The sequence below is a fragment of the Microbacterium sp. SSM24 genome (genome assembly GCF_025989145.1).
Classification (GTDB): Bacteria; Actinomycetota; Actinomycetes; order Actinomycetales; family Microbacteriaceae; genus Microbacterium.
In genome coordinates, this window is the sequence record NZ_JAPDNQ010000001.1 from 1,192,074 (window position 1) to 1,249,744 (window position 57,671).

42 protein-coding genes and 1 pseudogene (2 of these 43 cut by a window edge) are annotated in these 57,671 nt (G+C 70.4%); 19 read left to right on the top strand and 24 right to left on the bottom strand.

Features of this window, described 5'->3' with window-relative positions; genetic code table 11:
* The 9 genes from OL358_RS05505 to OL358_RS05545 all read right to left on the bottom strand — a co-directional run.
* Window positions 1–4,672 carry the 5' portion of an Ig-like domain-containing protein gene (locus OL358_RS05505; RefSeq protein WP_264708935.1) on the bottom strand. Its footprint begins 1,394 nt before the window's first position, so only the first 4,672 of its 6,066 coding nucleotides appear in the window; its start codon is at window positions 4,670–4,672; its stop codon lies off the left edge, out of view.
* A gap of 177 nt (window positions 4,673–4,849) precedes the next feature.
* Window positions 4,850–7,195, bottom strand: a complete 2,346-nt coding sequence (locus tag OL358_RS05510) for an excinuclease ABC subunit UvrA (RefSeq protein ID WP_264708936.1) — start codon at window positions 7,193–7,195, stop codon at window positions 4,850–4,852.
* 211 nt (window positions 7,196–7,406) lie between these two features.
* Window positions 7,407–9,653: an LLM class flavin-dependent oxidoreductase gene (locus OL358_RS05515; protein WP_264708937.1), complete on the bottom strand. Its 2,247-nt coding sequence runs from the start codon at window positions 9,651–9,653 to the stop codon at window positions 7,407–7,409.
* Between the two features lie 39 nt (window positions 9,654–9,692).
* On the bottom strand, window positions 9,693–10,325 hold the full coding sequence (locus OL358_RS05520) for a hypothetical protein (protein ID WP_264708938.1): 633 nt from the start codon (window positions 10,323–10,325) through the stop codon (window positions 9,693–9,695).
* The gene (locus OL358_RS05525) at window positions 10,322–10,783 is read right to left on the bottom strand and encodes a hypothetical protein (RefSeq protein WP_264708939.1); all 462 of its coding nucleotides are present in this window, start codon (window positions 10,781–10,783) and stop codon (window positions 10,322–10,324) included. The genes OL358_RS05520 and OL358_RS05525 overlap by 4 nt, the downstream gene beginning before the upstream one ends.
* A 5-nt stretch (window positions 10,784–10,788) precedes the next feature.
* Window positions 10,789–12,384 carry a hypothetical protein gene (locus OL358_RS05530; RefSeq protein ID WP_264708940.1) on the bottom strand — a complete coding sequence of 532 codons (1,596 nt, stop codon included), beginning with the start codon at window positions 12,382–12,384 and terminating at the stop codon, window positions 10,789–10,791.
* Window positions 12,381–12,701 carry a hypothetical protein gene (locus OL358_RS05535; protein ID WP_264708941.1) on the bottom strand — a complete coding sequence of 107 codons (321 nt, stop codon included), beginning with the start codon at window positions 12,699–12,701 and terminating at the stop codon, window positions 12,381–12,383. The genes OL358_RS05530 and OL358_RS05535 overlap by 4 nt, the downstream gene beginning before the upstream one ends.
* Before the next feature lie 79 nt (window positions 12,702–12,780).
* Window positions 12,781–13,353, bottom strand: coding sequence for a DNA-3-methyladenine glycosylase I (locus tag OL358_RS05540; protein WP_319805432.1), 573 nt, complete (start codon window positions 13,351–13,353; stop codon window positions 12,781–12,783).
* Window positions 13,354–13,672: 319 nt separating this feature from the next.
* A complete protein-coding gene (locus OL358_RS05545) occupies window positions 13,673–15,778 on the bottom strand; it encodes an acyl-CoA dehydrogenase (protein WP_264708942.1) in 2,106 nt (701 codons plus the stop codon).
* Between the two features lie 241 nt (window positions 15,779–16,019).
* Here OL358_RS05545 and OL358_RS05550 point away from each other — a divergent pair, with 241 nt between their 5' ends.
* Together OL358_RS05550 and OL358_RS05555 are read left to right on the top strand one after the other, a co-directional pair.
* Complete coding sequence (locus OL358_RS05550; protein ID WP_264708943.1) at window positions 16,020–16,499, top strand: GNAT family N-acetyltransferase; 480 nt, start codon at window positions 16,020–16,022, stop codon at window positions 16,497–16,499.
* 58 nt (window positions 16,500–16,557) lie between these two features.
* Window positions 16,558–17,823, top strand: coding sequence for a GNAT family N-acetyltransferase (locus OL358_RS05555; protein ID WP_264708944.1), 1,266 nt, complete (start codon window positions 16,558–16,560; stop codon window positions 17,821–17,823).
* A gap of 88 nt (window positions 17,824–17,911) precedes the next feature.
* Here the strand turns inward: OL358_RS05555 and recQ are convergent, their stop codons facing one another.
* The gene (recQ, locus tag OL358_RS05560; RefSeq protein WP_264708945.1) at window positions 17,912–19,897 is read right to left on the bottom strand and encodes a DNA helicase RecQ; all 1,986 of its coding nucleotides are present in this window, start codon (window positions 19,895–19,897) and stop codon (window positions 17,912–17,914) included.
* A gap of 278 nt (window positions 19,898–20,175) precedes the next feature.
* On the opposite strand from recQ, the gene OL358_RS05565 reads away from it, so the two are divergent.
* Complete coding sequence (locus OL358_RS05565; protein WP_264708946.1) at window positions 20,176–21,048, top strand: SDR family oxidoreductase; 873 nt, start codon at window positions 20,176–20,178, stop codon at window positions 21,046–21,048.
* A gap of 106 nt (window positions 21,049–21,154) precedes the next feature.
* On the opposite strand, the gene OL358_RS05570 is transcribed toward OL358_RS05565, so the two are convergent.
* Complete coding sequence (locus tag OL358_RS05570; protein WP_264708947.1) at window positions 21,155–23,770, bottom strand: DEAD/DEAH box helicase; 2,616 nt, start codon at window positions 23,768–23,770, stop codon at window positions 21,155–21,157.
* A 122-nt stretch (window positions 23,771–23,892) separates the two neighbouring features.
* On the opposite strand from OL358_RS05570, the gene OL358_RS05575 reads away from it, so the two are divergent.
* Window positions 23,893–24,213, top strand: coding sequence for a GNAT family N-acetyltransferase (locus OL358_RS05575; RefSeq protein WP_264708948.1), 321 nt, complete (start codon window positions 23,893–23,895; stop codon window positions 24,211–24,213).
* Window positions 24,214–24,222: 9 nt separating this feature from the next.
* A complete protein-coding gene (locus OL358_RS05580) occupies window positions 24,223–25,212 on the top strand; it encodes a pirin family protein (protein WP_264708949.1) in 990 nt (329 codons plus the stop codon).
* Between the two features lie 69 nt (window positions 25,213–25,281).
* On the opposite strand, the gene OL358_RS05585 is transcribed toward OL358_RS05580, so the two are convergent.
* Window positions 25,282–28,761, bottom strand: a complete 3,480-nt coding sequence (locus OL358_RS05585; protein WP_264708950.1) for a S8 family serine peptidase — start codon at window positions 28,759–28,761, stop codon at window positions 25,282–25,284.
* A 237-nt stretch (window positions 28,762–28,998) separates the two neighbouring features.
* On the opposite strand from OL358_RS05585, the gene OL358_RS05590 reads away from it, so the two are divergent.
* The 5 genes from OL358_RS05590 (at window position 28,999) to OL358_RS05610 (ending at window position 33,799) form a co-directional block, all read left to right on the top strand.
* A complete protein-coding gene (locus OL358_RS05590) occupies window positions 28,999–29,550 on the top strand; it encodes an ECF transporter S component (protein ID WP_264708951.1) in 552 nt (183 codons plus the stop codon).
* A gap of 71 nt (window positions 29,551–29,621) precedes the next feature.
* Window positions 29,622–31,433 (top strand): ABC transporter ATP-binding protein, encoded by a 1,812-nt coding sequence (locus OL358_RS05595; protein ID WP_264708952.1) that lies wholly within the window; start codon window positions 29,622–29,624, stop codon window positions 31,431–31,433.
* Window positions 31,430–32,311 (top strand): energy-coupling factor transporter transmembrane component T, encoded by an 882-nt coding sequence (locus OL358_RS05600; protein ID WP_264708953.1) that lies wholly within the window; start codon window positions 31,430–31,432, stop codon window positions 32,309–32,311. The genes OL358_RS05595 and OL358_RS05600 overlap by 4 nt, the downstream gene beginning before the upstream one ends.
* Window positions 32,312–32,354: 43 nt before the next feature.
* The gene (locus OL358_RS05605; protein ID WP_264708954.1) at window positions 32,355–33,230 is read left to right on the top strand and encodes a siderophore-interacting protein; all 876 of its coding nucleotides are present in this window, start codon (window positions 32,355–32,357) and stop codon (window positions 33,228–33,230) included.
* Window positions 33,227–33,799, top strand: a complete 573-nt coding sequence (locus OL358_RS05610) for an ECF transporter S component (RefSeq protein ID WP_264708955.1) — start codon at window positions 33,227–33,229, stop codon at window positions 33,797–33,799. Before OL358_RS05605 ends, OL358_RS05610 begins: the two co-directional genes overlap by 4 nt.
* 248 nt (window positions 33,800–34,047) lie before the next feature.
* Here OL358_RS05610 and OL358_RS05615 read toward each other — a convergent pair whose 3' ends face one another.
* A complete protein-coding gene (locus tag OL358_RS05615) occupies window positions 34,048–35,211 on the bottom strand; it encodes an acyl-CoA dehydrogenase family protein (protein WP_319805442.1) in 1,164 nt (387 codons plus the stop codon).
* A 185-nt stretch (window positions 35,212–35,396) separates the two neighbouring features.
* Entirely contained in the window at window positions 35,397–36,542 is a 1,146-nt protein-coding gene (locus tag OL358_RS05620) for a M15 family metallopeptidase (RefSeq protein ID WP_264708957.1), read from the bottom strand.
* A gap of 119 nt (window positions 36,543–36,661) precedes the next feature.
* Between OL358_RS05620 and OL358_RS05625 the strand changes: the two genes are divergently transcribed.
* Window positions 36,662–38,776, top strand: coding sequence for an intein-containing Rv2578c family radical SAM protein (locus OL358_RS05625; protein WP_264708958.1), 2,115 nt, complete (start codon window positions 36,662–36,664; stop codon window positions 38,774–38,776).
* A 5-nt stretch (window positions 38,777–38,781) separates the two neighbouring features.
* Here the strand turns inward: OL358_RS05625 and OL358_RS05630 are convergent, their stop codons facing one another.
* Window positions 38,782–39,681 carry an alpha/beta fold hydrolase gene (locus tag OL358_RS05630; RefSeq protein ID WP_264708959.1) on the bottom strand — a complete coding sequence of 300 codons (900 nt, stop codon included), beginning with the start codon at window positions 39,679–39,681 and terminating at the stop codon, window positions 38,782–38,784.
* Window positions 39,682–39,752: 71 nt separating this feature from the next.
* Between OL358_RS05630 and OL358_RS05635 the strand changes: the two genes are divergently transcribed.
* The gene (locus tag OL358_RS05635) at window positions 39,753–40,427 is read left to right on the top strand and encodes a TetR/AcrR family transcriptional regulator (RefSeq protein WP_264708960.1); all 675 of its coding nucleotides are present in this window, start codon (window positions 39,753–39,755) and stop codon (window positions 40,425–40,427) included.
* Window positions 40,428–40,614: 187 nt separating this feature from the next.
* On the opposite strand, the gene OL358_RS05640 is transcribed toward OL358_RS05635, so the two are convergent.
* Window positions 40,615–42,720 carry a DEAD/DEAH box helicase gene (locus OL358_RS05640; protein WP_264708961.1) on the bottom strand — a complete coding sequence of 702 codons (2,106 nt, stop codon included), beginning with the start codon at window positions 42,718–42,720 and terminating at the stop codon, window positions 40,615–40,617.
* A 544-nt stretch (window positions 42,721–43,264) separates the two neighbouring features.
* On the opposite strand from OL358_RS05640, the pseudogene OL358_RS15850 reads away from it, so the two are divergent.
* From OL358_RS15850 to OL358_RS05655, 3 genes and pseudogenes are all read left to right on the top strand, one after another.
* Window positions 43,265–43,714: pseudogene (locus tag OL358_RS15850) on the top strand (DUF998 domain-containing protein); the annotation flags it as partial.
* Window positions 43,715–43,863: 149 nt separating this feature from the next.
* On the top strand, window positions 43,864–44,496 hold the full coding sequence (locus OL358_RS05650) for an antibiotic biosynthesis monooxygenase (protein ID WP_264708963.1): 633 nt from the start codon (window positions 43,864–43,866) through the stop codon (window positions 44,494–44,496).
* A gap of 58 nt (window positions 44,497–44,554) precedes the next feature.
* Window positions 44,555–45,631 carry a DUF998 domain-containing protein gene (locus tag OL358_RS05655; RefSeq protein WP_264708964.1) on the top strand — a complete coding sequence of 359 codons (1,077 nt, stop codon included), beginning with the start codon at window positions 44,555–44,557 and terminating at the stop codon, window positions 45,629–45,631.
* Window positions 45,632–45,700: 69 nt separating this feature from the next.
* Here OL358_RS05655 and OL358_RS05660 read toward each other — a convergent pair whose 3' ends face one another.
* The 4 genes from OL358_RS05660 to OL358_RS05675 all read right to left on the bottom strand — a co-directional run bounded on the left by OL358_RS05660 (window position 45,701) and on the right by OL358_RS05675 (window position 51,395).
* The gene (locus OL358_RS05660; RefSeq protein ID WP_264708965.1) at window positions 45,701–49,393 is read right to left on the bottom strand and encodes an efflux RND transporter permease subunit; all 3,693 of its coding nucleotides are present in this window, start codon (window positions 49,391–49,393) and stop codon (window positions 45,701–45,703) included.
* Between the two features lie 113 nt (window positions 49,394–49,506).
* Entirely contained in the window at window positions 49,507–49,887 is a 381-nt protein-coding gene (locus OL358_RS05665; protein WP_264708966.1) for a fluoride efflux transporter FluC, read from the bottom strand.
* Window positions 49,884–50,297 carry a fluoride efflux transporter FluC gene (locus OL358_RS05670; RefSeq protein ID WP_264708967.1) on the bottom strand — a complete coding sequence of 138 codons (414 nt, stop codon included), beginning with the start codon at window positions 50,295–50,297 and terminating at the stop codon, window positions 49,884–49,886. The genes OL358_RS05665 and OL358_RS05670 overlap by 4 nt, the downstream gene beginning before the upstream one ends.
* A 129-nt stretch (window positions 50,298–50,426) precedes the next feature.
* Window positions 50,427–51,395 carry a DNA topoisomerase IB gene (locus OL358_RS05675; RefSeq protein WP_264708968.1) on the bottom strand — a complete coding sequence of 323 codons (969 nt, stop codon included), beginning with the start codon at window positions 51,393–51,395 and terminating at the stop codon, window positions 50,427–50,429.
* Window positions 51,396–51,632: 237 nt separating this feature from the next.
* On the opposite strand from OL358_RS05675, the gene OL358_RS05680 reads away from it, so the two are divergent.
* Window positions 51,633–51,797, top strand: coding sequence for a hypothetical protein (locus tag OL358_RS05680; protein ID WP_264708969.1), 165 nt, complete (start codon window positions 51,633–51,635; stop codon window positions 51,795–51,797).
* 78 nt (window positions 51,798–51,875) lie between these two features.
* On the opposite strand, the gene OL358_RS05685 is transcribed toward OL358_RS05680, so the two are convergent.
* Window positions 51,876–52,655: a MerR family transcriptional regulator gene (locus OL358_RS05685; RefSeq protein ID WP_264708970.1), complete on the bottom strand. Its 780-nt coding sequence runs from the start codon at window positions 52,653–52,655 to the stop codon at window positions 51,876–51,878.
* Between the two features lie 135 nt (window positions 52,656–52,790).
* On the opposite strand from OL358_RS05685, the gene OL358_RS05690 reads away from it, so the two are divergent.
* Together OL358_RS05690 and OL358_RS05695 are read left to right on the top strand one after the other, a co-directional pair.
* Window positions 52,791–53,678 (top strand): DUF4097 family beta strand repeat-containing protein, encoded by an 888-nt coding sequence (locus tag OL358_RS05690; protein ID WP_264708971.1) that lies wholly within the window; start codon window positions 52,791–52,793, stop codon window positions 53,676–53,678.
* On the top strand, window positions 53,678–54,286 hold the full coding sequence (locus tag OL358_RS05695; protein WP_264708972.1) for a PadR family transcriptional regulator: 609 nt from the start codon (window positions 53,678–53,680) through the stop codon (window positions 54,284–54,286). The genes OL358_RS05690 and OL358_RS05695 overlap by 1 nt, the downstream gene beginning before the upstream one ends.
* Window positions 54,287–54,339: 53 nt before the next feature.
* Here OL358_RS05695 and OL358_RS05700 read toward each other — a convergent pair whose 3' ends face one another.
* Window positions 54,340–54,879, bottom strand: a complete 540-nt coding sequence (locus tag OL358_RS05700) for a universal stress protein (protein ID WP_264708973.1) — start codon at window positions 54,877–54,879, stop codon at window positions 54,340–54,342.
* A 158-nt stretch (window positions 54,880–55,037) separates the two neighbouring features.
* Between OL358_RS05700 and OL358_RS05705 the strand changes: the two genes are divergently transcribed.
* Window positions 55,038–55,217: a DUF3073 domain-containing protein gene (locus OL358_RS05705; protein ID WP_264708974.1), complete on the top strand. Its 180-nt coding sequence runs from the start codon at window positions 55,038–55,040 to the stop codon at window positions 55,215–55,217.
* 35 nt (window positions 55,218–55,252) lie between these two features.
* Here the strand turns inward: OL358_RS05705 and OL358_RS05710 are convergent, their stop codons facing one another.
* Both OL358_RS05710 and purF read right to left on the bottom strand, forming a co-directional pair.
* Window positions 55,253–56,485 (bottom strand): CynX/NimT family MFS transporter, encoded by a 1,233-nt coding sequence (locus OL358_RS05710; RefSeq protein WP_264708975.1) that lies wholly within the window; start codon window positions 56,483–56,485, stop codon window positions 55,253–55,255.
* A protein-coding gene (gene purF, locus OL358_RS05715) for an amidophosphoribosyltransferase (RefSeq protein WP_264708976.1) crosses the window boundary here: on the bottom strand, window positions 56,482–57,671 show its 3' portion. It continues 271 nt past the right edge of the window; 1,190 of the gene's 1,461 nt are visible here — the last part of the coding sequence; its start codon lies off the right edge, out of view; the stop codon is at window positions 56,482–56,484. Before purF ends, OL358_RS05710 begins: the two co-directional genes overlap by 4 nt.

Below are 57,671 nucleotides of genomic sequence, written 5' to 3' on the forward strand. Positions count from 1 at the left end.
GGTTCGGGGTGTCGGGCCGCGCGTCGGGACGGGCGGTCTCGGACGGCGCCGACGGGTCGGACGGACCCACGCGGTTGACCGCGACGACGGTGAAGTTGTACTCGACGTTGTTCGTCAGGTTCGTCAGGGTGCAGGTGGTCGCCTCGCAGCGCTGAGAGAAGCCGCGCGCGGTCGACGACACCTCGTAGTGGGTGATCTCGGCGCCGTTGTTGGCCGGCGGCGTCCACGAGAGCACCACCGTGCGGTCCTGCACGCTGGAGACCACCGGGGTGCCGGGCGCGTCGGGCTTGCCCTGCACGGTGAGGCGGATGCGGCCCTCGACCTCGCGATCGGGGTCGTTCGTGGCATCCGATACTCGGTAACGCACGACCATGGTGCCGAAGAAGTCCGCCGCAGGCGTGACGCGCACCTGGTCGCCGGAGACCTCGGCCACCCCGCGTCCGGTCTCGGGGATGACCGTCACGAGCTTCAGCGGCGTGTCCGGGAAGGGGTTCACGTCGTTGCGCAGCACCGGCACCGTCACGGTGTCGCCCTGGTGGGCCTCGTCGACGATGTCGTCGTTCGCGGTGGCGAGTTCGCGGGTGGATGCCGTCACCCGAACGGTCACCGTGCCCTCGACGGGGTCGGTCTCACCGTCGGACACGCGGATCGTGAGGCGCTCGATCGTGCCCTTCGGGGCATCCGAGTCGGCGCTCACGCGGAGTTCCTGATCGGCGACGGATGCCGAGAGGCCGCCGGGCACGCCGCCCACGATCTCGTACCGCATGCCGTCGGCGTCCTCGGGGTCGGGATCGGTCGTCAGGGCGAGGAGGTCGAGCGTGGTCGGGTCCTCGCCGGGCGCGACATCCATCTGCCCGTCCACGAACGTCGGCTGCTGGTTCTCGGGCGGGAGCACCGTGATCGGCATGGTCAGCGTCGCCTTGCGCCCGTCGGGGTCGTCGGGACCCGACCCGGTCGTGACCTCGAAGGTCAGCGCGTCCTGGCCGAAGTAGCCCTTCTTCGACGTGTAGACGAGCGTCGTCTGATCCTTGACGAGGTTCGAGCCGTCGGAGTTCACGGCGCTCACCTTCGCCGCCTCGGTGATGACGACGCGGCCGCCGCCCGCGGCGCGCACGTGCTCCTCGAGCGGGAGCTCGATGGTCTCGCCGCTGGCGACCTCGATCGCGTCCGTCGAGATGAGCGTCGGCGGCAGCGACGACAGCGAGGGGACGTGGATGAAGGCGGATGCCTCGGACCCGTCGCGGTCGGTGATCGTGTACATGATGATGCGGTCGGTGTCGTCGAGCTCGATCCGCACCGTGCCGTCGCCGAGGACGCGCGCGCCCGAGCCCGCGACCGACACCGCGAGGTCCTCGATCGTGCCGTCGGGGTCCTCGTCGTTCGCGAGCACCTCGATGTCGACCGAGGTCCCCTCGACGTCGACGGCTCGCACGTAGTCGTCGCGCGCGATGGGACGCAGGAGCGGCACGTCCTCCGACACCGTGATCTGCAGCACGGCGGTGGCCTTCGCGCCCCGCTCGTCGCGGATCGTGTACTGCAGCGACGTCTCGATCTCCTCGTCGGGCGCGGTCACGAGCACCCGATCGCCCGACACGCGGGCCTCGAGCCCGTCGACCTCGGGAAGGATCAGACCGTCGCGCAGGAGGGAGAAGAGATCGCCGTCGGGGTCGGAGTCGTTCGCCGTGACCGGCACCGCGACGGTACGCCCTGGACGCATCACGACCGCGTCCTTCGCGGCGTAGGGAGCCTGGTTGGCGCTCTCGGCGGGAGCGACGCCGACGCGGATCGAGCCCGTGGCCTCGGCGCCCAGACGGTCGCGAACGCGGTACGTGAACGCGTCGGCGCCGCCGGCGTCGTCAAATGCCTCGTAGACGATGTAGTTCGAGCCGACCTCGACCACGCGGCCCTTGCCGGGCGGCGAGGCGAGTCCCTCGAGGCGCACCGAGTCGCCGTCGGCGTCGATGCCGTCCAGCGGCACCGCGATCCGCACCTCGCTGCCGGCGAGCGCGCGGGCGACGATGTCGCGCGGGCGGGGCGCGGCGTTGGTCTCGGCATTGACCGGGAGGACCTGGATGGTCACGTACCCGGCATCCTTCTGCCCGCTGCTGTCGATGACCTCGTAGGTCGCGTAGACGGTGCCGGGCTCGTCGGAGGCACGGAAGCGCAGCAGGTCCTGCGAGACGAACATCTCGCCGTCCTCGGGCTCGATGAGCGGGGGCACGAGGTCGGGCGCGACATGGATCGCATCGCCGTTGGGGTGGTAGTCGTTCTCGAGCACGGGGATGTTCACGACGTCGCCCGCGCGCACGACGACCTGATCGTCGTTCGCGACCGGAGGCCGCAGCTGCGCGGGCGCCGGGATCGGGATGACGATGACCTCGCCTTCGGCCGAGCGCAGTCCGTTCGACACGCGGTACGAGATGCGCACCTGCGTGCCGAGCGCCGCCTGATCGCTGATGCGCAGCGTCTCGTGGTTGAGGACCGCCACCGAGATGCCGGAGTTGGGCTCGACGGTGACGGACTGCACGACGAGGATGCCGCCCGCCGGGTCGGAGTCGTTCGTGAGCACGTTCGCGAGCACTTCACCGCCGCTGGGCAGGAGCGCGACGTCGCGCACGGCGACCGGCGGGAGCGTCGTGTCGGCCTCCGCCAGCACGTCCACGCGCACGAGGCCCTCCGCGTTCTTCGACCCCGCGGCGACCAGGTACTGCACGTAGTACGTGCCGGGCGCATCCGAGCGGAACGCGAAGGTCTTGTTCGCGAAGTCGGGCGTGATCGTGGCACCGGGAACCTCGTCGACGCGCACGAGTCGCAGCGGCTCGCGCCCCGAGCTGGTGTCGTTCGCGAGGGGCGCCACCGTGGCGACCTGACCGGCCTGCACCACGACGCGATCGGCGTTGGTCACGGGGTCGGTCGAGCCGACCGGCCGCACGTCGAACCGCACGACGCCGGCCGCCTCGTCGTTGCCGTCCGAGACGACGATCTGGACGTCCTTGCGGCCCTGGGTGCCGCCGACGGCGCGGTAGGTGATGCGACCGTCCGACGTGAAGTCGGCCTCGTCGCCCGGTGCCGGCGTGACCGACTGGAGGAACACGTCGTCGCCGTCGGGGTCCTGCCAGTCGGGCAGCACGTTGTACGAGACCACACCGCCGGCCTCGACCACGACGGTGGTCACCCGCTTCTGCACGGGTGCCGCGTTGACGCTCCAGTCGTGGACGCTCAGTGTGACCGTGCCGGTGTCGGTGCCCTTGCGGCCGTCGTCGACGCCGTATGCGAAGGATGTCGTGCCCGACGCGTTCTCGGGTACGGCGATCTGGAGGGCGGCGCCGTCGTTGATCGCGGTCACCTCGCCGAACGAGGGTCCGCCGTCGGCGACCGACGCGATGAGCACGTCACCGTCGGCGTCGCTGTCGTTGTCGAGCACGGGGAGGAGGGTCGTGCGGCCGGGGCGGACGCCGAAGTCGTCGTCGGTCGCGATCGGCGGGGTGTTCTTGTCGGACCGCTCGGGCAGCGTCGTCTCCACCGTCTCCTCGGTGGTCTGCTCGTCCTCTTCGGCCTCGCCCTCGGGCGGAGTGATGTCGTTCCAGTTGTCGACGCGCTGCATGCTGTCGCTGGCCATCCAGGCGGCGCCGCCGATGACGTCGTTGAGCACGACCACGTCGCGGTTCACCCGGAAGCGGAGCACGGAGGTCGGGTCGAGACCGTCGATGTCGGTCGCGAAGTCGTCGGCGTCGCCCACGCAGTCGCGGACGAACTTCGCCGAGCCGTTCCACGCCGAGTAGGAGCATCCCTCGAGGAAGACCGGCGCGGCCGGCTCGCCCTGCGCCCCGGTGCTCTCGGCGACGGGCTCGGAGCCGTCGAGCGGAACGTGCACGAGGGAGGACGCGGTCGCGAGCGTCACCGAGTCGTTCTGCGCCGAGGGCTGCTGCAGCACGGCCGTCTGCCCGCCCTCGATCTGCGTGCGGTGTCCGTCCACGATGACGGTGCCGCTGTCGGCGTCGAGGATCGCGGGCCTGTCACCGACCGCGGTGATGCTCGTGGGCGCTTCCGCCTCGAGTCCGTCGACCCTCGCGCGCTCGGGCTCGGACGGCGCTCCCTCCGCGTCGGTTCGCACGGTGACGAGCTCGGAGTCCTCCGGCGAGACGGCGTAGACGGTGCCGTCGAGGCCGGCAGCGACATCCGCCCCCTCGCCCAGCGTGACGAGCGGCTCGGTCGCCTCGACCGCGAAGGACCCCACGGCCTGCGCGGGGACGACCCACAGGTCTCCGGACTCTCGGTCGAGGATGCCGACCGTGGTGCCGCCGAGCACGACCTTCGCGCCGGCGGGGATGTCGGACGACTCGGTCAGCGTCACCATCGCCGGGTCGACGGCGGTCACGCTCGAGTCGCTCTCATCGACCACGAGGACGTTCTGGCCGGCCTGGAGGATGTCGTACTCGCCGCTCGAGGTGCGCAGTCCGCCGTCGAGCACCTGCGACTCGTGGTTGAAATGCCCCACGAGGAGGGACGACCGCTTGGTCACCCAGACGCCGCCGTCGTTCAGATCGACCTCGGTCGTCGGGTTGCCCTGGTACACGAACGCCATGGTCGTGATGGCGACCGCCGCAACCGTGACCACCCCTGCGGAAGCAAGCGCCCGCGGGCGCGCGCGAAGCCACGCGAATGACGTCATCGAACCTCGGCCTCCTCCGGCGGTCGGTGCTTGCGTGGCGAGCGCAGTGGCAAGGGGACGGTCAACCCTAACCCGGTTGGACCTGAAGTCTCATCGTGATCCGCCCCCTCGGAGATCGTATTCCGAACGGCTCTCGCCGCGTATGGGGACAAAGACCCATGTGGGCGGGCCGGAGGCTCAGCCGGCGACGTATGCGCGCAGGTGCTCCGCGGTGAGCGAGCTCCCACCGGCGACGAGATCGGCGGGAGTGCCCTCGAACACGATCGTGCCGCCGTCGTGACCGGCACCCGGGCCGAGATCGATGATCCAGTCGGCGTGCGCCATCACGGCCTGGTGGTGCTCGATGACGATGACGCTGTTGCCGGCGTCGACGAGGCGGTCCAGCATCCCGAGCATGTTGTCGACGTCGGCCAGGTGGAGGCCCGTCGTGGGCTCGTCGAGTACGTACACGGCCCCCTTCTTGGCCATCGAGATCGCCAGCTTGAGCCGCTGCCGCTCGCCGCCCGAGAGGGTGTTGAGCGCCTGACCGAGGGTGATGTAGCCCAGTCCGACGTCGATCATGCGCAGCAGCGTGGTGTGCGCCGGGCCCTTCGTGAAGAACTCGGATGCCTCGCCCGCCGACATCGCGAGCACTTCGGCGATGTTCTTCCCGTCGAGGGTGTACTCCAGCACCTCGTCGCTGAAACCCGAGCCATCGCACGTCTCGCACAGCGTCTCGACGGTCTGCGTGAAGCCGAGCGTCGTGATGATCACACCGAGCCCCTTGCACGCGATGCACGCGCCCTCCGAGTTCGCGCTGAACAGTGCCGGCTTCACGCCGTTGGCCTTCGCGAACGCCGCGCGGATCGCGTCGAGGATGCCGGTGTACGTCGCCGGGCTGCTCCGCCGGGAGCCCTTGATGGCGGACTGGTCGACGACGACGACGTCGTCGAACGACGGCACGTTCCCGTGGATGAGCGAGGACTTGCCCGACCCGGCGACGCCGGTGACCACGGTCAGGATGCCGAGGGGGATGTCGACGTCGACCTTCTTGAGGTTGTGCTGCGTCGCCCCGCGGATCTCGAGAGCGCCCTTCGCGGTGCGGGTCTCGGACTTGAGCCGGGCGCGATCGCCGAGGTGACGGCCGGTGATCGTTCCGGACGCGCGCAGGCCGTCGACGTCTCCGGTGTACTGGATCTCGCCGCCGTTGCGCCCGGCGCCCGGACCGAGGTCGACGACGTGGTCGGCGATCTCGATCACCTCGGGCTTGTGCTCGACCACGAGCACGGTGTTCCCCTTGTCGCGCAGCTGCTTGAGCAGGCGGTTCATGCGCTGGATGTCGTGGGGGTGCAGGCCCGCGGTCGGCTCGTCGAACACGTAGGTGATGTCGGTGAGCGCCGATCCGACGTGGCGGATCATCTTCGTGCGCTGCGCCTCGCCGCCCGACAGCGTCCCGGAGGCGCGATCGAGGGACAGGTAGCCGAGGCCGATGTCCACGAACGAGCCGATCGTCTGACGCAGACCGATCATGAGCGGAGCGACCGCGGGGTCGTCGACCGTGTCGAGCCACGCCGCCAGGTCGGAGATCTGCATGGCGGCGGCATCCGCGATGTTGACGCCCTTGATCTTCGAGGACCGCGCGCCCTCGTTCAGCCGCGTGCCACCGCAGCTGGGGCAGGGCATGAACTTCACCGCCCGCTCGACGAACGCGCGGATGTGGGGCTGCAGGGCGTCGCGATCCTTCTGGAGCATCGACTTCGTGATCTTGGGGACGAGACCCTCGTAGGTCATGTTGATCCCGTTGATCTTGACCTTCGTGGGCTCCTTGTAGAGGAAGTCGTCGCGCTCCTGGTCGGTGTAGTCCTGGATCGGCTTGTCGGGGTCGAAGAAGCCGGACTCGGTGAACCCCTTCACCATCCAGCCGTCCACGTTGTAGCCGGGGATGGTGAGCGCTCCTCCCGCGAGCGACTTCGTCTTGTCGTACAGCTCGTCGAGGTCGACGTCGCTCGCCTCGCCCAGACCCTCGCACTGCGGGCACATGCCGCCGGTGATCTCGAAGCTGCGGCGCTCCTTGACCTTCTGGCCGCCCTTCTCGAACGTCACCGCGCCGGCGCCCTTGACGGACGGGATGTTGAACGAGAAGGCCTGCGGCGACCCGACGTGCGGCTGACCGATGCGGCTGAACAGGATGCGCAGCATCGCGTGCGCATCGGTGGCCGTGCCGACCGTCGAGCGCGAATTCGCGCCCATGCGCTCCTGGTCGACGATGATCGCCGGGCTCACGTTCTCGAGCGCGTCGACCTCGGGGCGGTTGAGCTGCCCCATGAACTGCTGCACGAACGTGGGATAGGTCTCATTGATCAGTCGCTGCGACTCGTTGGCGATCGTGCCGAACACGAGTGACGACTTGCCCGAACCGCTCACCCCCGTGAAGACGCTCAACCGGCGCTTGGGGATCTCGACGTCCACGTTCTTGAGGTTGTTCTCGCGAGCACCGACGACACGGATGACCTCGTGCGAATCGGCGATGTGGGGCTCGGTCATGGGTTCCTCTCGATCGAAGGCGACGCTACATTCTGCCGACCATCGAGGACACCCCGCTTCCTGAATCCTGCTCGATCGTCGTTCGTCGCGCCCGCCGTGCCGGGCTTGCGGCGGTGACGAACGGAGGAGATGTCACGAAAGGAGGACGTGTTCGCGCGCACAGGTCCTCCCTTCGTCACATGTCCTCGTTTCAGGACGCGGGCGGGGTTGGTCAGGCTGCGTCGGCCGCGGCGAGCGGCTCGATCGCGAAATTGTCGCGGAAGAGGCAGTTCGGGTCGTACTCCGCCTTCACCGCACGCAGGCGCGCGAGGGTCGCGGGCGGGAACGCCTCGGCGATGCGCTCGGGGCGCAGCGAGGAGTCGAAGCTCAGGTACATGCCGTCGACGTGCTCGGCGAGGGTGCGCCACTGCGCATCGAGGCGATCCGGGTGGGAGCCGAGCGCCACGACCGAGAAGTTCGCCGAGCGATGCGCGTACGCCGTCGCGTCCTCGGCGACGTCGGCCACCGCCCCGCCGACCGCGCGGAGCTGGAAGAACGGGACGGCGCCGGAGGCCAGCATCCGCTCCGCCGCCGCGGCGAACGCCGGCGTCACGTGCTCGATCAGTCCCGAGCGCGAGTGCGGCTCACCGGCTCCGTGCTGGGGCCCGAGGTCGGCGCCTGCCATGACCTGGGCGTAGGTCGTCAGCTGCACCGACTGCTGCACGAGCGGGGCGAGCTCGGCGAACGGCTGCGGGCGCGCGATGATCGTGTCGGGGTCGGACGAGTCGGCGATCCCGTAGAGCTGCACGATCTGCGGCTGGCCGGGGCTCGCCGCGCCCGTCAGCAGGAAGAGCGTGAGGTCGCGCGGCGACGCCTCGACGATGCGGCCGTAGCCTTCGAGGAACCCGGCAAGGTCGTCGACCTGGAATGCGAGCTGTGCGTACCCGACCTCTCCCACCTCGTCGACCTCGAATTCGAACGACGTCACGATGCCGACATTCGCGCCGGCCCCGCGGATCGCCCAGAAGAGCTCGGGGCGGGTCGCGGCATCCGTCCGCACGATCGACCCGTCGGCGAGCACGACCTCCGCGGCGCGCAGATGGTCGATCGTGAGGCCGTGCTCGCGCGCGAGCAGCCCGATCCCGCCCGCCGTCGCGAGACCCCCGACGCCGACGCCGCCGTAGTCGCCCGACGTGAGCGCCCAGCCGCGCTCGCCGAGCGCGGCGGCGACGTGCGTCCAGCGCGCCCCCGGGCCGATGCGCACGAGTCGGCGCTCGGCGTCGAGCACCTCGATGCCGTCGAGCCTCCGCAGGTCGATCACGATGCCACCGTCGTTCGTGCTGCGGCCGCTGATGCCGTGACCGCCGCTGCGCACCGCGAGCGGGAGATCCGGATGCTGTCGCGCGAAGCCGACCGCCGCGGCGACCTGCTCGGCGGAGTCGGGCTGCAGGACGATGCCGGGAGCGCCGCCGCGCATGTAGGTCGCGCGCACGTCGCCGTACTCGAAGTGGCCGGGCTCGATCGCGCGCAGTCCCTCGGGCACGGCGTCGTAGGCGATGCCGTCGCGACGTGCGACCAGGGCGGCCGCCGACCGCACCGGCGCCTCGGACGTGCCGCGGTCGCCGCGCTCGCGGGCGACGAGCTCGCGCACCGCGGGGGCGACGTCCTCGCCGAATTCCTGCAGGAGGCGCGGGTCGTCACCGGCCAGGATGAACGTGCCGATGCCGTCCTCGAGCGCGAGCTTCGCGAGCCGCTCGGCGAACTCCTGCGGGTCGGCCGCGAGCCGCCCGACGTTGAGCAGGCGCCGGATCTCGCGGGGATCCCGGCCTGCGCCCTCGGCGGCCTCGTCGATCGCGAGGTTGCCCTTCGCGAGATCGCCCGGCTGCATGTACCCGAGCGAGGGCAGCCAGCCGTCGCCCTTGCGACCGGTGAGCGCGAGCATCCGCGGCTTGTACGCGCCGATCCAGATCGGGATGTCGTGCGCCGGACGCGGCCCCCGCTTGGCGCCGTGCACGCGGTGATACCGGCCCTCGGTGAAGGCGCCACGCCGCTCGCTCGTGTCCCACAGCTCGCGCATGAGGTCGATCGCCTCCTCGAGCGCGGTCACGGCCTGGCCGGGTGTGAGCCGGCCGCCGCCCATCGCCTCGATCGCGTCCCAGAAGCCGCCGGCCCCGAGCCCGAGATCGAAGCGGCCACCCGAGAGCAGGTCGAGGCTCGCGGCCGCGCGCGCCGTGACGGCGGGCGGACGCAGCGGCACGTTGAGCACGTTCGGCGCGATGCGGATGCGCTCGGTGCGGGCGGCGACGAACGACATCAGGGTCCACGTGTCGAGGAACGCGGTCTGGTACGGGTGGTCCTGGAACGTGACGAGGTCGAGACCGGATGCCTCGGCCGCCTGCGACAGTCGGACGGGAGCGTCTGGTGCGCCGGCGGTCGGGGTGATGAACGCGCCGAACTCGATCGCGTGGCCGTAATCCATGTAGATCCTCCGAGTCGTCGAACGCCCTCGGGAGGCCGATCATTCCACGGATGCGGCGAGGGCGATCGAGTCGAAGAGATTCAGCATCGCGTTGCGGAGCTCGCCGAGCGGCGTCGCGAAGCTCGCCAGCACCACCTGCTTCGAACCGGGCACGGCGAACCAGTACTCGGCCTCGAGCCGCGTCGCGACGGCGGTGACGCCGTCCTCCTCGACGGTCTCCGTGTGCAGGCGATCGAGTCTCAGGATGCTGGCGCGCGGCCCGTCGAGCCGCTGGGCCGTCTCGACGCCGGGCACCGCGAGCACGCGGAAGCTCTCGGCGAGCACGCCGAGCACCGCATCGGCCGAGGTGCCGATCGCCGGGCTCATGCGCATGCCCTCGGGGGCATGAACCGTGAGCGATGCGGGTGTGGCGACGTCGGGCACGATCTCGATGCACAGGAAGAGCGCGTGGGCGGCGGCATCCCGGGCGGCATCGACCGCACGCTGGAAGCCCGCCCGCAGGCGGCGCCGGGCGATCGCGGCGTCATCGGCAGGGCCGACGAGCTCGCGGACCGCGGCATCGACCTCGGCCGACGCGGTCTCGGGATCGCGCGGATCGACGGCGAGCCAGCGGCCCGGCAGCTGGAAGGTCAGTCGCGGCGCGGTGCGCGGCGACGCATCGGCGACGCTCACGAGCCGTCGGCGATGCGGCGCACGTCGTCGGGGGAGAGCGGCAGACGCTCACTCCCACCGGACAGCTCGACGCCGAGCGACTGCGCGAGCTCCGGCGTGATGACGACGCTGTCTCGGAACGCCTCCGACCGGCCGGCGTAGTCGGCTCGCTCGCCGTCGATGAAGTACACGCTCACCTCGCGTCCGGCAGACGCGGGGTCCTCGGCCAGCACGGGAGCCGCAGCCCGTGTGGTGGCGACGACTCCCTCCTCCGTCGGGTCGTCGACGAACAGCAGCACGACCACCTGGGTGTTCCACGGCGCGCCTGAATGCGTCGTGTAGGCCAGGGAGCCGTTGACGCCGTCGATCTCGGAGAGACTCTGCTCGAGCCCCGTCACGTCGGGGTTCGAGGCGCAGCCCGATAGCGTCAGCGTGCCGATCGCGGCGGCGATCACAAGTGCGGTGCGAATGCGCTTCATGGGGTTCAGGAACCTCTCGTGTACTCGGCGACGTAGACGTCTTCGTAGCTGCCCGCGCCCTCCTCGGCGAAGAAGATCTCGTCGCCGGGCCGCGGTTCGGGCAGATAGCGCTCCGCCTCAGCACCATACATTCCGGCGTCATGCATGGGCCACGTGAGCGGCCGGTAGGTCTGCCAGTCGGCGTCGAAGCGCACGTAGTCGATGGGGTCGAGCCCCAGGAACTCCAGCGTATGGACGGGATCGATGCCGTTGTTGATCTGCGTCACCCGCACATCGGGCGGCATGTCGCTGTAGTGCTTGTCGATCGCGGAGCCCGCTGTGAACACCGACGCGACACGGTCCGCGACCCGAGGGTTCGTCGCGAGCTCGCCCGCCATCATGCCGCCGAGCGACCAGCCGGTGAACATGATCGGAGCGTCGCTCTCGAAGACGCCGGCCTCGGTCATCGCGTCCCACACGGCCTGCTCGTACTGCGTGGGCACGCCCGGGAACATCGAGAGCATCGCGTCGGCGCGGGCGTCGTTGAGGGCGCCGTCGGAGTTGAGCGGATTCCAGTTCTGCGTGCTCGGCAGCTGCACGCGCCACGAGATCACGTTGCCCTGGGCGTCGCGGATGGCTACCACGCGGATCTGCGTGAGACTCTCTCCGCCCTCTTCGTCCTGCTCGGCCAGGTCGGTCATGAGGCCCTCGTAGTCCCGTGCCTCGAGCGCGTCATCGCCCGGCTTCGGCTCACGATGACCGCCCGACACCTGCTGCGGCTTCGCGATCACCTCGCCGATCGCGAGGGCGAGCAGCGCGATCGCGAGCACCGCGGCGAGTACGAGCAGCCCGACCACGCCGAACAGCACGAAGATCAGCCCCACCACGAGCAGCCCCACGACGAGCAGCAGGGCCACGACCAGCGCGGACACGAGAGCGCTGAGCAGCTCCTGCAGGACGGCGACGACGACCGAGAGCACCTGCGACGCCCACTCGCCGACCATCTCGAAGAAGTCGCCGACGCCCTCCCAGAACTGGTCCCAGTTGTCGCCCCACGAGTCGGCCCCGTGCTCGATCGCGGTCTCGATCGCATGGATCGCCCGGTCGGCGGCATCCCAGATGTCCTGCCGCGCCTGGTTCAGGGTGCGCCGGGCATCCTCGACCTGACCCGCGGAGTAGGCGGCGCCGTCCTGCTTCGACCACAGCTCCTCGTACAGCGCGTCGGTCGGGTCACCCTGGGCCTCGGCGAGCGTGATGTCGTTGTTCAGGTCGTGGACGTCGTCCCGCAGTCGATAGGTGCGCGCCTGATGGAAGTCGGCGTCCTCGACAGCCGCGCGCGCCGTCGCCTGGATCGGCGCGAGCTCGACCGCGTACGTCGTGAGGGCGGTCGCGGTGCCGCCGTAGCGCCGGCGGGCGCGACGAAGACCAGCGGATGCCTCGGCCGCCGACTCCTCGAGAGCATCCGTCGCGCGGCTGCGCTGGTCGTCGACGAGGTCGCGAAGGGCGTCGGCCGCGCGCGCGATCGCCTCGGCGGTGGTCTGCAGACGCCGCGCGCGACTCTCGAGCTCGGCGGGGCGGCCCTCGAAGACGTCCTCGAACTCGACCGCCAAGCCGGAGCTCACGGGGCGTCCTCGTCGGTGTCGACGCCGTCGCCCATCGAGCGGTCGAGCTCCGTCATGGTCTCGTCGATCGCCTCGAGCCAGTCCCGCACGGCGACGAGCTGCTCCTCGAGCTTGCCCCGGTTGTGGTCCCAGTTGCCCGCGAAGTCGCGCACCTTGGCGGCGAGCCGGTGCTCGCCGGTGAGATCGGCCAGGTCGTCACCGACCCGGTCGGCGCTGCGGAATGTCTCGAGCGCAGCGCTGACCCGGCTCTTCGCCGTGCGCAGTGCGTCGAGGTCGAGCTCGATATCGCCCACGATCCATCCCTCCCGCCGCAGCATCCGGAGTCAGCCTATGGCTCGGGCAAGCGTCATCCGATGGGGACAAATCCCCACTGTGCAAGACGCGGGTCAGCCGCGGTCATGACGCGCGCCAGCATCCGTCGACGTGATCGTCGACCATGCCCGACGACTGCATCAGCGCGTACATCGTCGTCGAGCCGACGAAACGGAACCCGCGCTTGCGCAGCGCCTTGCTCATCGCATCGGACTCGGGCGTTGTCGCCGGCACGTCGGCGAAGGATGCCGGGCGCGGCCGGGCGGCGGGTGCGAACGACCACAGGAAGGCATCGAGCTCGCCCTGGTCGAGCTCGAGCATGAGCTGCGCGTTCGAGATCGTCGCGAGGATCTTCGCCCGGTTGCGGATGATTCCCGCGTCGCCCATGAGCCGTTCGACGTCTGCCTCGCCGAAACCCGCGACCACCGCAGGGTCGAACCCGGCGAACACCTCGCGGAACCGCGGACGCTTGCGCAGGATCGTGATCCACGACAGCCCCGCCTGAAATCCCTCGAGGCTCATCTTCTCGAAGAGCGGGCGGTCGCCGTGCAGCGGGAAGCCCCACTCCTCGTCGTGATAGCGGCGGTACTCGGAGTCGTCGCCGACCCACGCGCAGCGGGCGATGCCGTCGGGGCCGAGTCGGGTGTCGGTGGTCACGCCGCGACCCTACCCGGTCCCCCCGACGGCGGACCGCGGTGACGAACGTCTGGCTGACCGGAGAATGGCCGCCGGCCGCCTGCGTGGCGCACCCCGGGTAGACGTCACACATCGTCGAACGAAATCTGCGCACCCGATCCGCGCCCTGCTGCGGAATCGACAGTGTCCGGTTCTCGTATGTGAGTTGATGCTCACATAGCTGCAAAGGTCGCGACGAACCTGTGTGAGCCCGAACTCACATACGAGGTGGACGGTGCATCGATCCCGGAATCCCGCCGCGCCGCGCCGCGCCGCGCCGCGCCGCGCCGCGAGACTCCCGCTACTTCTTCTTCAGCGACTTCTCGCTGACGGGCGCCTCACCCGACGCGGCGAGCGCGGCGTAGTACTCGCGCGCCTCGTCCTGCCGCGCACGCTCGGCACCCGACGCGATCGGCGCACGCACGTGCTCGGGCGCGAAGCCGTAGGCATCGACGAGGTCCTGCGCGTGCGGGCGCAGGCGGGCGGTCAGACGGTCGATGTAGCGGGACACGGATGCCGCGCGCTGCGCCGACAGCCGCCCGTTGATCAGGTACCAGGCCAGGTGCTTCTCGATGAGGTGCAGCCCGAACAGGTCGCGCAGCCACATCAGCACCCGGCGGGTGCCGTCATCCTCGATGCGGTGGATGCCGTCGGTGAACGCCTCCCACTGCAGCAGCTCGGCGTGCGCACGGGCCGCCTCGATGAGCTCGGCCTGGTGGCTGTTGAAGACGGCAGCGGCCTCGGCGGGCGAGAGCTTGGATGCGGGACGCAGGGCTCCGGCGACATCCGACACCATCTGCTGCACGCGACCCGCGAGCAGGTCGTGCTGCTGGTCCTCACGCAGACCGAGTTCGACGGAGCGCGCCGTCGAACCGAGATCGGCGACCGACTGGCCGAGCTGGCGCAGCCCCGCGCCGTGGAAGAGCTTGCCGGCGGTCTGGCCCACGGCGAAGCGGGCGAGCCTGGCAGCATCCGCCCCCTTGAACTGCTTCGCGTAGTCGGCCAGCAGACGCTTGCCCACCAGCTGCAGGAGGACGTTGTTGTCGCCCTCGAAGGTGACGTACACGTCGAGGTCCTGGTGGAGGCCCACCATGCGGTTCTCGGCGAGGAAGCCGGATCCGCCGCACGCCTCGCGCGCCTCCTGGATCGTGTCGAGCGCGTTCCAGGTGCTGAGGGGCTTGAGCGCTGCGGCGAGCGTCTCGAGGTCCTCCCGCTCTTCGGGGGTGTCGGCCCGGCCCGAGAAGACGCCGTCGAACTTCTTGAGCAGCTCGTCGTGGGCGAAGAACTGGGCGTAGTTCTGGGCGAGGAGCGGGAGCAGGCGCCGCTGGTGCTTGCCGTAGTCGAGCAGCACGACCTCGGCGGTACCCGCGCCCGAGTCGAACTGGCGACGCTGCCCCGCGTAGGTCAGCGCGATGTGCAGCGCGAGCGCGGTGCCCGTCGTGGCGGCGCCGTCGAGAGAGACGCGGCCCTGCACGAGCGCGCCGAGCATCGTGAAGAAGCGGCGACCGGGGCTCGGGATGTCGGAGCTGTACGTGCCGTCGGCGGCGACGTCTCCGTACCGGTTGAGCAGGTTCGTGCGGGGGATGCGCACGTGGTCGAAGTGCAGCCGGCCGTTGTCGATGCCGTTGAGCCCGCCCTTGACGCCGTCGTCCTCGCCGCCGATTCCCGGGAGGAAGTCGCCAGCCTCGTCGCGCAGCGGCACGAAGAAGCAGTGCACGCCGTAGTTGACGCCGCCGGTGATGAGCTGGGCGAACACCGTCGCCGCCTTGCCGTGCAGCGCCGCGTTGCCGAGGTAGTCCTTCCAGGCGCCGCGGAACGGCGTGTGGATCACGAACTCCTCGGTCTCCGGGTCGTACGTGGCGGTGGTTCCGATCGCGGCGACGTCGGAGCCGTGCCCGGTCTCGGTCATCGCGAACGCGCCCGGGATGCTGAGGTCGGCGACGCCGCGCATCCACTTCTCGTGGTGCTCCTTCGTGCCGAGCTGGAAGATCGCCGACCCGAACAGGCCCCATTGGACGCCGGACTTGATCTGCAGGCTGGGGTCGGCGAGCACGAGCTCCTGGAAGCCGGCGAGGTTCGCGCCGTTGTCGTTGAGCCCACCGAACTCCTCGGGGAGCGCGCGGCGCGATCCGCCGTGCTCCACCAGCAGATGCAGCTGGGTCAGCACGCGCTCGCGGTGGTCGGCCATGGGCTGGCCCTCGATGCGCCAGAACGCCGGGTCCTTGATCATCTCGCGCGCTTCGCGGCGGGTGTCGCCCCAGGTTCCGAGAAGAAGGTCGGTCACGGCATCCACGTCGATACGGGGCTCGGATGCCTCCTCCGGCGTGTGCGCGGCGGTCGGCGCACCGCCGGCGGGCGTGCGCTTGCTCGTGGCGGGCTTGGGGGAGCGGACGGCGGCGTCGGCCATGCGTCACCTCTCGGTTCGGAGATGGAAAACTCACTTCCGACGGTAGGACTCCCACAACGCAGGTTCAAACCGCTTGGAGCCCTTCCACAATCACCCTGCGAGACGGGTCGCCCCCACCTTGTGCCCACCCCACACCCCCTCCTCTCTACCCGGTCCGTTTGTGCGGGCGTTTGGCCGCCTCCCGGGCGAGGGAGGCGCACATTCGCCCGCACAAACGGACCGGTTCGGGGAGGATGAGACGGTGCAGGTAGAGCTCGAGCCGTGGACGGATGCCGATCTCGTCATCCTCCGGAGGGCCAACACCGCCGAGCTGACCGAGTACCTCGGTGGGCCCGAGACCGAAGCGGCCCTGCTCGCGCGCCACGCCGAATACCTCTCCGGCGGAGACGCCGTGCGGATGTTCCGCATCGTCGCCGACGGCGCGACCGCGGGATACGCGGGCTGGTGGGAGCAGGACCACGACGGAGCACCCGCCTACGAGGTGGGCTGCGTGGTCGCGCCGGAATGGCAGGGCCTCGGCGTTGCGTCGGCGGCGCTCGCCGAGGTCGTGCGGGGTGCACTCGCGGCAGGCGGCGGACGGCCGCTCGTCGGCTACGCCCACGCCGAGAACGAGGCATCCCACGCCCTCTGCCGCCGCGCGGGGTTCACGCCGGAGGGCACCGGGGTGTTCCCCGGCGATCCGCCGGTGAGCGTGACCGTGTGGGTCATCCGGCCCGGCTGACCGGGCCGGCGGTGTCGGGGGCGATCCGGAGAATGGGATACCGACGAGAGGCGGAGCGATGAGGGTCGGACTGCACCCGTGGAGCGAGGGCGACCTGCCCGTGCTCGAGCGCGCGAACTCTCCCGAGATGACGGCGCACCTGGGCGGACCCGAATCCGACGAGCAGGTGCGCGAGAGGCACGAGCGCTACCTGCGGCTCAACGCGTCGGGCGAGGCCCGGATGCTGCGCATCGACGTCGACGGGGTGCCCGCCGGCGGCATCGGATACTGGGCCACCGACCACGACGGCGCGCCCGCCTTCGAGGCCGGGTGGGGCGTCGAGCCGCAGTTCCAGGGCCGCGGCGTCGCCCGTGAGGCGCTGCGTCAGCTGACGCGTCTCGTTGCGGCCGACGGGCGCCGCGGGCTCTTGGTCGCGTATCCGGGCGTCGACAACGTCGCATCGAACGCGCTCTGCCGCAGCCTCGGATTCGAGGCCGGCGTCACCTCCACCATGCCGTGGCGCGGCAGTGAACTGACGTTCCGGGTCTGGACCCTGGACGTGTCGCCGCTCGACCTCTCCGGGCGGACGGCAGAGATCGACGAGCGCTTCGTCGGCGCCTCGCTCGACGAGTCACGCTGGTGGCCGTTCTACACGCCGCACTGGTCATCGAGGGAGGCCGCCGCCGCGCGCTGGTCGGTCGGCCCCGGCGGACTGCGGCTCCGCATCGATGAGGACACCGCGCCGTGGGCGCCCGACCTCGACGGTGAGCTGCGGGTGTCCCACCTGCAGTCGGGTCAGTTCTCGGGACCCGTAGGGAGTCTCGTCGGACAGCACCGGTTCCGGCCGGGACTCGTCGTGCGCGAGGAGCAGCCCCAGCACCGCGGCTGGCTCGTCCGGCACGGTGTGATCGAAGTCCGGCTGGCCGCGATCCGCCACGACGACGCGATGGTCGCATGCTGGCCCATCGGCTTCGAGGAGCAGCCCGACGACTGCGGCGAGCTGTGCATCGCCGAGATCTTCGGGAGCGAGCTCGACGACGAGGGCGGCTGGGTCGGCGTCGGCGTGAAGCCGCAGAACGATCCCCGGCTGCGTGAGGACTTCGAGAAGATCCGGATCGACGGCGATCTCACCGCGATGCACGACTACGCCGTGGAGTGGACGCCCGAGCGCGTGCGCTTCTTCATCGACGGCCGCTGGGTGAAGACATCCGTCCAGTCGCTCGACTACCCGATGCAGTTCATGCTCGAGGTCTACGAGTTCCCGCGCGCGGACGGCACGCGCGACCTCTCGGCGCTCCCCCACGTGCTCCGGGTGGAGCGGGCGCGCACGTTCCCGTCGGTGTGAGCCCGGCCCTGCCGGGATCAGGCCCCGCGGGAGAGGCGGCGTGCGGGCGAGCGCGCGAATCACCCGAACGACGACCGACGTGGCTGCGTCAGGCGGCGCGGATGACGTCGAGGACGGCCTCGCCGTAGGCCTCGCGCTTCTTCGCGCCGATGCCGGTGACGCCGTCCAGGCCCGCGAGGCTCTCGGGGCGCGTCTCGGCGAGCGCGCGGAGTGTCGCATCGCCGAACACGATGTAGGCGGGCACGCCGAGCTCGCGCGCGACGCCGGCGCGCCACTCGCGCAGGGCCTCGAACAGCGGCCGGTCGCGCTCGGCGAGCGTGTCGGACGCCGACACCTTGCGCACGCGAGCGGCGCCGCCGGCGCGCCCGAGCACGTCGCGACGCAACGGCACGGCCGACTCGCCCTTCAGAACGCCGGCGGCGGGTTCGCCCAGCGCGAGGGTGCCGTACTCACCGCGCGAGACCAGGATGCCCCTCGCCAGCAGCTGTCGGATGACGCTGCGCCAGTCCTGCTCCGACAGATCGGCGCCGAGGCCGTAGGTCGAGAGCGAGTCGTGGCCCTGCTGCCGGATGCGCTCGGTCGAAGACCCCCGCAGGATGTCGATGAGGTGCCCGGCGCCGAACGCCTGGCCGCGTTCGCGCTGCAGCCGCACGATGGTCGAAAGCAGCTTCTGCGCAGGGACGAGGCCGTCCCAGGTCTCGGGCGCCTCGAGGCAGGTGTCGCAGTTCCCGCACCGTCCGGCGGGCTCGCCGAAGTATCCGAGGAGGTTCTGGCGGCGGCATCCGATCGTCTCGCACAGCGCCAGCATGGCGTCGAGGTGCTGACCGAGACGGTTCTTGAACGCGCGATCGCCGGGGCTCTGGTCGATCATGCGGCGCTGCTGCACCACGTCGCCGAGGCCGTACGCCATCCAGACGACGGCGGGGTCGCCGTCACGGCCCGCGCGACCGGTCTCCTGGTAGTACCCCTCGACCGATTTGGGCAGGTCGATATGGGCGACGAAGCGCACGTCGGGCTTGTCGATGCCCATGCCGAACGCGATGGTCGCGACCATGACGACGCCCTCGTCGCGAAGGAACCGCGACTGGTTCGCGGCACGTGTGGATGCCTCGAGCCCGGCGTGGTACGGGAGCGCGTCGAAGCCCTGCGTGCGCAGGAACTCGGCCGTCTGCTCGACGGACTTGCGACTGAGCGCGTAGACGATGCCGGCGGAGCTCTCGGGCTGAGAGCGGATGAAGGCGGCGAGCTGCCGGCGCGGGTCGGTCTTCGCGTCGATGCGGTACTGGATGTTGGGGCGGTCGAAGCTCGACACGAAGTGCCGCGCTCCGGGGAGGCGGAGCCGCTCGGTGAGCTCTCGATGGGTCGCCGGGGTCGCCGTGGCGGTGAGTGCGAGCCGCGGGACGCCCGGGAAGCGCTCGGCGAGCTCGCCGAGCGCGAGGTAGTCGGGACGGAAGTCGTGGCCCCACTGCGATACGCAATGGGCTTCATCGATCGCGATGACGCTGAGCGATCCGCGGGCGAGGAACCGCAGCGTCGCCTCGGTGGTGAGTCGCTCAGGCGCGACGTAGAGCAGGTCGAGGTCGCCCGCGAGGTAGGCCTGCTCGACCGCCGCGCGCTCGTGCGGCGCCTGCGTGGAGTTGAGGTAGGCGGCGCGCACGCCGTTGGCGAGGAGCGCGTCGACCTGGTCGTGCATGAGCGCGATGAGCGGACTCACCACCAGGCCCGTGCCCGGTCGGATGAGCGCGGGCACCTGGTAGCAGACGCTCTTGCCGCCGCCGGTCGGCATCAGCACGACCGCGTCGCCGCCGGCGACGACGTGCTCGACGATCGCGCCCTGCTCTCCGCGGAACGCATCGTAGCCGTAGACCTCGTGCAGCACGGCGCGGGGATCGGCGCCGACGAAGTCGCGGCGGGGCGCCGACGCGAACGCCGGCTCGGGTGCACCGAGTCCCGGCGTCGGCCCGCCGAACCGCGACTGCTCGACGTAGGGAGGCTCGTCGAACTCGGGCGGCGGCGCGAACTCGTCGGGATCCCACTCGAGGTCGGCGTACGGGTCGCCCTGCGGAGTGCTCATCCCCTCCAGGGTAGCCGCGTCCTCCGACGCCGAACCCGGCCGAGCCGCCCTCCGTGGAGCCCCGGCGACCTCGCCCGCTGGGGAGGAACCTCGAGTCGCCAAGACACGCCGGCATCGCGCCCGCTGCCGGCGTGTTCTGGCGACTCGGGGCCCTGGCGATCCGGCGGAGGGGCTGCGGTATCGTCGGCGCCATGCAATGCCGATGAACGCCCCCCGCTCCCGCAGCACTCACGCCGCACGCTCGCAGCACGTGACGCACGGCATCCGAAAGGCATCGCATGTTCTCCTCAGACCCCCTCCCCCTCCGAGGGCGCACCGCGCTCGTGACCGGCGTCTCGCGCCGGCGCGGCATCGGGTTCGCCGTCGCCCGCCGCTTCGCCGCGCTGGGCGCCGACGTCTTCATCCACCACTTCTCGGCGCACGACACCCCGCAGCCGTGGGGCGGCGACGACCTCGACCTCGTGCGCTCGGAGCTGCGCACCGCGCTCACCGACGGCGCGGTTCTCGGCGACGTCGACGCCGACCTGCGCGACCCCGCCGCCATCGACCGGGTCATCGACGCGGCGCGCGCACTGACCGGCCGGCTCGACATCCTCGTGTGCAACCACGCGCAGTCCGGCGGCGACGGCGCCCTGCTCGACATGACCGCCGATCGCCTCGACGCGTTCTGGACGGCCAACGCACGCTCGACGCTGCTGCTCACCCGCGCGTTCGCGGCGCTCCACGCGGAGAGCGCCCCGGGAGCTCGGCCCGGCGAGCGCATCGCTCGGACCGAGCCCTTCGCGGCACCGGTCGGCCGCGTGTTCTGGATGACGTCGGGCCAGATCCACGGACCCATGCGCGGCGAAGTGGCTTACGCGACGAGCAAGGCGGCGCTCGCGGGCATCACCCCGACGGTCGCGGCGGAGCTGCTCGACCTCGGGATCATCCTCAACACCATCGACCCCGGCCCGGTGAACACCGGCTACCTCGACCCGGAGACGACCGACCGGCCGCTCGACGAACTCCAGGAGTGGATCCGCACGACCCCGTTCGGCCGCGTCGGGCGCCCCGACGACCCCGCCCGGCTGATCGCCTGGCTCGCGACCGACGAGGGCGCGTGGGTCATCGGCCAGGTCCTCTCCTCCGACGGCGGTTTCTCCCTCGGCTGAGCCCGCCTGGCCTTCTTCCGTTTGTGCGGGCGAATGTGCGCCCGCGCGGCGCGGCAAGCGGCCATTCGCCCGCACAAACGGACCCCAGGTTCGGAAGCGGGGCGGGCTAGAGCCGCACGACCTCGGTGATGCGCACCACGGCGGTGCCGGCCTCTTCGGATGCCGGGAGGTCGACCTCGCCGCGGATGCGCCAGTCGTGATTGCCCTCCGGATCGTCGATCGTCTGCTCGACGCGCCAGAGACCGGATGCCGCGGCATCCGCCTCGTCGATGGTCACGAGTTTCGGCGACCGGGCCGGGCCGCCCGTCAGCAGCTCGTCGTGCTCGTCGAAGTAGGCGTCGAGCGCGGCAGGCCAGTCCACATCGGGATCGAGCTCCACGAGGTCGTCGTCGCGCTGCAGCGCCGCGAGCTGCACACGCCGGAACAGCTCGTTGCGCACGAGCACGAGGAATGCGCGGCGATTGGTGAGCACCGACGGGGGCGCGGGCGGCACGACCGGCGCGTCCGGATCGGCGGCGGGGTTGATCAGCGCCTCCCACTCGTCCACGAGGCTCGAGTCGACCTGGCGCACGAGCTCGCCGAGCCACGCGACGAGGTCGTGCAGCGACTCGGTCTGCGCCTCGGCGGGCACGGTCTGGCGGATCGCACGGTAGGCGTCGGAGAGGTACCGCAGCACGAGCCCCTCGCTGCGGGCGAGCTGGTAGTGGTTGATCAGCTCGGCGAAGGAGAACGCCCGCTCGAACATGTCGCGCACGACCGATTTCGGAGACAGCTCGAAGTCGCGCACCCAGGGCTGGCTCGACGCGAACACCTCGAACGACTGGGCCAGGAGCTCCTCCAGCGGCTTCGGGTACGAGACCTCCTCGAGCAGCTCCATGCGCTCGTCGTACTCGATCCCCTCGCGCTTCATCGCCGCGACCGCCTCACCGCGCGCCTGGAATTGCTGCTGCGAGAGCACGGGACGCGGATCGTCGAGCGTCGCCTCGATCACGCTCACGACGTCGAGCGCGTAGTGCCCGGTGCCGGCGGATCGCCGTACAGAACTCGACGGATTCGCGACCTCGGAGCCGCCATCCGCGTCCACCGCGGCCGGGCCGGCCGCTTCCGTGGAGTTCTGCCCGCGCACGTGCGGCGCCCGGTCCTCCTCTTCAGGGTCGAGCAGGCCGATCGCGGCGAGCGCGAACGGGGACAGCGGCTGGTTGAGTGCGAAGTTCGGCTGCAGATCGACGGTGAGGCGGATGGCCCCCGTCGACCGGTCGACCTCGACGACGTCGGCCGCCAGCAGCGTGCGGAAGATCGCCAGCGCCCGGCGTGCGAGTTCGAACTGGCGCGCCCGCGGCTCGTGGTTGTCGCGGACGAGCGCGCGCACGTTCGCGAACACGTCGCCGCCGCGCGCGATGACGTTGATGAGCATCGCGGCCGTCAGCTGCAGCTGCGGCACCAGCGGCTCGGGCTCCGCCGCGATGAGCCGGTCGTAGGATGCCTCGCTCCAGTTCACGAACCCCTGCGGCGCCTTCTTGCGCACGACCTTCTTGAGCTTCTTGGGGTCGTCGCCGGCCTTGGCGAGGGCGACCGCGTTCTCGACCTCGTGATCCGGCGCCATCACGACGACGGTTCCCGCGGTGTCGTAGCCGGCTCGTCCCGCGCGGCCGGCGATCTGGTGGAATTCGCGGGCGCTGAGCTGCCGCATCCGCTGTCCGTCGTACTTCGCGAGAGCGGTCACGAGCACGGTGCGGATCGGCACGTTGATGCCCACGCCGAGGGTGTCGGTGCCGCAGATCACGCGCAGCAGGCCCCGCTGGGCGAGCGTCTCGACGAGGCGGCGGTAGCGCGGGAGCATCCCGGCGTGGTGCACGCCGATGCCGGCGCGGACGTAGCGTGACAGCGTGCGGCCGAACGCCGTCGTGAAGCGGAATCCGCCGATCGCCTCCGCGATCGCGTCGCGCTGCTCGCGCGAGACGACCCGGATCGACGACAGCGCCTGCGCGCGCTCCATGGCGGCGGCCTGCGAGAAGTGCACGACGTACACCGGCGACTGCCCGGTCTGCAGCAGGTCCTCGACGGTCTCATGGACGGGCGTGCGGGCGTACGAGAAGAACAGCGGCACGGGCCGCTCGACGCCGGTGATGCGCGCAGTCGGGCGGCCGGTGCGGCGCGACAGGTCGTCGGCGATCGTCGTGACGTCCCCGAGCGTCGCCGACATCAGGATGAACTGGGCACGCGGGAGCAGGAGCAGCGGCACCTGCCACGCCCACCCTCGATCGGGGTCGCCGTAGTAGTGGAATTCGTCCATGACGACCTGGTCGACCGCTGCGTCGGCCCCTCGCCGCAGCGCGAGGTTCGCGAGGATCTCGGCGGTGCAGCACACGATCGGCGCGTCGGGGTTGACCGACGAATCGCCCGTGACCATCCCGACGTGGGCCGCGCCGAAGATCTCGACGAGGGAGAAGAATTTCTCGCTCACCAGTGCCTTGATCGGCGCCGTGTAGTACGTGCGGCCGCCGCGTGCGAGTGCGGCGGCGTGGGCCGCGACGGCGACGAGCGACTTGCCCGTCCCCGTCGGGGTGGACAGGATCACATTCGATCCCGACACGATCTCGATGACGGCCTCGTCCTGCGCCGGGTACAGCGTCAGCCCACGATCGGCGGCCCACTCGACGAAGCCCAGGTACGCGCTGTCGTCGTCGGCGCCGCGCGGCACGGCGTCGAGGAGCGAGAGCATGCTCCCGAGTCTGCCAGCAAGAACGCGACGGATGCCTCGGCCCGCCCCGCGTGCGAGGTGCGGCGCGCTGGCGGAACACCCGCCGCCGGCCGTACGTTGAAGCGGACGACGAAAGGATGCCGATGCCCGCCTCCACCGATGAGACCACCGTCGCACGCAACGACGAGGAACGCCGCTACGAGATCCATGTCGGCGATGTCCTCGCCGGGTTCACGACCTTCCGGCCCGACGCGCAGGGGCGCCTGCGCTTCCCGCACACCGAGGTGGACCCCGCCTTCCGCGGTCGCGGTCTCGCCCAGACCGTCGTGGCCGAGGCGATGGCCGATGCCGCCCGCCGCGGCGAGACCGTCATCCCGCACTGCCCGGTCGTGGCGAAGTACCTCCGCGAGCACGAGGTCCCCGGTCTGACCGTGGAGTGGCCGGCCCACGCCCACCCCGAGTGACGCGCTGACATGACGCGACTCGACACCGACGACGCCCCCATCACGGAGGCCCCCGCCGCGTGCGACGGTCCCCGCGCGCTGCTCCTCGAGGCGCGGGAGGTCCCGCTGGGCGGCGTCCGGGCGATGAGCGTGCGCCGCGCGCTGCCTCAGCGCGACCTGCCGCTCGTCGGCGCATGGTGCTTCCTCGACCGTTTCGGGCCGCAGGTCACGCGCATGCGCGTCGAACCGCACCCGCACATCGGGCTGCAGACGGTGACCTGGCCCCTCGTCGGCGAGGTGCGGCACCGCGACTCCGTCGGCAGCGACGTCACCGTCCGGCGCGGCGCGCTGAACCTCATGACCAGTGGCGACGGCATCTCCCATTCGGAGTACTCCGTGGGAGCGGATGCCGCGCCCCTCGACGCCCTGCAGCTGTGGGTCGCTCTTCCCGAGTCCCGTCGCCACGGTGCGCCCGCCTTCGAGCAGCACGCCGTGCTGCCCGAGGTCCCGCTCGACGCCGTGCAGGGCGACGCCGGGTCGGCGACGGTCGTGCTGGGAGCCTTCGCCGGCGCGAGCTCGCCCGCCACGACGTACACGCCGATCGTGGGCGCCGAGATCCGCGTGCCCGCCGGGTCCCGCGTCTCCCTGCCGCTCGACCCCGCGTGGGAGCACGCGCTGATCGGTGTGGCGGGGGATGCCGCGGTGCACGCCGCACCCGATGCCGGATCGACCGGCGTCGACGACGCGCACCTGCTGTATCTCGGCATCCGCCGTTCGTCGGTCGACGTGTCGAGCGTCACCGGCGCGACGCTCTTCCTGCTGGGCGGCGAGCCCTTCGAGGACGACATCGTGATGTGGTGGAACTTCGTCGGCCGCACCCACGAGGAGATCGTGGCGGCCCGCGACGCGTGGGAGTCACGCGATGCCCGCTTCGGGAGAGTCATCGACCACGGCGACGAACGCATCCCCGCCCCGCCGCTCCCCGCCGTGCGGCTCACGCGCCGACGCCGGCGGGTCTAGCCGCGGCGCATCAGCGCCGCACGCACGGCGAAGGCGCCCGGGCCGAAGCCCGGACGCCTCCGCGTGCACTCAGCGGGTGACGAGGAAGCCCGACAGCCCGGCCGAGGCCTCGACCGTGGCGGAACCCGGGTACGCGGCCGTGACGACGCGGATGCCCTTGCTCTGCTTCGGCAGCGTGATCGTCACCGTCCCGCCGGCGAGCGTGCCCGAGTACTTCTTGGCGTTCACCCACACTGTCACCGTGCCTGCCGCTGCGGCCCCGCCCGAGGGCGTCACCTTGACGGTCACCTTGTAGTCCTGAGCCGAAGTGCCCACGTAGCGATTCATCGTCACGCTGGTCTTCGACGTGAACTTCACGAAGACACCGGCACTGTCGGCCGTGCCCACGTTCGCGTTGCCCGCCTGCGTCGCGGTGACCCGGACCGACAGCGTCGTCCCGGCATCCGTCTTGGTCACCTTGTACGACGTCGCCGTGGCACCCGCGATCGCCGCACCGTCACGCAGCCACTGGTACGTGATCGCCACGTCCTTCGGCGTCCAGGAGCCCGCCGTCGCCTTCAGCGTGGAGCCCACCTTGGGCGATCCGGTGATCTTCGGCAGCGCGGTGTTCACCGGAGCCGGGGCACCCGAGTCCACCGTCAGGATGGTCCGCACCGCCGAGTCGCCGTACTGCACGACGCCGTAGTAGCGGGTCTCCGCCTTCAGACCGGTCCACGACAGCTTGTACTTCGTCGGCGTGCTCTCGGTGACCGGGAGCGGGTTCGGAGTCGCCGTGAGCGCTCCCTCGCCCCCGGTGCCGACGACCGCCGTGGTGAGGTCCCACGTGAACGGGGCCGTGTGGTTGTACACGTGCGCCTCGACCAGGTAGAAGCCCTCGGTGGGGTCGTCGAGAACGACGGACTCGTCCGCCGAGCCGGAGGCCGACGACCACGTCTCGTAGTAGCGCAGGTCGGTCGGCGAGACCACCCGGTACACGAAGAGGTCGAGGTCCGAGCCCTCATCGTCCGACGAGTCGAGGTCGAAGCGTGCGAGCTTCGAGTCCGCCGGCACATCGACGATGTAGTACGAGTAGCCGTCCTCGTCACCCGTGTTCTCGTTGCCGGTGTGACCCGGGACCGGGTCGCCGTTCGGGAACAGCGGCTCCGTCTGCAGGGTCGCCGGAGCGAGGCCGCCGAGGTTCAGCGCGAGCTGCCCCGAGATGCCGGGCGTGATGGTCACGTCCGTGCTTCCGGTGATGCCCGTGCCGCTGGCGTTCTCCGGCGCGTCGGCGGTCACCGGGTAGACGGCGATCGGCGAGCGCACCGTCTCGGGACCGGTCCACGTCAGGAAGCCCGTCGCCCACTGCTCGGCCTCCGCGGTCGTCTTCGTGAACGTCACCGTGAAGGTTCCGGTCTGGCCCTCGGCGAGGGTCAGCGAAGCGGGCTGGACGACCGCCGTGAGACCCGGGACCGAAGCTGTCGCGGTGTAGGTGCCGGCAGTGGTCGCACGCACCGTGCGCGTCACCGTCTGCGGGCCCGAGAGCGAGCCGATGGCGATGGAGGCGAGGTTCAGGTCGCTGCCGTCGATCGGTTCGGACCCGGAGTCGTACAGACCCTTGCCCTGCAGGTACTGGAGCCACTGGACGGGGCCGTTGTCGTAGATCAGACCGGCGTCGAAGAAGCGCGTCGGGTCGACGTGACCCGCGCCCTGCGCGAACGGGTCGGCGTCGGCCGCTCCGGCGGCGTCGACCGTGTCGTACGCGGTCGTCATCATGGCCGACTTGATCTCACCGGGAGTGGCCAGCGGACGCTCGCCGAGGTACAGCGCGGCGAGTCCCGCCACCTGCGGCGACGACATCGACGTGCCGGACTTGAAGCCGAACGTCGGCGCCTCGCCTTCGGCGTTGTGCTCGGCCGCGAGGATCGCGACACCGGGCGCCGAGACATCCGGCTTGAGGATGTCGCTGCCGTCGGCCAGCATCGGTCCGCGGCTCGAGAACCCGGCGACCACCGGGGTGGGGGTCTCCTCGCCGGTCACGTTCGCGCCGACCAGCGTCGCCGTGGCACCCGCAGTGTTGCGCACGTAGTTCAGGAGCGCCGTGCGGTGCTGCGCGTCGATGTGAACGGTCGGCACCGAGTGGAAGTCGTTGTCGAGCGAACCCGCCGTGACGTTGACGAGGATCATTCCGACGCCGCCCGCAGCGGCGACCTCCTGCGACTTCTCCACGCGCGCGTTCGTGCCGCGGTCGCAGACGACGATCTTGCCCGCGACCTTCGCGGGGTCGAGCGTGCCGAGGAAGCACAGCGCGGCCTCGGCCGGGGCGGCCCCGGCCTTGGCGACATCACCGGAGTAGACCACCGGCGCGGTGACCGTCTCGCCGAACGGCACGGAGATCGATGCTCCCGCCACCTCGAACCCGTTGGGCAGCTGGACGGTGCCCTCGTAGGTGGGGATGGTCGAGGCGGCGACGGTGGTGTACCAGGGCGACGCGTGGTCGGCCGTGGATGCGCCGGGGCCGTCGTTGCCCGCGCTGACCGCGACGAAGATGCCCGCGGCCGCCGCGTTGAAGAACGCGGTGTCCTCGGTGGCGAACGTCGTCGTGGCGGCGCCGCCGCCGATCGAGTAGTTGATGACGTCGACACCGTCGCCTGCGGCGGCGTTGATGGCGGCCATCAGGTCGCTCAGGGCGCAGATGTCGTCGGTCGTGACGAGCTCGTCGGGTCCGACGAAGCAGGCCTTGTACGCGGCGACCTTGGCGGCCGGCGCGACACCCGAGATCGTGCCGAAGTCGATTCCCTCGACCGCGGCAGCGACGCCGTGGTTGCCCGCGGCGGTGCTGGCCGTGTGCGACCCGTGCCCGTCGGCGTCACGCGGCGACAGGTAGTCGGGGCCGAAGTCGAAGCCGGATGCCGCGGCACCGGCGCTGAAGTACTTCGCACCGATCAGCTTCGTCGAGTAGTCGTCGGCGCTCCACTGCTCGCCGGTCACGCGGGCGCTCTTGAAGACTCCGCCGTCCGCCTTGTTGAAGGTGACGGTGTTGCCGACGAGGTAGGGCTCCGCTCCGACGGTCGTGCCGAGGGGCGAGCCGGCGAACGAGGGGTTCTCGGGTGCGATGCCGGTGTCGACGACGCCGACGACGGTGCCCGCTCCTGCCGCGCCGATTCCGCCGACCGCTTCCCACACGCCGCCGGCGCCCTCGAGACCGAGGAACTCGGTCGATGACACGGCGTCGGGGTGGAGGATCTCATCCGGGACGACGGACTGCACACCGCGGTTGCCCGCGAGCTTGGCGGCCTGCCCCGCGGTGAGGTTGGCGGTGAAGGCGTTGAGGGTGATGGTCAGGTTTCCATCGGGGGTCACGCCCGCCTCGGCCGCGACGTCCTTCTGCCGGTCCTGCAGGAAGGCCGAGTACTGCTTGACGGCCTTCGACGAGGCGTCGAGCTTCGCACCGTCCTCGGGAGCCGTGGGCGCGAGGCCGGGCTCGCCGCCGTCGTACGTGGCGACAGGGGCCTCGTCGAGGAGGACGATGTAGCGTCCGGCCGGCAGATCGATGGGGATCGGGGCATTCACCTCCTCCGGCGCTGCTCCGAAACTGGCGGTAGCTGTTGTGCCGGTGAACAGTGCGGCGATTGTGATGACCGCTGCTGCTCTCGCGGAGGTGCGACCCATTGAGTCCTCCATGTCGTGTGCGGAGTGCGTTGCGCCACGCCGTCGTGGCGCAACAGGCTCAAAGGTAGCTGTGAATCTGCCCAACCCAGATAACGAACACATGAGAAAGGATCACCCGGCGGACACTACGCTGAACAGGTGGCCAACCCCTCCCGACTCTCGACGAGCGTTCTGCTCACCTGCGCCGCAATCGGGGTCGCGACGGGGGTTCTCGGGGGCCTGGCCGGATGGATCACACTGCCGCTCCTCGCGGCGGTGCCGGTGCTGTACGGATTCGTGCTCGGGGTCCATGTGCTTCCCGGCATCATCGCGCAGGAGGCGCTGCGCCTGCCGTGGGTCGCGCTGATCACGCACGGGATCGCGGCGCTCGTCGCGACGGCGATGGCGCCGATCTATGCGGGCCAGTTCTTCGGCACGGCACTGCTGTTCGGAGGGATCCAGGAACTGGTGGCCGCGCTCGTGCGATACCGCTCGTGGGCACCCTGGCGCTTCTTCGTCTCGGCGTTCGTCATCGGAATCGTGGTCGCGATGGCGGTGTTCTTCGCCGCCCACCTCGGCGCGATGCCGCTCTGGGCGCAGATCCTCTATCTCGTCCTGTCGCTCCTGGGACCGGTGGCCTGGACGGCCGTCGGCCTCGCGATCGGCCGAGCGCTCCGCCGCGCGGGTGTTCCGCGCCGCAGTCGCACCTGACTCGGCTTCTCGACGCGGTAAGGGTCTACTAAGTTAGGAGAGACTTAGTAGCCGCCTCACCTGGAAGTCCCGTGACCGCACCCGAGCGCGACCCTTCCGCCGCGCTCGCGGCGGACACCGCGGCGCCCCTCGTGCGGGTGCGCGGACTCGGAGTGACGCACGACGGCGAATCGGTCGCGGCTCCGGCATCCGTGACGTTCGACATCGCACCGGGCGAGGTCGTGCTCCTGCTCGGGCCGAGCGGCTCGGGCAAGTCCACGCTCACCCTCGCGCTCAACGGCCTCATCCCCCATGCCGTCCCCGCGGCGGTCGTCGGCTCCGTCGAGGTCGACGGCCTCGACACCGCGACCTCGACCGTGGCCGAGCTGAGCACGCGCGTCGCGATGGTGTTCCAGGATCCCGACGCGCAGCTCGTGACCGGCACGCTCCTGGATGAGGTCGCGTTCGGGCCGGAGAACCTGCGGATGCCGGTGGCCGAAGTCCTCTCGCGGGCCGAGGCCGCCCTGCGCCGCGTCGGTCTATGGGAGCGCCGCACCGAGAATCCCGACCGCCTGTCCGGCGGAGGTCGCCAGCGCCTGGCGATCGCGTGCGCCCTCGCGATGGGATCCCCGCTGCTCGTGCTGGACGAGCCGACCGCGAACCTCGACCCGCAGGGCATCGAAGAGGTCTACGCCGCGCTCGCCGACCTCGTCGCCTCCGGCGATCGGGCGATCCTCCTCGTCGAGCACAACCTCGACGCCGCCGTCGGCTTCGTCGATCGCGTCGTCGTGCTCGACCACGACGGGCACCTGGCCGCCGACGGCTCGGTCGACGACGTGCTCCGCGGCCGTGCCGACGACCTCCACGCGATGGGCGTGTGGCTGCCGGTGTCGACGATCGCCGCCCTGCGCCTTCGCCGCGCGGGATACGTGCTCGAGCCCCTCCCGCTCACACCGGTCGAGCTGCACGCCGCGCTCGAGGCCCAGCCCGCCCGTACCGTTCTCAGGACCGATCGCGGTCTCGGGGCGAGATCGGGCGAGAATCCCTCCGCGGAGACCGTCGATCCTGAGCACGGTACGGGCGCGGCATCCGCTCCGCTCATCTCCGTGCGCGGGCTCACCGTGCACCGGGGACGCACCGACGTGCTGCACGGCGTCGACCTCGACGTCGCGGCCGGCGAGTTCGTCGCGGTCGTGGGAGCGAACGGCGCGGGCAAGACCACGCTCATCCAGGCGCTGGCCGGCGTGATCCCGCCGCCCCGCGGCACCGTGCACGTCGGCGGACTCGACGTCGGCCGGTCGGACGCCCGCACGCTCTCCTCGCGCATCGGGTTCGTCTTCCAGAATCCGGAGCACCAGTTCATCGCGCACTCGGTGTTCGACGAGGTCGCGCACGGCCTGCGGCTGCAGCATCTCTCCGAAGCGGAGGTGCGTGAGCGCACGATCGCGCTGCTGCGCCGCTTCGGGCTGGAAGGACGCGCCGATGCGCACCCGTTCCTGCTCTCGGGCGGGCAGAAGCGCCGGCTCTCGGTCGGAACCGCGCTCGTCGCCGGAGCACCCGTGCTCGTGCTCGACGAGCCGACGTTCGGGCAGGACCGCGCACGTGCCGACGAACTGCTCGGACTCCTCGGCGAGCTCAACGCCGAGGGCACCACGGTGATCGTGGTCACGCACGACATGCAGCTGGTGACCGAGTACGCGCACCGCACTGTCGTGCTCGAGAACGGACGCGTCGCCGCGGCGGGCGAGACTGCGGACATCTTCGGCGACGTCGACCTGATCGAGCGCGCGGGCCTGCGGCTGCCGCCGCTGCGGCGCGCGCTGCACGACCTGGCGCGGCATCCGGAGCTCGCCTCGGTCGCCCGGCTCGCCGACCTTCCGGACGGAACGGAGGCGCCCGCATGACCTCCGCGTCCGCCACCGCACGGCGCGCACCCGTCGACCCCTACGCCGCCCAGACGCCCGCCGCGCCGGTGCGCTTCCTCTACGCGCTCAATCCGCTCGCGAAGCTCGGCGCGCCCCTTCCCGCGATGGTGCTGCTCGTCTTCGTGCGCGACGTCGCCACGCCGATCGCCTTCCTCGCGCTGAGCTACGCGATCCTGCTCGTCGGCGTGCGCTTCACAGCGCGGCTCGCCGCCGCGCTCGTGGCGCTGCCCGTCGCCGCCGCGGTGATCGGCGTCGGATTCTCGCTGTGGACGGACCCGTCCCGCGTCGACCAGTCCGTCGTCGTGCTGCAGCTCGGCGGCTGGACGCTCTACGGCGGCGCGCTCGAGGTGGGCCTGGCGACCGGTCTGCGTCTCGCGGCGATCGTCGCGCTCACACTCATCGCGGGTCTGTCCACGACCGGTCCGGACTTCGTGCGCGCGACGGTGCAGCAGCTGCGTGTGCCGTACCGGATCGGCTACACCGCGCTCGCGGCGTTCCGCTTCGTGCCGAGGTTCGGCCACGAGCTCGAGGTGATCCGCCAGGCCCACCGCGTGCGCGGGGCGCACGGGGGACGCGGTCCGTTCGCCGCGGTGGCGCGCTGGTTCGGCTACATCGTGCCGCTCATGGCGGGCGCGATCCGGCACGCCGAGCGGGTCGCTCTCGCGATGGATGCGCGCGCCTTCGGCGCCCACCCCGACCGCACCGAGCGCCACCTTGTCCCGTTCCGCGCCCGCGACGTCGTCTTCATCGTGCTGCTGTGGGCGGCGTCGGCGGCGATCTTCTGGGCAGCACTCCACGGGGCTCCGCCCCAAACCCCCGGCTTGCTGACGCACGCCCACCCCTGGGTTCCGGCGTAGGCCGGGCCGCAGCATCCGACTCCCCTACCCCGACGGAGGATCCATGGCACTGGCCAGCAGACTCGTGAAGCCCGAGACACAGGGGCTGGTGCACCTCACCGTGCTGCGGCGCGAACAGCTCTCGCCGCATTGGATGCGCGTGACCCTCGGTGGTGCCGAGATCGAGAGCTTCCGTGCGATGGGCTACGACCAGTGGTTCCGGCTGTTCCTGCCTCTCGGCGGCGACGAGGGGCTCGACCGTCTGCCCGCCAAGGCCAACAAGATGTTCGGCTATCTGCGCTACCTGCGGATCCCCGACGGCGTGCGTCCCGTCATGCGCAACTACACCGTGCGGGAGTACCGGTCCGCGACGGACGAGCGCGGCCCGGAGATCGACGTCGACTTCGTGCTGCACGGATCCGCGGAGGACGGCACCGCGGGCCCCGCGTCCCGCTGGGCGCAGACGTGCGAGCCGGGCGAGAGCGTCGTCGTGATCGACGAGGGCCTCGCCTTCAACCCGGAGCGCGGCACGGACCGCGTCGTTCTCGTCGCCGACGAGACCGGCCTTCCCGCCATCGCCGGGATCTGCGCGTCGCTCCCGTCGCACGCGTCGGGGCTGGCCGTGATCGAGGTGCCGTCCGCCGAAGACGCGCTCGAGTTCGCGCATCCGGCCGATGTGCACGTGCGGTGGATCGTGCGCGACCACGGCGTCAAGCCAGGCGCACTCGCCCTGAAGGCGCTGGGGGAGGCTTCGCTTCCGGATGCCCCGTTCCACGCATACCTGGTCGGCGAGCAGTCGCTGCCGACCGAGGGCCGCCGCCTGCTGGTGAACGAGCGGGGCGTCCCGAAGGAGCTGGTGAGCTTCTGCGGCTACTGGCGCGTCGGCACCGCGTCCCCCACTCCGAAGTCGCAGCTCGCCGCGACCGAGGTGCACTCGTGAGCCGGGTCGCGACGTCGTACCTGCTGACGTGCGCCGCGATCGGGGTGGCCGGCGGCGTGCTGCTGTGGGCGGCCGGATGGCTCTCGACCGTGCTGTTCGCGACCGTGCCGTTCGCCTCCGTGGCGCTCGCCGGGCTGTGGCTGCTGCCGGCCACGGTCGCCCTGCGCCTTCTCGAGCGGCCGCTCGCCGGCATCCTGGTGGGCGTGATCTCGGGACTCGTCGCCTTCCCGTTCTTCGGAGCCGCGGTGTGGTGGGCGCTGTTCGCCGAGATCCCGTTCATGCTCGCGATCTACCGCTCGTGGCGCACCTGGCAGTTCTACGCCGGCGCCGTGTTCGTGGGCATCGTGTACCCGATCGCCGCCGCCGTGTCGTTCGACCTGTGGACGATGCCGGCCTGGGCGGTGGTCGCGTTCTTCGCGCTGACGATCGTCGGATGCCTCGTGGGCGTCGCTCTCGGCATCCTGATCGCCGATCAGCTCAAGCGTGCCGGCGTCGCGCGCCTCGCGCGTCGGCGCGGGCTCGCTTCGCGCGGCCTCGGTGCCGGTGCGGGTCCGTCCGGCCAGCACTGACCCGGGCGCTGAAGACGACGGTTGCAGATCGGCTCGCGCTGCCTCTTCCTGCGAGCGCTGCGCAGATACACGCCGCAGTCGCAGGTAACAGCAGCGCTCGCGTCGCGAACAGCCCCGAACGACGGTCCCCACGCCCCCTCCAGACGCCGCTGGCGCGTCGCCCGGAGCCTCGGGGCGCGTGGGCCGAGCCGCGACCCCGCGCCCTCGGAGGGGCGGGGTCGCGGCATCCGGACCCGCGCGGGTGCTGACTACTTCTTGCCGACGATCTGACGGCTCACGAGATCGCGCATGATCTCGTTCGTGCCGCCGTAGATGCGGTGCACGCGCGCGTCGAGGTACGCGCGGGCGATCGGGTACTCGGTGATGTAGCCGTAGCCGCCGTGCAGCTGCACACCGACATCGAGCAGCTCCGCCTCGCGGTCGGTCGACCAGAACTTGACCTTCGCGGCCTCCTCGGCCGTGAGCTTCTCGTCTTTGTAGAGCATCATCGCGCGGTCGTTGTACGCCCAGACGACGTCGACCGTCGTCGCCATGTCGGCGAGCTGGAAGCGCGTGTTCTGGAAGTCGGCGATGCGCTGGCCGAAGGCCTCGCGGCTGAGCACGTAGTCGCGCGTCCATACGAAGGCGGCCTCGCACGCGGCCGCCGCCGCGACGCCGATCGACAGACGCTCGAGGGGCAGGTTCATCATGAGCTGGATGAAGCCGAGACCCTCCTTGCCGCCGATGAGGTTCGCGTCGGGAACGAAGACGTCGACGAACGAGAGCTCGGCGGTGTCCCAGCCGTGGAAGCCCATCTTCTCGAGCTTCTTGCTGTGGTCGAAGCCCTCCATGCCGTCTTCGAGGATCAGCAGGCTGAAGGCATCCGGCCGATTTCCCTCACCGGTCTTCACGAACGTCACCACGATGTCGGCGGTCTTGCCCGACGAGATGAAGGTCTTCGCACCGTTGACGATGTAGCCGCCGTCGACCTTCTTGGCGGTGGTCTTGATGCCGCGCAGGTCGGAGCCCGCACCGGGCTCGGTCATCGCGAGCGCGCCGAGGACCTCGCCGGTCGCCATCCCGGGGAGCCACTTCTCCTTCTGCTCCTGCGTGCCCATGTGCACGATGTAGGGCACGGCGAGGTCGTCCTGGATGCCGAGCGCGCCGGCGAGAGAGCCGAGTCCCGCGCCGATGGTCTCCTCGAGCACGACCGAGCGGAAGCGGTAGTCCTGCAGCATGCCGGCGCCGCCGAACTCCTCGGGCACCGACAGGCCGATGATGCCGGCCTCGCCGGCCGCGAGCATCGTGGCCCGGTCGACTTCGCCGTCGGCGTCCCACTGCCTGCGCTTCTCGTCGGTCGCGTAGCGCTTGATGAACTCCTTGACGACGTCGCGGAACGCCTCGTGGTCCTCGTCGTAGATGTCGCGCTCCATGTGCGCCTCCCTCTCGTCTTCGAGCGGACGCCCGCGCCGTCGATACGGCGTGGACACGGGCGACCCCTCCTCGAATCCTAAGGGTGAGGTCCGACTTCGCCGGCCGCGATGTGGGATCGGATCCTAAAGTCCCTGGAACTCAGTACCGCGATTTGTCGGATGCCTCCAGCCGGGCATCCGCGCACTCAGCCGACGTAGGCGGGCGCGGGCGGAAGGCCGAAGAACTCCTCGAGCGAGGTCCAGCCGCCGTCGTGGTAGGCACGGGCGAGCTCCGGTCCGATGTAGCGCAGATGCCACGGCTCGGGCAGGTACCCGGTCACGTCCGTCGCGCCGTCGACGTAGCGGACGATCCAGCCGTACTCCCACGAGTGCGCCTCGACCCACTCCCCCTGCGCGGAGCCCGCGAGGTCGTCGAGGGTTCCGCACGGTCCGGCGCAGGGCACGACGTCTCCGCTCAATCCGGACTGGTGCTCGCTGTACCCGGGTCGGGCGCTGACGAGATCGGCGCCCTCCACGCCGCGCGCATCGACGTGGCGGCCGTAGGTCGCCATCTGCGAGTTGAAGGACCGGAAGCCGCTCAGGAGGGCGATCTCGCCGACGCCGGCCTCGCGCGCGCCGGTCACCATCGCGGTGAGGGCGCCCGAGGCATCCGCCCGCAGTGATCCGCCCTCGAGGCTGCGCACGCCCTCGGGGAACATCATGTCGGCCGGCCAGTAGTCCACGGGGTCGAACTGGAGGGTCTTGTTGATGACGACCCAGAGCCGTGTCGGGTCGGTGAGGTCGACGCAGGGCGCAGCGCCTCCGGCAACGGCGATGCGGAACCACTCGGCACCGCCGGCCGCCTCGATCGCACCGGCGTCGTCGCTCGCCTCGAGAGCGGCGATCACGGCCGGATCGGCGCAGATGTCCGTCGACACCGGCGTCTGCTCGACGGTCGGGACGGGAAGCTCCGACACGGGCGGCGGAGCGGCGGCCACGTGCGCGGCGGCCGCGGCGGAGTCATCGGGCGCTGCGCCGGACACCATGCCCGTGACGGCCGCGGCCGCGCCGACGAGCAGCGCGCCGGCGGCGACGACAGCGGCGATCACGCCGACGCGAGCGATCCTGCGCGGGCGGGCGTGCCGGGTCGGGCCGTCCGCTTCCCCCGGTGCGGGCGTCGCACCTCGCGCCCGCGACGTGGCCGCAGCATCCGCGCCGACGAGATCGTCGGGAAGCACGAACGGGGAGAACGACGTCGAATCCGTCGTGCGGGCACGCCGATCACCCTCGTCGCGCAGGGCTCTCGCGGCGCGACGAGACAGGGGGGAGTCGGGCGGTCCGGGGGCCGTCACAGGTCACATTCTGGACCCTGCACCGGCGAGACGCCGAATGGCGCGGCATCCCTCATCGTTTTTCCTACTCTCCGACTCTCGTGGTTGACAGAGTATCGAACATCTGTTCCCATAGAGTCATGCGGTGGCAGGGGCAGGAACTGGGGGTGGCGGATGCCGCGGCCCTGCCCGGTCTCGAGCACCTCAACGGTCTCGTCCGATCGGTGACCACGCCCGACTTCGCGGGCGTCACGTTCCATGAGGTGCTGTGCAAGTCCGCGCTCAACCACGTTCCCGGCGCCTCCGCGATGCCGTTCGACTGGACCGTGAACCCCTACCGCGGCTGCAGTCATGCCTGCGTTTATTGCCTGCATCCCGACACCGCGATCCTGATGGCCGACGGACGCACGAAGCTCCTCCGCGAGATCAGCGTGGGCGATGTGGTCGTCGGCACCCGTCGCGACGGCGCATACCGGCGCTACACGCCCTCGGTCGTGGCGGCGAAGTGGGGAACGCGCAAGCCCGCGTATCGCGTCACCCTCAGCGACGGGACCGAGATCGTTGCCAGCGGCGACCATCGCTTCCTGACCGATCGCGGGTGGAAGTACGTCCAGCCGGCTCAGAGCGGTCAGCGCCCCTTCCTGACGTTGAACAACCGTCTGCTCGGGTTCGGCACGGGAGGTGCGCCGACTGCGCCGGCGGAGACATCGGACTACCGCACCGGTTATCTGTGCGGCATGGTCCGCGGCGACGGCATGATGCTCCGCCGGGACTACCCGCGAACGAACGGCGGGAGCTACACGGCGTACATGTTCCGCCTCGCGCTCGCCGATCGTGAGGCGCTCGACCGATCGCACGCCTACCTGACGGCCGCCGGGGTCACACTGCGATCGCACTCGTTCGCCGCCGCGACGCCCACCCGGCGCGCGATGGACGCGATTCTGTCGTCACGGCGAGCCGACCACGAGCTCATCACCTCGATCGTGGAGTGGCCGACCACGCCCTCGCTGGAGTGGTCACGCGGATTCCTGGCCGGCGTCTTCGATGCGGAGGGCAGTTGCAGTCGCGGCATCCTCCGCATCTCGAACAAGAGCCCGCGGGTGCTTCTCGCCATCACCGCGGCCTTCCGCGCGCACGGGTTCGAGTTCGCCACTGAGCCGGCGCGTGAGAACGGGGTCGTCAGCATCCGGCTCACAGGGGGGCTGTCGGCGAGGCGTCGATTCTTCGACCTGACCCAGCCCGCCATCACACGCACGCTCGACATGATCGGCGCGGCGGTGAAGACCACGACCCCGCTGCACGTCATTGCGATCGAGGAGCTCGGCGCGACCATCGACATGATCGACATCACGACATCGACGGGCGACTTCGTGGCGAACGGGGTGATCAGTCACAACTGCTTCGCCCGGGGAACGCACGAGTACCTCGAACTCGACGCAGGGCGCGACTTCGACTCACAGGTCGTCGTCAAGATCAACGTGGCCGACGTGCTGGGGCGGGAACTCCGGCGCGGCACCTGGACGCGGCAGCCGGTCATGCTCGGCACGAACACCGATCCGTACCAGCGCGCTGAGGGCCGCTACAAGCTCATGCCCGGCATCATCGGCGCCCTGACCGAGTCGGGCACGCCGTTCTCGATCCTCACGAAGGGCACGCTGCTGCGGCGCGATCTGCGGCTGCTGACGGACGCCGCGCACCACGTCGACGTGTCGCTCGCGATGTCGATCGCGGTGTTCGACGAGACCCTCCAGCACCTGATCGAGCCGGGCACGCCGACGGCGGCCGCCCGGCTCGACACAGTGCGCGCGGCGACCGAAGCAGGATTCCGCGTCACGGTCTTCCTCATGCCGATCATTCCGCACCTCACCGACTCGATCGCGGCGATCGACGAGGCGCTCACCCGCATCAGAGCCGCCGGCGCGGTGCGGGTGGTCTACGGGGCGCTGCACCTGCGTCCCGGCGCGAAGCAGTGGTTCATGGAGTGGCTCGCGAGGGAGCATCCGGAACTCATGTCGTCGTACCTCGGCCTCTACCCCGGCGCGTCGACCACGGCGCCGAAGGCCTACCGGGCGTGGCTCGCCAAGCGCGTGCGGCCGCTGCTGCGCGTCCACGGTCTCGACGGCCGCGCCGAAGACGATCACCCGCGGGGTACTCCGGTGTCCGGACTCGCCGCGCGCGCGGATGCCCGGGCTGCGGGTGTCGTCACGACCTCACGCGGCCGAGCTGCGGCATCCGGTGAGCCACGGCTGTTCTGAACGGATCAGTTCGCCGCGCGCACGGTGTGCGGCTGCAGGATCGTCGACCGCTCCCCGACGAATGCCACGATCGCGTCGAGCACCGGATCGGCGGTCAGCACCAGGTTGTGCCCGAACCCCCTCGTCGTCACGGTGCGGGCCGTCGGCTGGGCGGCGGCGATGCGCGCGAGTTCGCCGAACGGCACGATGCGATCGCCCTCGTCGTGCACCGCGAGCAGCGGCATCGACGGCGGAAGTGCTCGCCGCAGCGGCGACAACCGCGCGAAAGGATCGCTCTCACCGGGGAAGTAGCGTGCGGCGAACCGCTCGCGGAGTGCGGCGGAGGTGCGCTCGTCGTACCCGAGCATCGTCCGAAACTGCGCCAGCAGCAGATCGGCGTCACCGGGCGCGGCGATCGTCACCACCCGGTCGGCCTGCACGCCCTCCGCGATCGCGACGAGGGTCGCCAGCCCGCCGAAGGAGTGGCCGATCACCGAGTGGATCCGCCCGTGGCTGCGCTGCAGCGCAGCGAGCGCGTCGATCCAGTCCACGAGATACGTCCCGCGGCCGTCCGACTCGCCGTGTGCGGGCGCGTCGAACGCCACGACGTGCCAGCCGTCCGACACCAGTTCGCGCACGAGCGTCGCGAACTGCGAGGCGCGGCCGTTCCAGCCGTGGGCGAGCACGACGAGGTTCGTCCCGTGCCCCCATTCGTAGACGGCGAGGTCGACGCCGCGCCGATCCACGCCGGGGATGCGGATCGCCGACCGCCGCGCCACCTCCATCGTCGAGCGGTCGTCCGGATGCACCGGACGCGGACGCGCGACGTGCGCGAAGAGCGGCAGCGCGAGGGCCGCGCCCCAGCGAGGCGACAGCCGCCCGGCGGTGCGAACCATCTGTCCGGCGGTGGCGAGAACGAGATCCATGACGGCTCCGATGCAAGGTTTACGTACGATCGTTCGTTTTAATACGAACGATCGTACGGTAACCTCGTCCCATGACGCAAGAGCTCCGCGACGGCCGCCGCGCCCGTGGCGACGAATCGCGCCGCGTGATCCTGGCCCACGCGATCGACGCCGCCTCGGTCGACGGACTCGAGGGGCTCACGATCGGGCGGCTGGCGGATGCCGCGGGGCACAGCAAAAGCGGAGTGGCGACCCTGTTCGGCTCGAAGGAGCAGCTGCAGCTCGCGACGGTCGCCGCCGCGCGCGACGTATTCGTCGAACGCGTCGTCGCACCGGCCCGCGCCGAATCCGAACGGGGTCTGAGCCGCGTCTGCGCACTCATCTCGTCGTGGCTCGCGTACTCCTCCGGGCGTGTCTTCCGCGGTGGATGCTTCTTCGCGGCGACGTCGGTCGAGTTCGACTCACGGCCCGGCCCGGTGCGCGATGCCGTCATGGCCGCCTCGACCGCCTGGGAGGACTACCTGACCGCCTCGATCGAGCACGCGATGGCCGCCGGCGAGCTCCCCGGTCTGGATGACGCTCGGCAGCTCACGTTCGAGATCGTCTCGTTCCTCGAGGCGGCGAACACGCGATCGCTCCTCCACGGCAGCGCCGAGCCGTACGACCGCGCCGCGACGGCGCTGCGCGCCCGACTGCTGTCGCTCGGCGCCGATGCCGACGCGGTCTCTCGGATCGGTGGCACTCACGCCGAAGTGCCCCACCTGTGAGGCGTCGACGTTCGCGCAAGGGAGCTGGCGCGGGATCGTCGATTCGGTCGCGCGGCAAGCATCGTGTGGGTCGCCGTCCTCGGAAGTCTGGATGGTGCCCATGTCGTTGTCCGGCGTCGCTGTCGGACACCACTCGAAACGGCCGCCGGCGATCCGAGGATCGCGGGCGGCCGTTGCGGGAGAGACGTCAGGCGTCGACGTTCGCGAGCTGACGCCCGGTCAGCTCCTCGATCACGTCGTCGCCCGGCGCGGCATCCTCGAACGGCGCGTCGATCTCGGCACGGTCCAGCAGCTCCGTCATGCGGCGGCGACGCTGGCGGGTGATGAGCGTCACCACCGTGCCCGAGCGCCCGGCGCGGCCGGTGCGGCCCGAGCGGTGGAGGTACGTCTTGTACTCATCGGGCGCGTCGGCCTGCACCACCAGATCGATGTCGTCGACGTGGATGCCGCGCGCGGCGACGTCCGTCGCCACCAGCACGTGCACCCGGCCGGAGGTCATCTTCTCGAGGTTGCGCGTGCGCTTGGCCTGGTTGAGGTCACCGTGGAGCGCGAGTGCCGAGATTCCGGCGTCGTCGAACTGCTCGGCGAGCATCTCGGCATACGCGCGGGTGCGGGCGAACACGAGCGTCTTGCCGTCGCGGTCGACCAGCGACGTCAGGATCTCGGCCTTGTCGCGGTGCTCGATGACCAGCACGCGGTGATCGATCGTGCCCGAGTCCTGGTCTTCACCGGCGACCTCGTACACGGACGGGTCGACGAGGAACTCGTCCACGAGCGCGGCGACCTCGCGGTCGAGCGTCGCGGAGAACAGGAGCTTCTGGCTGCCCTCGGCCGTCAGGCGGAGGATCCGCTGCACGGGCTCGAGGAACCCCAGCTCGCACATGTGGTCGGCCTCGTCCAGTACCGCGATGCGGATCTGGGAGAGGTCGAGCTTGCCCTGCTTGACGAGGTCCTCGATGCGGCCAGGAGTGCCGATGATGATGTCGACGCCCTTGCGGAGCGCGCCCACCTGACGACCCTGCGGCACGCCGCCGTAGATCTGGGTGGTGAACAGGCCGACACTGCGGGCGATCGGCTGGATCGTGCGGTCGATCTGCAGCGCGAGTTCCCGGGTCGGCGCGAGGATGAGTGCCTTCGGCGCACGGGCGAACTCACGACGCTGGCCCGCCTGCGACTGCAGGATGCTCTCGACGAGAGGGGCGCCGAACGCGATCGTCTTGCCCGAACCGGTGCGACCGCGCGCCAGCACGTCCTTGCCCTCGAGGATCGGGGGGATGGTCGCCGCCTGGATCGGGAACGGCGTCGCCGCACCGAGCTCGGCGAGCGTGCGGACGATGTTCTCGCCCAGTCCGAGGTCGGCGAAGGTCACATTCGCGACCTCGCCGGCCTGCACGGCCTCGGCCTGCAGACGCTCGTGGACGACGTCGACGTGCGCCTCGTGCGCTGCCGACCGCGCGGGGGCGTTCCCGTCCGAGCGCGCGGGCCGGTCATCGCGGCGGGGACGATCGTCGCGACGCGGGCGGTCATCACGCCGGGGGCGGTCATCGAAGGAACGTGCAGGACGGTCATCACGCCGGGGGCGGTCATCGAAGGAACGCGCCGGACGGTCATCCCGACGGGGACGGTCATCGAACGAACGCGCCGGACGGTCATCCCGACGGGGACGGTCATCGAACGAACGCGCCGGACGCTCGTCGCGACGGTACGACGGGCGGGCGTCACCGAACGAGCGGCGGTCGTCGCGATCGACGCGATCGAGATGTGCGGGACGGGCGGGGCGGTCCCCGTACGAGCGACCGGCCCGGTCGTCCTGCGATCGGGCCGGACGGTCATCCCGACGCGGACGGTCTTCAAACGAACGCGCCGGACGGTCATCCCGACGCGGACGGTCATCGAACGAACGCGCCGGACGGTCATCCCGACGGGGACGGTCATCGAACGAACGCGCCGGCCGGTCATCCCGACGCGGCCGGTCATCAAACGAACGCGCGGGACGGTCATCCCGACGCGGCCGGTCATCGAACGAACGGCGGTCGTCGCGGCCCTGGCCGTGGGCGCGGATGCCACGCGACTCGTCGCGGCCGACGCGCTCCTGCGCCGTCCAGCGTCGCTTGGGGGCGGCATCCGTCGACTCGGGGCGGTGACCGCGGTGACCGGCGCTCTTGCTGCCGGGCGTGCCGGCGGACGATTCGCCCGGACGGCGCTTGCGGTCCTGGAAGTTCGTCTTGGCGCCGTAACGGGGATCGAAGTTCTTGGCGGGACGACCGCCGGCGGGCTTCTTGTTCTTGGGCACGGTGTGTGTCCTTCTGGGTTGTTCTCGTGAGAACAGCGCTCCGCGATCGCACGCATGCGACGCCGCGCGTAAGCGGCAAGGGAGAGACCCGGACTATCGTCGGCCGGGGGCCATTCAGATGATGGTCGTCGAGACGGATGCGTCTCCACCATCGGCCCCTTGGACTCACAAACCCATCCGCGCAGCGCGGTGTCCAGAGCCGACGCGTCAACAATAGCGGGGCATCCTGTGAACCGGCTCATGCCTGATTTCGGATACGCCCTGGGTGTTTACATCATTGGCGCGTTATCATGCTGGCAGCGGCAATACCGCTGATCTGGGGATCGCGTCCGCAAAGAGCTCGACGATTCCCGAAGTAATCGACGAGGGGGGTCGGCGACTTCGGGGTTCGCCGCACCTGAAGAACGTGAGTCCGTTGACCCTCCTCGCCCCTCCCGAACGCCCGAGCGTCACCCCGAACGCCCCCGCGTCCGAGCCGCGACATCGGGCTCGTCACCATGCCCACCGCACGAGGCACCACGCCCATCACTTCAGCCACGGGGCGATGGCCGCGCTTGCCGCCGGGGTGATCATCGCGATCCTCACGACACGAGACCCGCTGTGGTGGCAGTTGCACTTCTCCCGGCTCGGGAGCTTCGACGATCTGTCCGGACACGTCTTCAACGGCACGGCGATCGTATCGGGTTTTCTGCTCGCTACGTACGGTGTTCTCGCCGTCACCGTACTCCCCACGACAACCGGACGCCGCACCGCGCGCGCCTTCCGCGTGTCGGTCGTATCCGCCGGTCTGCATCTGACCGTCGTCGGCCTCATTCCCATCCCGGTGAGCACCGTCATGCACGATATCGCGGCCGCCGGGCTCGGCCTGTCGCTGCTCGCGATCGTCGCGACGAGCCTCGGGATCCCCGGCTTCAGCAAGCGATTCCGGGCGGCGTCGGCGCTGTGCGTCGTCCTGCTCGCGACGGGCATGGTCCTGCTCACGGCCGGCTTCATCACGCTCGCGTGCTTCGAGTTCTTCGGCTTCGCGTCGGTCGGCGCCTGGCTGAGCGTGCTCCCCCGCACCCTCGCCGCCTGCCCCGATTCACCCGCTCACCATCGCTCCGAAGAGGCGGCCGCCACCGATCGCAACGTCGATCGTGTGGAATGGATGTCATGGCAGAACCCGTGGCCCACCCCATCACCGTTGCGATCGAACGACGCATCGACCCGGATCGCACCGTCGAGGCGACCAGTTGGATGCAGGCCGGCACAGATCTCGCGACCGGCTTCGCGGGTTTCCTCGGCTCGGGCTGGGTCCGCGCCGGCGAAGGCAGCGACCTCTGGTACATGCTCTACCGGTTCAGCGACATCCCGACCCTCGAAGCGTGGGAGCAATCGCCCCAGCGGTCGTGGTGGCTCGACTCGGGGCGTGCCTTCGCGAGCGAAGTCCGCGTCGAGCGCCGCACCGGCATCGAAGGCTGGTTCGACGCTCCCTTCGCGACACACGTCGAGACTCGCCCCCTCGGACAAGCGGATGCCGCAACCCCGACCGGTCCGATTCAGCAGCCGATTCCCGCAGCGCCGCCCCGCTGGAAGCAGGCCGTCACGATCTGGCTCGGCTTCTTCCCCACGAATCTCCTCGCGTCGTGGCTTCTCGGCTTCGTCCCGGGTTTCACCGAGTGGCCGCTCGTTCTCCGCGTCCTTCTCGCGACAGTCCTCCTGACGCCGGTCATGACCTATCTGGTGCTCCCGTGGGTGACACGGATGCTGCGCCCCTGGCTCCAGCGCACGCCCTGACGGCCTCCCGGTGAGCGCGTCGCGCGGACGCGGCATCCGCCGGTCCTACACTGGCGCCATGACCTCGCCCAGCGCTGGGACCCTGCCCGACGGAACTCCGGCGCCGACGCGCCGCGTCGAGTCCGAGGCGGTGTATCTCGCCTTCGCCGGCGGCGCCCTCGGCGCGCTCTACGGCCTCATCGTGGCGCTCGTCACGGCGACCCTCACCCTCACCGACGAGAACCCGTTCGCGCTGTGGGCGGCGCTCGGCGCAGCCGTGGTCGCGGCCGTGGCATCCACCGTCGGATACTGGCGCGCGCGTGGCCGTCCCGGCCAGGAGTGGCGCCGCACCCTGGCGCCCTGGAAATTCACGGTCAACACGATCTCGGTCGTCATCGTGCACACGGCGCTCGCCTTCCTGGCCACGTACGCGCTCTACCGGGTGCTGGGGCTGGGCTTCATCGGGCTCCCGGTGATCCCCTTCTGGGCGGTCGTGCTGATGGCTGTCACGCTCGGCCTGTCCACCTACATCGTGTACCTGTCGGCGTCGAGCATGACGACGCAGCGGATGTCGTCGCTGCTGATGGCGTTCATCGTCATCGGCACGCTCACGGCGATGGTGACGACGCCCGACCCGGAATGGTGGAAGGTCCACTTCAGCCATCTCGGCTCCTTCGACGCGCTGTCGAGCTGGGTCTTCAACGGCACCCTCATCGCGGGCGGCCTGCTCGTCACGACGTTCGCGGTGTATATCGCGAACGACATGGACCAGCGCGTCGAGGCGGGTGTGCTCACGAACCCGCGCGGCGCCCGCGTCGTGCCCGTGCTGTTCGTCGTGATGGGCATCATGCTCGCGTGCGTCGGGATCTTCCCCGTCGACGTGAACCTCGCCCTCCACAACATCTCGGCGTCGGGCATGGCCGCGATGTTCATCGTGCTGCTCGTGAGCGGCCCCACCCTGCTGCGGGGGATGCCGCGCTCCTACTTCGTCGCGTCCTGGTCGTTCTTCGCTGCGACCATCGCGTCGGTGATCCTCTTCATCCCCGCGGTCGGCTACTTCTCGCTCACCGCGTTCGAGATCATCGTGTTCGCGCTGATCTTCGGCTGGATCGCCGTGTTCATCCGGTTCCTCGAGGCGTCCGGCCGCACCGACTGACCCCCACCGCCCCTCGCCGCCGACGTCCTCGTCGCGGCGGCGGGATTCATCTGCACGAAAGGCGAGCGGTCACTCTCGGTGGTCGTCCGGGTCGTGGTCGGATGCCTCGGCGTCGGCCTCGGCGTCGGCCTCCGGATCTGCCGGCTCGCCCTCGAGCGGCGCGGCATCCGTCTCCGCCACCTCGATGTCGGGGCCCTCGTCGACCACCGGCACCGTGACCTCGGCCTCCGGATCTGCCGGCTCGTCCGCGGCAACCTCGGAGTCGTTCGGGGCAACCTCGGAGTCGGCCACCGTGTCCGACACCTCGATGTCGGGACCCTCGTCGATCGCAGGCGCATCCTCGAGCTCGACGGCGGGCGCGGCATCCGTCTCAGCCACCTCGATATCGGGACCTTCCTCGATCGCCGGCACCTCGGCCTCGACCGCGGCGACGGCCTCGGTCTCGACCTCGACGGGCGCGGCATCCGCTTCCGTCACCGACTCAGCCACTTCGATATCGGGACCCTCGTCGATCGCCGGCACGTCGACCTCGGCCACCGCGACGGCGGTGCCGCCGGACTCGAGCAGGCGGCGCTCACGACGACTCAGGACCGGCGCGGCGACGGCGAGCGCGGGCTCGGGCGCGTCGGGCGCGGGGCCGCCGGCCAGCACGGCACCGCCGTCGCCGTGGCGCCGGGCGATCCGGCGCTCCTTGGCACCCTCGACGAGGTTGTAGAGGGTGGGCAGGACGAGGAGCGTCAGCACCGTCGAAGACACCAGGCCGCCGATGACGACGATCGCGAGCGGCTGCGAGATGAAGCCGCCCTGACCGGTGATGCCGAGCGCCATGGGCGTCAGCGCGAAGATCGTCGCGAGCGCCGTCATCAGGATCGGACGGAGTCGGCGTGAGCCACCCGCCACCGTCGCGTCGTGCGCCGACAGACCCTTCTCGCGGTACTGGTTCACGAGGTCGACGAGCACGATCGCGTTCGTCACCACGATGCCGATCAGCATCAGCACGCCGATGAGCGACGCGACACCGAGCGGCACGCCCGTGATGATCTGCAGCAGGATCGCGCCGGTCGCCGCGAACGGCACCGAGATCAGGAGCAGAAGGGGCTGTCGCAGCGACTTGAAGGTCGCGACCATGACGATGTAGACGATGAGGATCGCCGCGAGCAGAGCGAGGCCGAGCTGCGAGAAGGCGTCCTGCTGCTGCGTCACGACGCCGCCCAGCGCGGCGTCGGCGGACGCGGGCAGGTCGGCGTCGGCGAGAGCCGTCGTGACCGAGGCCGTCGCGGTCTGGAGGTTGTCGGTCGACGGGGACACCGTGACGGTCGACGTGCGCTGGCCGCCCTCGGTGGTGATCGAGGTGGGGCCTTCGCTCTGCTCGACCGTCGCGACGTCCTCGAGGGCGATCGGGCCTGCGGCGCTCGGCACCTGCAGCTGGCGCAGCTCGTCGAGCGACGCCGGCGTCTCCGACGCCGCAAGGTACACGGTGAGGGATGTGTCGTCGATCTCGACGGAGCCGATCGACTGGGGCTGCATGGTGTTCGACACCAGCGCGCCGACCGCGACCTCCGACAGACCCAGTTCCGCGGCCTTGTCACGGTCCACCGTCACCGCGATGTACGGCAGCGACGCCGACAGGTTGCTCGTGACCTGACCGACCCCTTCGGCGCCCTCGACGGCCGCGATGACGGCATCCGTCGCGGTCTGCAGCGTGTCGGAGTCCGGCGCCGTGACGTCGATGGCGATGTCGGTCGACCCGAAGCCTCCGCCACCGGCGGCCACCGAGATCTCGCCGGCGTCGTCGAGCTCGCCGACGGCCGCCTGCACCTCTTCCCGCAGGGCGACCTGGTCGACGCCCGGGTCGGTCGTGATCGAGTACGTGATGCCGCTGCCACCGCCCGAGAAGGCGTCGCGCAGCGCGGATCCGCTCGAGCCGATCGACACCTGCACGGTCTCGATTCCGTCGATGCCGAGCAGCACCTCCTCGACCTCCTCCGCCGCGGCGCTCTCGGCGTCGAGCGACGGAGCCGGCCCGATGTCCTGCGTCATCGTGAACGTGTTCTGACCCGAGTCGCCCAGGAAGTTGGTCTTCAGGAAGCCCTGGTTGATGCCCGCCCAGGCCAGCACTACCGTGCCCACGAGAACGAACACCGCCAAGCACACCGTGGTCCACGAGTGCTTGAGGGTCCAGCGCACGATCGGCAGGTAGGACTTCTGCAGGCGGCTCGGCGGCGCGGACGCATCCTCGGGATCGATCGCGGCGCCCGCGGCGTCGAGGATCTGCTTGCCGGGCTTGAGGAACCAGTACGCGAGGACCGGCACGATCGTGAGTGCGACGAACAGCGACGCCGTCATGGCGATCGTCACGGTCAGCGCGAACGGGCGGAACAGCTCGCCCGTGACGTCGCCGACGAACGCGATCGGCAGGAACACCGCGACCGTGACGATGGTCGACGAGGTGATCGCCGAGGCGACCTCGCGCACACCGCGGAGGATCGCCGTCTTCTTGTCGGCGTCGCCGACGTAGTGCCGCTTGATGTTCTCGATGACGACGATGGAGTCGTCGACCACGCGCCCGATCGCGATCGTGATCGCACCCAGGGTGAGGATGTTGAGCGAGTAGCCGAAGACCTGCAGGCCGATGAAGGTGATGAGGATGCTCGTCGGGATCGAGATCGCCGCGACCAGCGTCGAGCGCACCGACAGCAGGAACGCGAAGATCACCAGCACGGCGAAGAGGAGCCCGAGCAGGCCCTCCTTCGCCAGGGTGTCGATCGACTCCTGGATGTACGGGGCCTGATCGAACACAACCGTGAACTCCGCGCCGTCGAGGGACTGCTCGAGGTCGGGCAGCGTCTCGAGCACGCCGCGCGAGACGTCCACCGTGTTGGCTGCGGGAAGCTTGGTGACCGCGATCGTCAGCGCCGGCTCGCCGTTGACGCGCGAGATCGTGGTGATCGGGTCCGGCTCTTCGGCGACGGTGGCGACATCCGCGATCGTCTTCGGTCCTGCGGCGAACTGATCGGCCGTCGACGGGACGAGCGGCAGCGCCCCGATCTCGTCGACCGATGCGATCTTCGACCCGGTCTGCACCGTGAGGGTCTCATCGCCCTCGGTGATCTCGCCACCGGGGAACAGCACGCCGTTCTGGTCGAGCGCGTCGCGGATGGCCTGCTGCGTGAAGCCAGCCGCCGCGAGGGCCTCCTGGTCGGGCGTGATGGTGACCCGTTGGCCGACACCGCCGACGATCTGCGCCGCGTTGACGCCCGCGACGTCCTCGAGATCCGGAATGACGGATGCCTCGAGCTGAGCCTGGATCGTCTCCTGGTCGTCGAAACCGGTCACGGCCAGTTGGATCACCGGGAAGTCGTCGATGCTCGCGGAGATGACGTTCGGCTCGACGCCGTCGGGCAGCTGCGACGAGATGCGGTTGATCGCCTGCGTCATCTTCTGCTCGGCGGTCGCGAGGTCGGTGCCGTACGTGAACGACGCCTGCACGATCGAGGCGTTCGTGGTGCTGGTGGCCGTGGTCGACTCGAGACCGGGCACGCCCTGGATCGCTGTCTCGATCGGCACCGACACGTCGTTGCTCACGACCTCGGGCGAGGCTCCCGGGTACGTCGAGACGACGATGAGCGTCGGGAACTCGATCGACGGGATGAGCTCCTGCTTGAGGTTCGTGAGAGCGAGCCCGCCGAAGATCGCGGCGACGATCGTGATGAGCGCGATCAGCGCGCGGTTCTTGAGGCTGAGGACGGCGAGGTTCGACACAGATGCCTTCGAAGGAATGGGGCGGTCGGCTGCACGCGGAGCGGCGCGCCGATACGGAGATGTATCGGGTTCAGTATCTCATCCGGTGCGCGGATCTCCGCCTGTGGGGGCGTTCACGCCCACGGGCCCGCGAGAACCGATCCGAGCGCGATCCCACCGGCTGCCGCAGCGGCCGCGAAGACGAGCGTCCCGAGCAGGTTGGCCGCGGCATCCGTCCATCGCCGGCGCTCGGCCAGCAGCACCGTCTCGACCGAGACCGTGCTGAACGTCGTGTAGCCGCCGAGCAGTCCGACACCGAGGACGAGCGCCGTCTCCGGCGCCAGCGCGGTGCCGAGTCCGGTGATGACGCCGAGCACGAACGACCCGCTCACATTGACCACGAGGATGCCGAAGGGGAAGCCGTCGCGCGTCCGGATGAGGCGGTCGACGACGTAGCGCAGGCCTGCACCGGCGCCGCCCGCGACCGCGAGTCCCAGGACGACGAGGAGGTTCATTCGGCGACCTCCGGCTCCACGGCCGTGCGCGGCTCTCCGCTCGCCCGGCGTCCGATCGCGAGCCCCACGACGGCCCCCGCGACGCCGGCGAAGACGGATGCCGCCGCCAGCCCGCCCGCGAGCGACGGCGTCGACAGCCACACGGCCGCGTCGACGGCGAACGCGCTGTACGTGGTGAAGCCGCCGAGCACGCCGGTTCCGAGGAAGGCCCGGAGGCGCGGACGGCGGCCGTCGAGCATGCCGACGACCACTCCGAGCAGGAGGCTGCCGACGGCGTTGATGCCGAGCGTGACCCACGGCACCGCACCGGGATCGCTCACCGGTGCGAGCAGAGCGGCCCGGGCGAGGACCCCCGCGGCGCCCCCGGCGACGACCAGGCCGAGCGTTCGCACGTCGACCGGCTGGGGCATCCCCTCACGCTACCCGCGCCCCCGTCCCCCATCCGTTTGTGCGGGCGAATGTGCGGACGCCCGGGCGTGTTGACGCACATTCGCCCGCACGAACGGACGGACGCGAGAAGCGGGGTCAGCGGCGCGGGGTCAGCGGCGCGGGCGGATCAGGCCGAGGATCGCGGACTCGGCCGAGATCGAGAGGTCGAGCGTCTCGCCGTCGCGGTAGCGGGTGAACACGCGGGGGTCGATGTACGAGCCGCGCGCGACGGCCGGCGTGTTGCCGAGAGCCTCGGCGGTCGCACGCACGGCGAGCAGCTCGGCGCGCTTGCGGTCTTTCGCGGTGTCGACGGCGCCGATGCGGGCGAGAGCCTCTGCGGCGAGGATCGTGCCCCGCAGCGTGCGGAAGTCCTTCGCGGTGAACTTCTCACCGGTCAGCGAACGCACGTACGCGTTCACCTCGGCCGGCGTGAGCGGCACCCGTCGCCGCCCGCGATCCCACGCGAGCAGCGCCGAGCGCGGGCGCCCCGCGGCGAGCAGCTCGACGACGCCCGCCAGATCGGCGTCGTCGACCTCGAGGAGCTGGCGCTTGCCGCTCTTCCCCGGGAACGCGAGCGTGACGACGGATGCCGCCACCGACGCGTCCCGTCGCTGCAGCGTCGTCAGCCCGCGGCTTCCGTGCGCCGCGAGGTAGCGTTCGGAGCCGATGCGCGGTGCCGCCTGGTCGAGCAGCCGGAACGCCGTCGCCAGCACCCGCTCGCGATCGAGATCGCTGCGGCGGAGCGATGTGGTGACCCGCCCGCGGGCGCGCGGCAGCGTCTGGGCGAGACGAAGCGCGCGGGCGTACTTGCGGCGGTCGCGTCCGACGGACCACTCCGGGTGGTACAGGTACTGCTTGCGGCCGGCGTCGTCGGTGCCCACGGCCTGGATGTGGCCGTCGGGACGCACGCTGATCCAGACGTCCTCCCACGCCGGAGGGATCACCAGGGCGCGAATGCGCTCGACGTCGGCGTCCGAGACAGCGGCGCCCTTCGCGTCGACGTACCGGAATCCGGACCCTGCACGCACCCGTCGGTGCCCGGGGTCGTCGAACGGACGGACTCGTGCGAGCTTCGGCATCCGCCCCCCTCGAAGTCGTTCAGGCTGCCTTCACGCTAGATCCGGGCTCGCGCCGGAATGGGGGGCTTGACAGCGGCACGCGTGGTGCTCCGGGCGCCGCGCGTATGCGACTACACCCGGAAATCCGGGGTCGTCAAGCCCCTCCCCGCCGCCGGGCAGCGATGCCAGCGTTGATGCGTGTCCACGAGACACCCGGTATGTCACCCCGCGTACCGATGAAGGAGAAGGAGAACCTCCATGAACCTCGCCCTGATCATCATCATCGTCGTGGCCGTCGTGCTCGCCATCGTCGGCGGACTCAACAGCGCCCTCAGCTGGCTGCTGTGGGTGGCGCTCATCGTGGGTGTCATCGCACTCATCGCGTTCCTCTTCCGCGTCATCACCGGAAGCCGACGCGCCTGACGAACCAGCGCTCTCGGGTTTCCTCCCGATAGGACGGATGCCGCGACCCGACGGGTCGCGGCATCCGTGCGTCGAGGCTCAGAGGTTGCCCTCGGCGTAGACGCCCAGCGCGTCGCGGACGAACTCGGCGCCTTCCGTGCCGCCCGCGCCCGTCGCGTAGTTGCGACCGAAGCGAGGGTCGGCCACGTACATCTCGCCGAGCCCGATGACGTACGCCTTCACGTCGCCGCCGGGCACCGCGGCGGGCGTGCCCGGAATGCCGGTCAGCCAGTCCACGTGGCGCTTCGCGAGCGCCTGGGCCTCGTCGGAACCGGGAGCGATTCCGCTCTCGGCGGCGGCGATCCAGTCGCGCCCGAGATCGGACACCTGCTGCTGCCAGGCCGCCTTCTCCTCGGCGCTCATCGAGCGCCACCAGCGGTCGCTGTCGGCGTAGGCCTTCTCGCCCCAGCGCTCCTCGACCTCATCCTTGTACTGCGTGTGGTCGAAACCGTCGAACATGTTCTCTGCCATCAGTCGTTCACCTCCTCTCAGTGCGGTGATGGTGTTCTCGACCGATGCGACTTGGCGCATCAGCCGGTCCTGCTCCTGCCTCAGCCACGCGAGGTGGGTCTCGAGTGCGGGGATCTCGGATGCCTCGCGCTCGATGACCTCCGCGATCTGCGGCAGTCCCAGTCCGAGGTCGCGCAGCAGCAGGATTCGCTGCAGCCGCACGAGAGCGGTCTGGTCGTAGTACCGGTAGCCGTTGTGGCCGACCCTCGACGGCACGAGCAGTCCGATGTCGCCGTAATGGCGAAGGGTGCGGCTCGTCGTGCCGGCGATCTTGCCGATCTGCTGGATCGACCACTCGGTTTCGGTCATGAGTACGACGTTAGAGGTTGACGTTGCGTCAAGGTCAAGCTGCTCGCAGCATCCGATTGACAGGAACGCGATATATCGTGTTATTCTCGGGGCACGCGATATATCGTGAACACACCCCAACCCCTGGAGAACACCATGACCCTGGAGAAGTGGATCATCCACCCGGGCGAGACGCGCGTCATCGACATCGAGACGGTGCGGTCGCTCAAAGTCGGCCTCATCGGCGGTCAGATCGACGTCATCGCCCACGACGAGCCGAGCGCCCGCATCGAGGTGCACGGCGTCACCGTCAAGGACCTCCGCATCGAGGTCGTCGGCGACACCGTCGAGATCGATCACCCGCAGCTGCGATGGGACAACTTCCTCGAGGTGTTCCGCAACTTCACCGCGAGCGGGCCGAAGGCCGAGATCAGCGTCGCCGTGCCTCGCTCCGTCGCCCTCAACCTCGGCGTCGTCAGCGCCAGCGCCCTCGTCGCCGGGCTGCAGTACGACGCCAAGCTCAACACCGTGTCGGGCGACATCATGGTCGACGGCCTCACGGGCGACCTCACCGTCAACGCCGTGTCGGGCGACGTGCAGGTGCGCGACCTGGTCGGCTCGCTCAACGCCAACAGCGTGTCGGGCGATGTCACCGCCACCGGCACCCTCGCCAAGGCGACGATCGATACCGTCTCCGGCTCCGCGCTGATCGACTCGGCCGGCGACCTGCAGACCGTGAACGTCAACACCGTCAGCGGCGCGGTCACCGTGCGCGTGGACGACGGCCACCCCTCCAACTACGTCGTGCGCAGCGTGAGCGGCAAGGTGCAGGTCGACGGGGTCATGCGCTCCGGGAACGGCACCGGGCCCACCACGAACTTCACCGGCTCGGTCGGCGAGCTCAGCGGCAGCTTCGCCGACGTGCGCGCCAACAGCGTGTCGGGCGACGTCACCGTGCTGCGCCGACCGGTCGCGGCGCCGGATGCTCCGGTCGAGGGAAATCCCGCCGATGGCGCTTCCGCCGCCGGCGAGGGGGAATGGTGATGAGTCCTGTCTTCTCCCACGGCGACCTGCGCCTGTACCTGCTGAACCTCCTCGACGAGGGGCCGCGGCACGGCTACGACATCATGCAGGCGCTCTCCGACCGCACCGGCGGCACGTACACGCCGAGTGCCGGCACCATCTACCCGCGGCTGGCCAAGCTCGAAGAGGAGGGACTCGTGACCAAGTCGATCGACGGTCGCAAGACCGTCTACGCGATCACCGAGGCCGGACATGCCGAGGTCCAGTCCCGCGCCGGTGAGCTCGAGGGCATCGAAGCCGGCCTCGCCGACTCCGTGCGCCTGATCGCGGACGAGGTGCGAGGCAGCGTGCGCGAGGCGATGCGGAGCCTCCGCGCCGACCTCGCCGCCGCCCGAAGCGAGGAGCGCGGGGCCGCGACGGCGCAGGCTGCGTCGGACGACCCGCGCATCCAGAGCCGGGAGCAGCTGCACCGCGCGGATGCCGCGATCAACGACTTCCGGGTGCGTCTGCGCACCGATCTGCGCGGCCATGTCGCCCGCGGTGGCGAGCTCGCGGCATCCATGATCGACGAGCTCACGGCGGACCTCGACCGCATCGCGCGTGAGGTCACGCGCACGCTGCGCGGCTGACACCGATGAGAAGGGGGCTGGTTCCGGATGCCGGAGCCGGCCCCTTCGTCACGTCAGGAGGGCCAGATCTCCTCGTCGTCGGCGACCGGCTCGCCGAGCGGGACCACGAGCAGCGACCGGTGCTGACGGTGCGCGAGGCGCGCGGCGACCGAGCCCGTGAAGAACTCGCGGATCGACTCGCCGATCCCCCGCTTGCGCGTGCCGACGACCAGGAGCTTCGCGTCGATCTGCTCCGCCAGGTGCTTGATGGCCATCGCCGGGTCGCCGACGAGCTGCTGCACGCTCCAGTTCACGTCGTGTCCTTCGAGGAACGCGGATGCCGTGGCCTTGACCCTGGCGAGCTCGCCCTCGCCCGCCGCGATGTTGAGATCGATCGGCGCCGAGTGCACGTAGCCGTCGGGATCTTCGTAGGTGACGAACCGCGTCACGTCGACGTGGACGACGACGAGCGGCGCACCGAGGAGCTTCGCGTACCGGGCGCCCTCGGCGAGAACGCGGGTGGACTGATCGGGAATCACCCCGACGATCACCGCCCCGCGCACGTCCGCCGCCTTCGTGAGGGCGTCAGCCGGGTCAGATGCCTCGTCCGTCATGCGTCCGCGCTCCTCATGCGTCGATGCCACAACCAAGGAGGAGCCCGCCGTGGTGCGGAGGCTCCGTGTTATCCTGAATGCTACTCTTACCGGCCTCGAGCCGGCGTCGTTGCGGCGGGCATCCAGAAGCCCGCGACTCACATATGAGGGGGTCTCGCATGGGGCGTGGCCGTCAAAAGGCGAAGCACACCAAGATCGCCCGCGAACTCAAGTACGACGTTCACAGCGTCAACTATGGGGCGCTGGAACGCGAGCTCGGGCACCCCTCTGACGACGCATACGTCGACAAGTGGGCGGATCAGTACTCGGGCGAGTACGAAGACGAGAAGGCCCAGTAGTCTCTCCGCGCTCTCGCGCCGCCTGAGCGGTCGCCTCACCACGCGCCGTGACGACGTTCCCAGTCGTCCTCGATGGTGTGCCTGCGCGCCGCCACCGCTCCCGCGGGAATCGCGGCGGCGACCACGCACGCGAGGATCAGCAGCGGAATCGTCCAGGAGTCGGTCCACCCGTGGATCAGGCCGATCCCGAACGGGAACAGCGCGACGATCGCATACCCGATGCTCTGAACGAACGCGCTGAGCGCGACCGCCGTCTCATGCGTGCGGGTGCGCAGTCCGAGCAGCACGAGCGTGAGCGGGAAGAGGAGCGGAGCGAGCCCGAGCAGCACCACCCACAGCCACGGCGCGGCCTGCGGGGCGAACAGCAGACCGGCGATGCCCGACAGCCCCGCGACGACCGCCACCCCGAACAGCGCCCGCGTCGCGTTGAATCGCACGACGAGCACGGGCACGAGCAGCGAGCACGGCAGCCCCATCGCCGCGAACAGCGAGAGGAGGGCGCCGGCGGCGGCCGGCGTCACACCGGCGACATCCTGCAGCAGGGTGGGCAGCCACGCGAACGACGTGTAGGCGAGCACCCCCGATACCGTGAATCCGACGACGAGCGCCCACGCAAGCGGCAGACGCCACATGCGCCGGAAGGCCTGCGGGCTCGCCGCCTCGATGTCGACGTCGGATGCCTGCGTCGACCTCGCGCGGATCGAGAGCGCGATCCACGGGATGCACGCGACGAGCGCGAACAGAGCCCACAGTCCCAGCGAGAGCCGCCAGTCCGCGGCATCCGCGATCGGCACCGCCACCAGCGGCGGCGTGAACGTCGCCACCGCCATCGTGGTCGAGTAGATCGTCGTCATGAGCCCGATGCGATCGGGGAAGTACTTCTTCACGAGCGGCGGCAGAAGGATGTTCCCCACTCCGACAGCCGCGAAGATCAGTGCGGTCGAGGCGAGCAGCGTCGTCGCGTCGACGGCGAGCGCGCGCCACGTCATGCCTGCGACGGCGACGACCATCGCAGCCACCGCCAGCCGTTCCAGACCGAACCGTCGCTCCAGCTGCGGAGTGAGGATGCCGAACACGGCATAGCAGACCGGGGGTGCCGTGCCGATGAGACCGGCGACCGCCGGCGTCACGGCGAAGTCGGCGCCGATGAAGGCGAGCACGGGCGAGAGCGAGGCGACGGCGGTCCGCAGCGAGAACGCGAAGAGGACGATGCCGATCACGGCGAGCGCGCGCCCCTGCCAGAGCGGGCGCGCGGGCAGCGAGGTCAAGACTCCTGGGACCCCTCGACCCAGGCCAGGTACTCCTCGGTCACCGTTCCGGTGATGTAGCGGCCGTCGAAGCAGCTCATGTCGAGGTCCTCGACGTCGGAGCCCTCGAGGATCGCCGCCTTCAGGTCCTCGACCTCCTGGTACACCATGTAGTCGGCGCCCAGCTCTTCGGCGATCTCGGGGATGGTGCGACCGTGCGCGACGAGCTCGTGGCGCGAGGGCATGTTGATGCCGTAGACGTGGGGGAAACGCACCGGCGGCGCGGCCGAGGCGAACGTGACCGTCTTGGCTCCGGCATCCCTCGCCATCTGGATGATCTGCTTCGACGTCGTGCCGCGCACGATCGAGTCGTCGATGAGGAGCACGTTCTTGCCCTTGAACTCGCTCGACATCGCATTGAGCTTCTGGCGCACGCTCTTCTTGCGGGCGGCCTGTCCGGGCATGATGAACGTCCGGCCGACGTAGCGGTTCTTGTAGAAGCCCTCGCGGTATTCGATGCCGAGCTTCCGCGCGACCTGCATCGCGGCGGGACGCGACGAGTCGGGAATGGGCATGACGACGTCGATCGTGCCGGCGGGGGTGTACTTCGCGATCGTGTCGGCGAGGCGCTCGCCCATGCGGAGCCGCGCCTCGTAGACCGAGATGCCGTTCATGATCGAGTCGGGCCGGGCGAGGTAGACGTACTCGAACGAGCACGGGACGAGCTGGGCGTCGACGGCGCACTGATGCGTGTGCAGGTGCCCGTCGAGGTCGACGAACACGGCCTCGCCGGGGTCCACGTCGCGGACGACCTCGAACTCGCCGTTCTCGAGCACGAGCGACTCGCTCGTGACGACCCATTCGTAACTGCCGTCGGCGTTCTTGCGCGTGCCGAGGATGAGCGGACGGATGCCGTACGGGTCGCGGAAGGCCAGCAGGCCGTGTCCGGCGATGAGCGCGATCGCCGCGTACGAGCCCTCGACGCGCTCGTGCACGCGCGTGACCGCCTGGAAGATCTCCTCGGGCTCGAGATCCACGCCCGAGATGGAGGCCTGCAGCTCGTTCGCCAGGACGTTGACCAGCAGTTCCGTGTCACTGGAGGTGTTGAGGTGACGGCGGTCCTTGTGGAAGAGCTCGTCGGTGAGCTCACGCGTGTTGGTGAGGTTGCCGTTGTGCACGAGGACGATGCCGTAGGGCGCGTTCACGT

Excerpts from the sequence above, each read along its gene's own strand:
- OL358_RS05510 (WP_264708936.1), bottom strand. The coding sequence starts at position 7,195 with ATGACCGAGCCCCACATCGCCGATTCGCACGAGGTCATCCGTGTCGTC.
- OL358_RS05515 (WP_264708937.1), bottom strand. The coding sequence starts at position 9,653 with ATGGATTACGGCCACGCGATCGAGTTCGGCGCGTTCATCACCCCGACC.
- OL358_RS05525 (WP_264708939.1), bottom strand. The coding sequence starts at position 10,783 with ATGAAGCGCATTCGCACCGCACTTGTGATCGCCGCCGCGATCGGCACG.
- OL358_RS05535 (WP_264708941.1), bottom strand. The coding sequence starts at position 12,701 with ATGCTGCGGCGGGAGGGATGGATCGTGGGCGATATCGAGCTCGACCTC.
- OL358_RS05545 (WP_264708942.1), bottom strand. The coding sequence starts at position 15,778 with ATGGCCGACGCCGCCGTCCGCTCCCCCAAGCCCGCCACGAGCAAGCGC.
- OL358_RS05555 (WP_264708944.1), top strand. The coding sequence starts at position 16,558 with ATGAGGGTCGGACTGCACCCGTGGAGCGAGGGCGACCTGCCCGTGCTC.
- recQ (WP_264708945.1), bottom strand. The coding sequence starts at position 19,897 with ATGAGCACTCCGCAGGGCGACCCGTACGCCGACCTCGAGTGGGATCCC.
- OL358_RS05565 (WP_264708946.1), top strand. The coding sequence starts at position 20,176 with ATGTTCTCCTCAGACCCCCTCCCCCTCCGAGGGCGCACCGCGCTCGTG.
- OL358_RS05570 (WP_264708947.1), bottom strand. The coding sequence starts at position 23,770 with ATGCTCTCGCTCCTCGACGCCGTGCCGCGCGGCGCCGACGACGACAGC.
- OL358_RS05575 (WP_264708948.1), top strand. The coding sequence starts at position 23,893 with ATGCCCGCCTCCACCGATGAGACCACCGTCGCACGCAACGACGAGGAA.
- OL358_RS05580 (WP_264708949.1), top strand. The coding sequence starts at position 24,223 with ATGACGCGACTCGACACCGACGACGCCCCCATCACGGAGGCCCCCGCC.
- OL358_RS05600 (WP_264708953.1), top strand. The coding sequence starts at position 31,430 with ATGACCTCCGCGTCCGCCACCGCACGGCGCGCACCCGTCGACCCCTAC.
- OL358_RS05605 (WP_264708954.1), top strand. The coding sequence starts at position 32,355 with ATGGCACTGGCCAGCAGACTCGTGAAGCCCGAGACACAGGGGCTGGTG.
- OL358_RS05615 (WP_319805442.1), bottom strand. The coding sequence starts at position 35,211 with ATGGAGCGCGACATCTACGACGAGGACCACGAGGCGTTCCGCGACGTC.
- OL358_RS05625 (WP_264708958.1), top strand. The coding sequence starts at position 36,662 with ATGCGGTGGCAGGGGCAGGAACTGGGGGTGGCGGATGCCGCGGCCCTG.
- OL358_RS05630 (WP_264708959.1), bottom strand. The coding sequence starts at position 39,681 with ATGGATCTCGTTCTCGCCACCGCCGGACAGATGGTTCGCACCGCCGGG.
- OL358_RS05635 (WP_264708960.1), top strand. The coding sequence starts at position 39,753 with ATGACGCAAGAGCTCCGCGACGGCCGCCGCGCCCGTGGCGACGAATCG.
- OL358_RS05650 (WP_264708963.1), top strand. The coding sequence starts at position 43,864 with ATGGATGTCATGGCAGAACCCGTGGCCCACCCCATCACCGTTGCGATC.
- OL358_RS05655 (WP_264708964.1), top strand. The coding sequence starts at position 44,555 with ATGACCTCGCCCAGCGCTGGGACCCTGCCCGACGGAACTCCGGCGCCG.
- OL358_RS05665 (WP_264708966.1), bottom strand. The coding sequence starts at position 49,887 with ATGAACCTCCTCGTCGTCCTGGGACTCGCGGTCGCGGGCGGCGCCGGT.
- OL358_RS05670 (WP_264708967.1), bottom strand. The coding sequence starts at position 50,297 with ATGCCCCAGCCGGTCGACGTGCGAACGCTCGGCCTGGTCGTCGCCGGG.
- OL358_RS05675 (WP_264708968.1), bottom strand. The coding sequence starts at position 51,395 with ATGCCGAAGCTCGCACGAGTCCGTCCGTTCGACGACCCCGGGCACCGA.
- OL358_RS05680 (WP_264708969.1), top strand. The coding sequence starts at position 51,633 with ATGAACCTCGCCCTGATCATCATCATCGTCGTGGCCGTCGTGCTCGCC.
- OL358_RS05685 (WP_264708970.1), bottom strand. The coding sequence starts at position 52,655 with ATGACCGAAACCGAGTGGTCGATCCAGCAGATCGGCAAGATCGCCGGC.
- OL358_RS05690 (WP_264708971.1), top strand. The coding sequence starts at position 52,791 with ATGACCCTGGAGAAGTGGATCATCCACCCGGGCGAGACGCGCGTCATC.
- OL358_RS05695 (WP_264708972.1), top strand. The coding sequence starts at position 53,678 with ATGAGTCCTGTCTTCTCCCACGGCGACCTGCGCCTGTACCTGCTGAAC.
- OL358_RS05700 (WP_264708973.1), bottom strand. The coding sequence starts at position 54,879 with ATGACGGACGAGGCATCTGACCCGGCTGACGCCCTCACGAAGGCGGCG.
- OL358_RS05705 (WP_264708974.1), top strand. The coding sequence starts at position 55,038 with ATGGGGCGTGGCCGTCAAAAGGCGAAGCACACCAAGATCGCCCGCGAA.